Annotated in this window: 54 protein-coding genes (2 of these 54 running past the window's edge); 23 read left to right on the forward strand and 31 right to left on the reverse strand. The window is 70.4% G+C overall.

The window, feature by feature from the left end; all coding sequences use genetic code 11:
- From AC1RDS_RS13740 to AC1RDS_RS13800, 13 genes are all read left to right on the forward strand, one after another.
- Positions 1-143: the 3' portion of a hypothetical protein gene (locus AC1RDS_RS13740; RefSeq protein ID WP_059400408.1), read on the forward strand. Its footprint begins 139 nt before the window's first position; only the last 143 of its 282 coding nucleotides appear in the window; the start codon falls outside the window, past its left edge; its stop codon occupies positions 141-143.
- 1 nt (position 144) lies between these two features.
- Positions 145-606 (forward strand): hypothetical protein, encoded by a 462-nt coding sequence (locus AC1RDS_RS13745; RefSeq protein WP_059400407.1) that lies wholly within the window; start codon positions 145-147, stop codon positions 604-606.
- Between the two features lie 59 nt (positions 607-665).
- Positions 666-1010 (forward strand): hypothetical protein, encoded by a 345-nt coding sequence (locus tag AC1RDS_RS13750; protein ID WP_059400406.1) that lies wholly within the window; start codon positions 666-668, stop codon positions 1008-1010.
- A gap of 548 nt (positions 1011-1558) precedes the next feature.
- Positions 1559-1864, forward strand: a complete 306-nt coding sequence (locus AC1RDS_RS13755) for a DUF5983 family protein (RefSeq protein WP_059400405.1) — start codon at positions 1559-1561, stop codon at positions 1862-1864.
- Positions 1861-2190 (forward strand): hypothetical protein, encoded by a 330-nt coding sequence (locus tag AC1RDS_RS13760; RefSeq protein ID WP_059400404.1) that lies wholly within the window; start codon positions 1861-1863, stop codon positions 2188-2190. The genes AC1RDS_RS13755 and AC1RDS_RS13760 overlap by 4 nt, the downstream gene beginning before the upstream one ends.
- Before the next feature lie 382 nt (positions 2191-2572).
- Positions 2573-3241, forward strand: coding sequence for a hypothetical protein (locus AC1RDS_RS13765; protein WP_492227105.1), 669 nt, complete (start codon positions 2573-2575; stop codon positions 3239-3241).
- A gap of 87 nt (positions 3242-3328) precedes the next feature.
- Positions 3329-4000 carry a hypothetical protein gene (locus tag AC1RDS_RS13770; protein WP_059400402.1) on the forward strand — a complete coding sequence of 224 codons (672 nt, stop codon included), beginning with the start codon at positions 3329-3331 and terminating at the stop codon, positions 3998-4000.
- Between the two features lie 88 nt (positions 4001-4088).
- A complete protein-coding gene (locus tag AC1RDS_RS13775) occupies positions 4089-4547 on the forward strand; it encodes a hypothetical protein (protein ID WP_059400401.1) in 459 nt (152 codons plus the stop codon).
- The gene (locus AC1RDS_RS13780; protein ID WP_059400400.1) at positions 4544-4840 is read left to right on the forward strand and encodes a hypothetical protein; all 297 of its coding nucleotides are present in this window, start codon (positions 4544-4546) and stop codon (positions 4838-4840) included. Before AC1RDS_RS13775 ends, AC1RDS_RS13780 begins: the two co-directional genes overlap by 4 nt.
- 200 nt (positions 4841-5040) lie before the next feature.
- A complete protein-coding gene (locus tag AC1RDS_RS13785; RefSeq protein WP_059400399.1) occupies positions 5041-5493 on the forward strand; it encodes a DUF6878 family protein in 453 nt (150 codons plus the stop codon).
- Positions 5490-6248 carry an apurinic/apyrimidinic endonuclease family protein gene (locus AC1RDS_RS13790; RefSeq protein WP_059400398.1) on the forward strand — a complete coding sequence of 253 codons (759 nt, stop codon included), beginning with the start codon at positions 5490-5492 and terminating at the stop codon, positions 6246-6248. Before AC1RDS_RS13785 ends, AC1RDS_RS13790 begins: the two co-directional genes overlap by 4 nt.
- A complete protein-coding gene (locus AC1RDS_RS13795; RefSeq protein WP_059400397.1) occupies positions 6238-6762 on the forward strand; it encodes a hypothetical protein in 525 nt (174 codons plus the stop codon). Before AC1RDS_RS13790 ends, AC1RDS_RS13795 begins: the two co-directional genes overlap by 11 nt.
- A 154-nt stretch (positions 6763-6916) precedes the next feature.
- Positions 6917-7378, forward strand: coding sequence for a hypothetical protein (locus AC1RDS_RS13800; protein WP_059400396.1), 462 nt, complete (start codon positions 6917-6919; stop codon positions 7376-7378).
- A gap of 278 nt (positions 7379-7656) precedes the next feature.
- On the opposite strand, the gene AC1RDS_RS13805 is transcribed toward AC1RDS_RS13800, so the two are convergent.
- The 8 genes from AC1RDS_RS13805 to dinG all read right to left on the reverse strand — a co-directional run bounded on the left by AC1RDS_RS13805 (position 7657) and on the right by dinG (position 17452).
- Positions 7657-8427: a citryl-CoA lyase gene (locus tag AC1RDS_RS13805; protein WP_059400395.1), complete on the reverse strand. Its 771-nt coding sequence runs from the start codon at positions 8425-8427 to the stop codon at positions 7657-7659.
- Positions 8428-8460: 33 nt separating this feature from the next.
- Positions 8461-9435: a zinc-binding dehydrogenase gene (locus AC1RDS_RS13810; protein ID WP_059400394.1), complete on the reverse strand. Its 975-nt coding sequence runs from the start codon at positions 9433-9435 to the stop codon at positions 8461-8463.
- Between the two features lie 33 nt (positions 9436-9468).
- A complete protein-coding gene (locus AC1RDS_RS13815; protein WP_059400393.1) occupies positions 9469-10596 on the reverse strand; it encodes a porin in 1128 nt (375 codons plus the stop codon).
- Positions 10597-10633: 37 nt separating this feature from the next.
- Positions 10634-11581: a tripartite tricarboxylate transporter substrate-binding protein gene (locus AC1RDS_RS13820; protein ID WP_063840196.1), complete on the reverse strand. Its 948-nt coding sequence runs from the start codon at positions 11579-11581 to the stop codon at positions 10634-10636.
- Between the two features lie 125 nt (positions 11582-11706).
- Positions 11707-13257 carry an AMP-binding protein gene (locus AC1RDS_RS13825; RefSeq protein ID WP_059400391.1) on the reverse strand — a complete coding sequence of 517 codons (1551 nt, stop codon included), beginning with the start codon at positions 13255-13257 and terminating at the stop codon, positions 11707-11709.
- Between the two features lie 107 nt (positions 13258-13364).
- On the reverse strand, positions 13365-14267 hold the full coding sequence (locus tag AC1RDS_RS13830) for an IclR family transcriptional regulator (protein WP_492227106.1): 903 nt from the start codon (positions 14265-14267) through the stop codon (positions 13365-13367).
- A 161-nt stretch (positions 14268-14428) separates the two neighbouring features.
- Entirely contained in the window at positions 14429-15136 is a 708-nt protein-coding gene (locus AC1RDS_RS13835; protein WP_059400389.1) for a hypothetical protein, read from the reverse strand.
- Between the two features lie 162 nt (positions 15137-15298).
- The gene (gene dinG, locus AC1RDS_RS13840; RefSeq protein WP_059400388.1) at positions 15299-17452 is read right to left on the reverse strand and encodes an ATP-dependent DNA helicase DinG; all 2154 of its coding nucleotides are present in this window, start codon (positions 17450-17452) and stop codon (positions 15299-15301) included.
- Positions 17453-17993: 541 nt separating this feature from the next.
- On the opposite strand from dinG, the gene AC1RDS_RS13845 reads away from it, so the two are divergent.
- The gene (locus AC1RDS_RS13845; RefSeq protein ID WP_082136773.1) at positions 17994-18719 is read left to right on the forward strand and encodes a TetR/AcrR family transcriptional regulator; all 726 of its coding nucleotides are present in this window, start codon (positions 17994-17996) and stop codon (positions 18717-18719) included.
- Positions 18720-18808: 89 nt separating this feature from the next.
- On the opposite strand, the gene AC1RDS_RS13850 is transcribed toward AC1RDS_RS13845, so the two are convergent.
- The 5 genes from AC1RDS_RS13850 to AC1RDS_RS13870 form a co-directional block, all read right to left on the reverse strand.
- Positions 18809-19453 carry a hypothetical protein gene (locus AC1RDS_RS13850; protein ID WP_139222806.1) on the reverse strand — a complete coding sequence of 215 codons (645 nt, stop codon included), beginning with the start codon at positions 19451-19453 and terminating at the stop codon, positions 18809-18811.
- An 86-nt stretch (positions 19454-19539) separates the two neighbouring features.
- On the reverse strand, positions 19540-20142 hold the full coding sequence (locus tag AC1RDS_RS13855) for an acyl-homoserine-lactone synthase (RefSeq protein ID WP_092939581.1): 603 nt from the start codon (positions 20140-20142) through the stop codon (positions 19540-19542).
- 48 nt (positions 20143-20190) lie between these two features.
- On the reverse strand, positions 20191-20610 hold the full coding sequence (locus tag AC1RDS_RS13860) for a DUF4902 domain-containing protein (protein ID WP_059400386.1): 420 nt from the start codon (positions 20608-20610) through the stop codon (positions 20191-20193).
- Between the two features lie 99 nt (positions 20611-20709).
- Positions 20710-21399, reverse strand: coding sequence for an autoinducer binding domain-containing protein (locus AC1RDS_RS13865; RefSeq protein WP_092939644.1), 690 nt, complete (start codon positions 21397-21399; stop codon positions 20710-20712).
- Between the two features lie 327 nt (positions 21400-21726).
- Entirely contained in the window at positions 21727-22674 is a 948-nt protein-coding gene (locus AC1RDS_RS13870; RefSeq protein WP_139222805.1) for a hypothetical protein, read from the reverse strand.
- On the opposite strand from AC1RDS_RS13870, the gene AC1RDS_RS13875 reads away from it, so the two are divergent.
- On the forward strand, positions 22673-22819 hold the full coding sequence (locus AC1RDS_RS13875; RefSeq protein ID WP_492227107.1) for a hypothetical protein: 147 nt from the start codon (positions 22673-22675) through the stop codon (positions 22817-22819). The two genes, AC1RDS_RS13870 and AC1RDS_RS13875, sit on opposite strands and share 2 nt — an antisense overlap.
- A 164-nt stretch (positions 22820-22983) precedes the next feature.
- On the opposite strand, the gene AC1RDS_RS13880 is transcribed toward AC1RDS_RS13875, so the two are convergent.
- On the reverse strand, positions 22984-23961 hold the full coding sequence (locus tag AC1RDS_RS13880) for a tripartite tricarboxylate transporter substrate-binding protein (RefSeq protein WP_063840195.1): 978 nt from the start codon (positions 23959-23961) through the stop codon (positions 22984-22986).
- A gap of 139 nt (positions 23962-24100) precedes the next feature.
- On the opposite strand from AC1RDS_RS13880, the gene AC1RDS_RS13885 reads away from it, so the two are divergent.
- Together AC1RDS_RS13885 and AC1RDS_RS13890 are read left to right on the forward strand one after the other, a co-directional pair.
- Positions 24101-26413, forward strand: a complete 2313-nt coding sequence (locus AC1RDS_RS13885; RefSeq protein ID WP_059400382.1) for a hypothetical protein — start codon at positions 24101-24103, stop codon at positions 26411-26413.
- Between the two features lie 112 nt (positions 26414-26525).
- Positions 26526-27527 (forward strand): LysR family transcriptional regulator, encoded by a 1002-nt coding sequence (locus AC1RDS_RS13890; RefSeq protein WP_059400381.1) that lies wholly within the window; start codon positions 26526-26528, stop codon positions 27525-27527.
- 120 nt (positions 27528-27647) lie between these two features.
- Here AC1RDS_RS13890 and AC1RDS_RS13895 read toward each other — a convergent pair whose 3' ends face one another.
- The 3 genes from AC1RDS_RS13895 to AC1RDS_RS13905 form a co-directional block, all read right to left on the reverse strand.
- The gene (locus AC1RDS_RS13895) at positions 27648-27860 is read right to left on the reverse strand and encodes a hypothetical protein (RefSeq protein ID WP_059400380.1); all 213 of its coding nucleotides are present in this window, start codon (positions 27858-27860) and stop codon (positions 27648-27650) included.
- A 74-nt stretch (positions 27861-27934) separates the two neighbouring features.
- Positions 27935-28909 carry an alpha/beta fold hydrolase gene (locus AC1RDS_RS13900; RefSeq protein ID WP_082136771.1) on the reverse strand — a complete coding sequence of 325 codons (975 nt, stop codon included), beginning with the start codon at positions 28907-28909 and terminating at the stop codon, positions 27935-27937.
- A gap of 7 nt (positions 28910-28916) precedes the next feature.
- Positions 28917-29888, reverse strand: a complete 972-nt coding sequence (locus AC1RDS_RS13905; protein WP_059400378.1) for a Bug family tripartite tricarboxylate transporter substrate binding protein — start codon at positions 29886-29888, stop codon at positions 28917-28919.
- A gap of 115 nt (positions 29889-30003) precedes the next feature.
- Between AC1RDS_RS13905 and AC1RDS_RS13910 the strand changes: the two genes are divergently transcribed.
- Positions 30004-30915, forward strand: a complete 912-nt coding sequence (locus AC1RDS_RS13910; protein ID WP_059400377.1) for a LysR family transcriptional regulator — start codon at positions 30004-30006, stop codon at positions 30913-30915.
- Between the two features lie 107 nt (positions 30916-31022).
- Here the strand turns inward: AC1RDS_RS13910 and AC1RDS_RS13915 are convergent, their stop codons facing one another.
- From AC1RDS_RS13915 to AC1RDS_RS13950, 8 genes are all read right to left on the reverse strand, one after another.
- Complete coding sequence (locus tag AC1RDS_RS13915; protein ID WP_059400376.1) at positions 31023-32216, reverse strand: ABC transporter substrate-binding protein; 1194 nt, start codon at positions 32214-32216, stop codon at positions 31023-31025.
- Between the two features lie 10 nt (positions 32217-32226).
- Positions 32227-33954, reverse strand: coding sequence for a putative bifunctional diguanylate cyclase/phosphodiesterase (locus tag AC1RDS_RS13920; protein WP_063840194.1), 1728 nt, complete (start codon positions 33952-33954; stop codon positions 32227-32229).
- Positions 33955-34060: 106 nt separating this feature from the next.
- Positions 34061-34948, reverse strand: coding sequence for a tripartite tricarboxylate transporter substrate-binding protein (locus AC1RDS_RS13925; RefSeq protein ID WP_492227108.1), 888 nt, complete (start codon positions 34946-34948; stop codon positions 34061-34063).
- Positions 34949-35168: 220 nt separating this feature from the next.
- Positions 35169-38627, reverse strand: coding sequence for an indolepyruvate ferredoxin oxidoreductase family protein (locus AC1RDS_RS13930; protein WP_059400374.1), 3459 nt, complete (start codon positions 38625-38627; stop codon positions 35169-35171).
- A complete protein-coding gene (locus AC1RDS_RS13935; protein WP_059400373.1) occupies positions 38624-40726 on the reverse strand; it encodes a 3-hydroxyacyl-CoA dehydrogenase NAD-binding domain-containing protein in 2103 nt (700 codons plus the stop codon). The genes AC1RDS_RS13930 and AC1RDS_RS13935 overlap by 4 nt, the downstream gene beginning before the upstream one ends.
- Positions 40727-40995: 269 nt before the next feature.
- Positions 40996-41877 (reverse strand): SDR family oxidoreductase, encoded by an 882-nt coding sequence (locus tag AC1RDS_RS13940; RefSeq protein WP_059400372.1) that lies wholly within the window; start codon positions 41875-41877, stop codon positions 40996-40998.
- The gene (locus AC1RDS_RS13945; RefSeq protein WP_059400371.1) at positions 41874-43061 is read right to left on the reverse strand and encodes an acetyl-CoA C-acyltransferase; all 1188 of its coding nucleotides are present in this window, start codon (positions 43059-43061) and stop codon (positions 41874-41876) included. Before AC1RDS_RS13945 ends, AC1RDS_RS13940 begins: the two co-directional genes overlap by 4 nt.
- A 41-nt stretch (positions 43062-43102) precedes the next feature.
- The gene (locus tag AC1RDS_RS13950; protein WP_017404939.1) at positions 43103-44902 is read right to left on the reverse strand and encodes an acyl-CoA dehydrogenase; all 1800 of its coding nucleotides are present in this window, start codon (positions 44900-44902) and stop codon (positions 43103-43105) included.
- 134 nt (positions 44903-45036) lie between these two features.
- Here AC1RDS_RS13950 and AC1RDS_RS13955 point away from each other — a divergent pair, with 134 nt between their 5' ends.
- A complete protein-coding gene (locus AC1RDS_RS13955) occupies positions 45037-45741 on the forward strand; it encodes a TetR/AcrR family transcriptional regulator (protein WP_017404938.1) in 705 nt (234 codons plus the stop codon).
- Positions 45742-45834: 93 nt separating this feature from the next.
- Here AC1RDS_RS13955 and AC1RDS_RS13960 read toward each other — a convergent pair whose 3' ends face one another.
- Genes AC1RDS_RS13960 through AC1RDS_RS13970 form a run of 3 tightly spaced genes read right to left on the reverse strand, consistent with a single transcriptional unit; the run spans position 45835 to position 48558 of the window.
- Positions 45835-47037, reverse strand: coding sequence for an NAD(P)/FAD-dependent oxidoreductase (locus AC1RDS_RS13960; RefSeq protein WP_017404937.1), 1203 nt, complete (start codon positions 47035-47037; stop codon positions 45835-45837).
- A gap of 19 nt (positions 47038-47056) precedes the next feature.
- Positions 47057-47377 carry a non-heme iron oxygenase ferredoxin subunit gene (locus AC1RDS_RS13965; RefSeq protein ID WP_017404936.1) on the reverse strand — a complete coding sequence of 107 codons (321 nt, stop codon included), beginning with the start codon at positions 47375-47377 and terminating at the stop codon, positions 47057-47059.
- A gap of 38 nt (positions 47378-47415) precedes the next feature.
- Positions 47416-48558, reverse strand: coding sequence for an aromatic ring-hydroxylating oxygenase subunit alpha (locus AC1RDS_RS13970; RefSeq protein ID WP_017404935.1), 1143 nt, complete (start codon positions 48556-48558; stop codon positions 47416-47418).
- A 111-nt stretch (positions 48559-48669) separates the two neighbouring features.
- Between AC1RDS_RS13970 and AC1RDS_RS13975 the strand changes: the two genes are divergently transcribed.
- Complete coding sequence (locus AC1RDS_RS13975; protein ID WP_059400370.1) at positions 48670-49971, forward strand: citrate/2-methylcitrate synthase; 1302 nt, start codon at positions 48670-48672, stop codon at positions 49969-49971.
- 46 nt (positions 49972-50017) lie between these two features.
- Here the strand turns inward: AC1RDS_RS13975 and AC1RDS_RS13980 are convergent, their stop codons facing one another.
- The 3 genes from AC1RDS_RS13980 to AC1RDS_RS13990 all read right to left on the reverse strand — a co-directional run bounded on the left by AC1RDS_RS13980 (position 50018) and on the right by AC1RDS_RS13990 (position 51863).
- The gene (locus tag AC1RDS_RS13980) at positions 50018-50302 is read right to left on the reverse strand and encodes a DUF2798 domain-containing protein (RefSeq protein WP_017404933.1); all 285 of its coding nucleotides are present in this window, start codon (positions 50300-50302) and stop codon (positions 50018-50020) included.
- Positions 50299-50619: a hypothetical protein gene (locus tag AC1RDS_RS13985; protein ID WP_103738494.1), complete on the reverse strand. Its 321-nt coding sequence runs from the start codon at positions 50617-50619 to the stop codon at positions 50299-50301. Before AC1RDS_RS13985 ends, AC1RDS_RS13980 begins: the two co-directional genes overlap by 4 nt.
- Positions 50620-50972: 353 nt before the next feature.
- Positions 50973-51863, reverse strand: coding sequence for a LysR family transcriptional regulator (locus AC1RDS_RS13990; RefSeq protein ID WP_017404932.1), 891 nt, complete (start codon positions 51861-51863; stop codon positions 50973-50975).
- Between the two features lie 92 nt (positions 51864-51955).
- On the opposite strand from AC1RDS_RS13990, the gene AC1RDS_RS13995 reads away from it, so the two are divergent.
- From AC1RDS_RS13995 to AC1RDS_RS14005, 3 genes are all read left to right on the forward strand, one after another.
- On the forward strand, positions 51956-53572 hold the full coding sequence (locus tag AC1RDS_RS13995; RefSeq protein WP_017404931.1) for an FAD-dependent oxidoreductase: 1617 nt from the start codon (positions 51956-51958) through the stop codon (positions 53570-53572).
- Between the two features lie 39 nt (positions 53573-53611).
- Positions 53612-54607 (forward strand): Bug family tripartite tricarboxylate transporter substrate binding protein, encoded by a 996-nt coding sequence (locus AC1RDS_RS14000; RefSeq protein ID WP_017404930.1) that lies wholly within the window; start codon positions 53612-53614, stop codon positions 54605-54607.
- A 166-nt stretch (positions 54608-54773) separates the two neighbouring features.
- On the forward strand, positions 54774-55100 hold the 5' portion of the coding sequence (locus AC1RDS_RS14005; protein WP_017404929.1) for a porin. Its footprint extends 810 nt past the window's final position; only the first 327 of its 1137 coding nucleotides appear in the window; it begins with the start codon at positions 54774-54776; its stop codon lies beyond the right edge, outside the window.

The raw sequence follows: 55100 nt of genomic DNA on the forward strand, positions 1-55100 counted from the left end.
TGCAGAGCGTCCAGGCCGAAGGCCTGTGCCCCGGAGGCCGCCCCTTCGAGCCGCAGGACTTCGGCATCCCGCAGATGAACCGCCTGCTGGCCCGCCTGGGTGCGGAGCCAGTCGACGAGACCTCCCCAGCGACGGAGCACTGACATGGGCCCGACCCCCTACCGGTACCTCCCCCTCTGGGCCAAGGTGGCCATCGAGCGGCTGGACGCCTGCGCCGAGCTGCGCACCGAGGCGATGCTCGACGAATTGCTCGACGGCTACGCGAGGACCTACGGAGAAGCCGTCGATGCGCAGAACCGCGAATCGGCCCGGCACATCTGCCGCCGCCGCTTCCTGGGCTCGTACAGCGAGCCGCCCCAGAGCGAGCCCGTCCCGCCCGGCACCCTGCGACTGGTGCGACTCGCCCGGGAGGGCGCGCTGGGCATCGGAGACCTCGTCGCGACGCAACGGCTGGGCGAATGCGAGGTCGCCCGCGTCCACACGCCGAACGCGATCGAGGTGCGCGCACTGGCCACCGGCCGGCACTACCTGATCAGCGGCCTGCATTTCGGGCCGGACGCCCGCGTCGTGGACCCCGGGAAGCCTCCCGGCACGCCGCGCCCCTGAAGCCACATCCACCGGCGGGCAGGCATCGCCTGGCCGCCTTCCGTTGCAAGGAGTACCGCATGTCCATTCCCAGCGCCATCGAAGGCGCGATGAATCTCTGGAACTCGGTGGAGACGGCGCTTCGCGCCGCCAACCCCGGCGCCAGCCACGAAGCACTTTTCCAGGCCACGGCCGAGGCCATGAACCAGGCCCTCGGCCTGGGGTGGAACGGCACGCGCGTCGTGTTCGACGACGGCACCTACAGCGTGCGGGTCAGCCGCGTGCTGGCGACCATCGCGCAGGGGGGCGGCGCCCGGTTCAGCGTGCCCGCAGGCCACGCCTGGTTCGACCGGTGCGCGCAGGCACGCACCGCCCGCGCCGCCGAAGCCCTCTATGCCGAGCTGCTGGCGCTGTCGGGTCCCTGAGCGGTCTGCCGACGCCACCCCGCCCCGGCCGCTGCGCGTGCCGCGCCCCCGAGCGCTGCCGCCACGCGCAATGCCCCGTCTACGGGGGCCATTGCGCGGGCGAGCGGTGGGCGGCGGCTTCCTGCAGCGGCGGGAGCCGCCCACAATCTGCTGGTCCCTTGCTTCCGCGCCTTCCTGCGGAAGCCCTCCCGGCCGACGCCGGGCGCCGCAGGCGTTATCTGCACCAGAGACCGCGGGCGCATCGCGCCCTCTTTCCCACGGGAATGCTGCTTCCCGCTGGGGTCGCGGCGTTCCCTGCCCATCTGCAAGGAGAACTCCATGACCCATCCTGTCCACGGCCGGACTCCGGCCACGATGTCCTGAGCGGAGGCGAGCATGCCGCATGCCACCTTCCCGCCCTGCCCTGTCTGCCAGGGCGACGGCTGCCTCCTCGGATCGCTGGGGCGCAGCACCTGGTTCCGTTGCCGCCAGTGCGGCATGGTCTTCCGCCGCGCCCGCCGGGCCCGCGGCCCACGCACGCCGGCGCCCAAGGCGCAGGGAGGCGCGTCATGAGGACCGCGCTGTCCCGATCCCTGCTGCGCCACCTGGAGCCCCTGGCGGCGATCTCGATCGTCCACCTCAGCGGCCCGACACGCGAGCGGCTCGCCGAAGGCAGGCTGTCCATCGTCGCGTACCCCAACGACTACGGCGGCTTCGTCCACGTGGGCACCGAGGACACGACGCCGGAGGAGCCCGATCTGGCCGCCATCTTCCGCATCGCGCGGCCCGCCGGGGTCGTGTGGATCAAGTTCGACGCGGATGCGCCAGCCGTCGACGGCCTGCCGGCGTTCGACGGCGCGGAGGACGCGCCATGAGCCGCCACATCGCCCATCTGGAGCACCGCGGCCGCAAGGTCACCGTGGTGGCGGGCTACGACCGGCCGCTGCGCGAGCTGTTCCTGCAGGTCCTCTATGCCGACCTGCCGCCCTGGGAGGACGAGCAGTTCCTCTATGCCAGCCTCGACGATCCGGCCCACGACTGGACCGACATCAACACCGTGGCCGACAGGCTGGAAGCGCTCGGGATCGCGGTGCCGGTCGGCATGATCGAGAGCATCTTCCTCGACCAGTGCCGCAACATCGGCAACCTGGTCGTCGAGCACCACGGCGATCAGCCACCGACGGTGCTGGCGGCCGGGTGATCCGACGGCACCGGCCCGCATGCGCGGGCCGGTGCCGTTCCCATCCCCCCGCCTGCCACGGCGTCCATGCCCGGCGCCTGATCCGCCACCCTGAATCAGCGCGCGCGGGCGCCGTTTCCGGCCGCGAGCGCGGCCGCCCTCTCGCCAGCCTGCGCGGCCCCTGGCATGCTGAAGGCGCTTGTCGGGCCCGCGCCCGAGCACGCCTTGTGCGTTCCCGAGCACCTCGGGCGTTGCGGTCGTTACCCGCCTGGTGCACTGCACCGCTGCCCTCTGCATCGCCGCCCTCGGGCGGCCGATCGCCTGCCGGCCCCGCCGGCCCCAGCCACTGCGCCCGCGCCCAGCGCGGCGCCTCCCCCTTCTCAGCGGCCCTGTCCGCGCAAACGTGCCGTACCCGCTCGCGGGTCGCGGCCCATCTCGTTTTCAGAAAGGCCATCCCATGCCCAACATCACCGAAATCCTGTGCGCCATCGAGCGCCGCGCCGAGCGCGCCATCGTTCAAGAGCTGCGCGTGATGACGCAGGAGATCCTCGCGATGCGCACCCACCTGTCGCACGAGCACCGCGCGCACGCCGATGCGCTGCTGCTCAAGCTCGACCATCTGGAGCGCTGCCAGCACGTGGAGACCGCGCCCCTGGCCATGGCGGCGCCGGATGGCGCGCCCGTGGTCCGCGGCGGCCCGCCGCTGGACACGCTCACGGCGCTGCAGCCGAGCCACCACCTGGTCCATTTCTACAGCCATGACGTCGGCGAACTGGAGCGGGTCGAGCTCACCGAGACGCTCGCCCAGGCCGCGCAGCTGGTGCGTGGGCACCTGTGCGCGCAGCCCCGGCCCGTGTGGCAGGTGCTGCACCACGCCGCGGACGGCGAGCTGAGGTTCCTCGGCGGCGAGGACATGGTGCTCGCCAGCATCCTGCCGACCGAGCCCAGCACGCCCGAGGTGGAGAGCGCGGTCGAGCACGCCTGCGCGGCGCTGACCGCTGGCGATCCCACGGCGCTGCGGCGCCTGTTCGCCGACCCTGCGGCACGCCGTCCGGCGCGCCTGGTCGCCTGACACCGGCACCACGGCGCCACCATTCACCCACCCCGCGGGGCCCGTCCCGCGCAGGGCCGGGTTCCGCCTTCACCGGAGGAATCCACCATGGATGTGACGCTGAATGCCGATATGCAGCTGTACGTCATCCCGAGCGGCGACGGCTACAGCTGCCTGGGCTTCGACAATGCCCGCGGCCATGCCGACCTGATCGCCGAGCGGCTCGGCCGCCGGGATCTGGCTTTCGCGGAGGGCGAGCACGGAACGCTCGCCGGCTACGCCAGATACTGCACGGCTGTCCACGCCTGGGGGCGCTCGCCGCTGGCCGGGTGTACGTATTTCGGGCCGGGCACCGATCCTCAGGCGGCGCGCGTGCTGGAAGCCTGCCGCCGCGACGGCCGCAAGGTGCGGCTGATGCTCGGCGACACCGCCACCGGCCGGTGCTGGCTGGAGGAACACGGCGTCGTCGGCTGCATCGGCCGCTCCACCGGCACCCTCAAGGTGCCGCTGCTGGTCGAGCCGGGCGCCGGCGGCGGCGGGTCCATCCTGACCGATTGCCTGCTGCGCATCGTCGAGTGGGACACCGGCCGCGACCTCTACCGGCACCGCGCCTACCGCCTGCCGAAGCTGGCGCTGCGCCACACCCCCGAGGAGAAAGCGCGTGCCTGGCAGGTGCTGCAGGGCGGCACCGTCGCCGCCGCGTTTTCCGACGCGGGCCGGGCTGGCGCCTACCTCGCCTTCATGTGCGGCGAGACCGTGGAGCCGCGGATTTTTCAGTGAGGCGGCAACGGCGGCCCTGACGGGCCGTCCCGCCTTCCCTTCTTCCCGATGCCACCACCCCCTTGGCGGGCGGCGGCCTGGAGACACCATGTACGAGATCCCTTTCGAGACGCTCAAGGAGCGCGCCAAGTGCGCGCTGGACCAGCGGATCGCCCGTTGCGATCCCTCGCACGGCGCGGTCGGCTTCGATGGCGGCCGCGCCGTGCGCATGCTCATTCCCTACACGCTGCTGGAAGCCGAGGAACGCGCGGTGCTGAGGGCGCTCGCGGCAGAGAGCGCGCAACGCTCGCCCCTGGGGCAGCGGGCCCGATCGCAGGCGCTGGCCGGCCGGACCGACTGGTCGCAGTGGCTGCTGCACGTGCGGCGCCGTGGCCACCGCCTCATCGATCACTGGGACGTGCGCTGCGTGGCGCACCTCATCGCGCACTTTCCCGAGTGTGTGACGGAGCGCCAGCGGCGCTTCGCCATCGCCTGCCACGTGAACGACGGCGCCGAGGAATGGGTCGTCGCCTTCACGGAAGCGCCCGCGGCGCGGGACCGGCGATGAGCCGCGGTCCGAAGCCCGCGGCGGGCCCACCCGACCTCGGCTGGCGCGACGACGGGCTGTTCACGTTGTTCCTGCCGAACACGAAGGCCGGCGAGGACGCCTGGCGCGTGCTGACTGCGCACACCGAGGGCACCGGCAAGGTGTTCTCGCACCACGCGCCGGAGGTCATCCGCCAGCTTCGCGCCCAGGGATACACCGTCGCGCGGCTGCCCGCCGGCAGCGGCGGGCCTTCCAGGGACGACGCGCTGCTCGCCGGATTGCTGGGCACACCGCAGCCGCCGAGCCGGCCCTAGCCGCGCCACGGTGCGAAAAGCGGACAGCCGGGACACCCGGCCGCGTCCGCGCTCGCGCCACTGGCGCGCCCCCATCACGGCGCCTCGCCCCGAGGCGCCGCCACAGCGAGCCCGCCGTCAGGGCGGGCTCTTTCAATGACCCCCTGGGGCGCCGCCGTCCCGAGAGGAACGCGTGCGCCCCCTTCATTCGAGGAAACGACATGCAAGACAACGAGCAACGGGAGAGCGCCCCGCTCTCCGCACCGCAGCGCATCGCCGCCAACCGGGCGGCGATCTTCGACGCGCTGCGCGCCGACGGCGTCGCGCGCGCGGTGGCCAGCTACACCGGCTCCGGCGACAACGGCGGCCCGGAAGGCGTCCAATACGAGTTGCCGGACGGCAGGACGCTGGAGCCCATTCCCGAGGTCCTCCAGTACAGGGAGACCTGCGAATGGTCCGGCGGCACCTGGCAGATGACGGTGACGCTGAAGGACTGGCCCCTGGACGACGCCATCACGGACGTCGCCATGGAGCTTGTCGACGAGCACTTCGGCGGCTGGGAGAACGGCGACGGCGCCTCGGGCGAGGTCGTCTTCGACACGGCCGATGGCAGCGTGGTCATCGAGCACCGGGCGTACTTTACCGACTCCGACTACCAGGAGGTCCGGCTGTGAAGGCGCATGTCTCGCTGGCCTGCTGGCCGGGGATGCGCCACGAAGCGGCCGCGGCGCTCCTGCACGCTCCGATCGGCGAACCGCTATTCGGACCGCTGTCGGCCGAGCACGTCCAGCTGGTGCCGCAATCGACGGGCTGCCTGACCGAGGACCGGGCCGACGCGCTGCGCATGGCCCATCCGCGCACACGCTTCCGGCTGCACGCCAACGTACATGTCCTCGCGGACCGCCGCTTCGCCGACCTCAGCGGCTTCACGCTGCACGCCGATTGGTTCGTCCAGGCGGCGCGCATCAGCCGCAGGCTCGGGGCGCCCGCGTACACGGCGCACGCCGGCCGGCGCGCGCAAGCGACGCTGTCCATGGCGCTGGAGCACGCGCGCCGCTGCGCCGACCTGTTCGGCTGCCCGGTCGGCATCGAGGGCCACTACCCCACGCCGGGCGACACGTGGCTGGTCTCGAGCTGGTCCGAATACCGGGCGGTGTTCGAGTCGGGCGTGCCCTACGCGCTCGATCTGTCGCACCTGCACATCCTGGCGACTGCCACCGGACGCCATGAGCCGACGTTCGTGGCCGAGATGCTCGCCTGCGAGCGCTGCATCGAGGTCCACGTCAGCGACAACGACGGCCGCGGCGACTGGCACCAGGTCTGCACCGTGCCGTCCTGGTGGTACCCGCTGCTGATCCACATCCAACCCAGCGCGGTGGTGTTCTCAGAGGGAAACCACCGCAGAACGAGGAACACCCATGTCCACTGAATCCACAGAAGAGCAGCCCGCCTACCTCGCGGGCGCCGACGGCGCCGTGGCGCTCAATGCCGCCGGCATCGGGGCCGAAGCCCGCTACCGGGCGGCGCATGCCGATCGCGAGCGGCTCGACCGCAGCTGGGCGGGCGCCACGCTGGCGGCGCTCTTCCTCCAGCACGCCTGGCTCGACGCCGTCACGCTGTCGTTCGAGGTCACATCCGAGTACGACGACAGCGGGGGCTTCTACCGCTGCATCCGGTGCCAGGCCTCGGCGGTCCGCGCGGTTCCTGGGCTGAACGGACCAGAGGAGGCGTTCCCGGATGGTGAGTTCGACCTCGATGCCGCCAGCAGCCTCGTCGAGGAAGCGCTGGAAGACGGCGAATTCGACCTCTACACCGGTCTTGCCAAGTATCCCGAGGGGTTCGACACGCTCACCGTGTCGCTGGAGCGCGCGGCCATCGCCACGCTGCTTGAGCACTGCCCCTTCGACGGAGACCTCGCCTGCGCGGCCTGGGGATTGACGTAAGCCGGGCAAGGCGGGGGCAGCGACGGCGCCTTCAGTGCGTCCTCGCCCTCCCCTGCTGCGCGCATTCCGGCCGCCCGGCCGGAATGCGCCCTTACCTCCGGGCCGCCGTCGCCGATGCCGGCCGGCGGCCCGCCACTTCTTTCGGAGATATCCCATGACCTACCAGTTGATGACCATCGGCCCCTCGCCCTGCGAGGAGGCCTGCGCCCAGGTCGGCCGGGCCGACTACGACGAGCGCTCGCGGCGCGAGTGCCGGGTGTTCCTGCGCATGCTGGAGCGCCTGTACCCGCTGGCCGACGACGTGCCGGCCCGGTTCACAGTGCGGAGCTTTCCGCACGATTTCGGCGCCTACCGCGAGGTCTGCGTCCGCTACGACGACACCGATGCCCGCGCCTGCGACCACGCCTACGAGGTCGAGGGCAACACCCCGGCCGAATGGGACGCGATCGCGCGCTATGAACTGCTCTGGATCGAGCGGCACGACCTGCTCCAGCGCGCCGTGCAACGCGGCGAGATGCTGCCGCAGGAGGTGCCCGAGCAGTACCGCCGGGATGAGGCTCCGGCGCTGCCCACGCAACTGAGTTTCGCCGAGCTGCTCGCGGCGTTCCCGCTGTAGCCCGGAGCACGCGAGCGGCGGGGCGCTGCGCCGCCGGGCATCACCCAGGCGGCATGTTCCCATGAGCCACCAGGCAGGCTTCCTCCGGAGCGCCTGCCTCTTCGACGCGGAGGCGGCCGGTTTGTCCCTGGCGGACACCGCCGCCTGGCCCTTTCAGGCCGCCTGAAGCCTGGATGAACGCACCGGCCGCTGGGACGCGCCGACGATCTTCGGCGCAAGCATGCGGCGCCTGGCCCGGCCGGGCGCTGCCGAGGCGCCATCCCCGGGTCCCGCCGGGATCACCGGCGGATGTCCGCGGGCGGCGCGGTGAATTGCGTGTCGATCAAGCGCCAGGCGTCCTGTGCCAGCGGCGCCGCGCTTTCCTCGAGGATATGCGCGACCAGTCCGCCGCAGCGCCCGATCAGCGCAAGGCACGTCGCGAGCCGTGGCTCGAGCCCCATGCCCAGGACGCACAGCGCCGTCCCGCCGGCCGCGTTCAGCGGCAGGCGCCGGCCCTGCCGCTCGAGTTCCTGCACGATGGCGTCGGCCAGGCGCCATGCCTTGCCGTGGAAGCCGTTCTCCTGCGCGATGCGCCGCAGCGCGGGGACGCGGGGATCGCCCTCGGTGTGCACCGGATGGCCAAAGCCGACAAACCGGGTTCCCGCCGAAGGTGCGGCCAGTTCGCGCGCGAGCCGGGCGTAGGCTTCAGGGCCGTTGCCGTCGGTCAGGCCCGCCGTCCAGCCGGCGAACTGCTCGGCCGCCAGCGACGCCGGGCCCAGGAAGCGGGAGCCCGCGCCCAGCAGCCCCGCCGCGACGGCGCCAGCCAGCGACTCGGGTGCGCCGAGATAGGCCATCCGGGCGGCGATGGCCGGCGGGGTCAGGCCATGGTCCAGGGCCACCACGAGGATGGCGTCGATCATCCGCTTCTCCTCGGCGCGCGGCCTGCGGCCCAGCACGCACAGGACCAGCGCCTCCACGAAGTCCATCTTGCCGAGGACCTCGTGCGCCAGGTCATGGCCGCGCAGCGTGACCGTGTGGGTGCTCGCGTGGCCGATGGCTGTCACGTTCATGGCGGATACCTTCCTTTTTGTCTTTCGCGTCGCTCACGGCAGCAGGACGATCTTGCCCAGGTGCAGGTTGCCGCGCATGAACTCCTGGGCCTGCAGCGCCTCGTCCAGGGGGAACGTCCTGGAGATCACGGGGCGCAGCGTGCCGTCCGCGAGGCGCGGCCCAAGCTCCGCCTCGAACCGCCGGCACACCTGCGCCCGCTCCGCGAGGCTGCGGCTGCGGAAGGACACGCCGATCAGCTGCAGCCGGCGCAAAGCGAGCAGGTTCAGGTCGAGCGTGTCCTCGGTGCCGCCCAGCATGCCGAGCACCACGATGCGCCCGCGAACCGCCGCCGCGGCCAGATTCTGGGCGAGCACGCCGCCGCCGATCGCATCCAGGATCAGCGCCGTCCCCTGCCCGCCGGTCTTCTCCAGGACGGCGCGCGAGAAGTCGGGCGCCCGCGCCAGGTCCACGATCTCCTGCAGGCCGTGCGCGCGCAGCGGCTCGGCCCTGTCGGCACGGCGCGTCGAGCCCATGACGAGGCCCGCGCCGAGCACCCGCGCGATCTGCACCGCGGCGATTCCCACGCCGGAGGTCACGGAGTGGATGAGGACCGATTCGCCGCCGGCCAGGTGGCCGGCGCTGCGCAGCGCGTCGTGCGCCGTCAGGTAGCTCACCGGCACGGCTGCGGCGTCGAGCAGCGGCAGCGCGTCCGGCACCCTCAGGGCCACGTCTTCGTCTACGCACACCTGTTCGGCGTAGCTGCCGTCGGCCAAGGCCATGACGCGGTCGCCGGGCGCGAAGCGCGTCACCCCCGGGCCCAGCGCGATGACTTCGCCGCTCATCTCGTTGCCCGCGATGTGGACTGGACGCGGCGCATAGTGCTTCTGCGTACGGCTCAGGTCCGAGCGGTTCAGGGCCGCGGCATGGACGTGCACCAGCACCTGGCCCGGCCCGGGCACCGGCGCGGCCACCTCCCGCACCTGCAGCGTCTTGCCTTGCGGCGAATCGACCACCACGACGGCTTTCATCGGCGCGCCTCCCGGCCGCCGGCGGCGAAGGAACTAGAACGCATGGGTGATCCCGATGCCGATGTTCTTGGCGGTGGGGTTGCCCGCGGGAACCGCGTTCGCCGGACGCGGCGCGGGCCCGGTCGACAGCACGTACTGGGAGCCGTTGCGGTTGCGCACCGCCCCGACGGATCCCCACAGCGTGGTGCGCTTGGACAGTGCGTACTCCGCGCCGAGCGCCAGCCACGGCACATCCCTGTTGCCCACCGGCGCCGCGTAGTCGCTGCGGTCGCGCAGGTAGAACACCTCGCCGATCAGCGTCCAGGCACCCACCGGCGCGCGCACCCCCAGGTTCAGCAGCGTGAAGTCGCCCGCGCCGCGGGCGGTCAGCCCCTCCATGCGCTCCAGCACGCCGGTGCAGGTGAGGCAGTCGTTCTTCTCGCGCGTGTACCCGGCGAAGACCTTTGCGAAGCCCGCGTCGTAGCTGCCGCCCACCATCAGGCCGCGCGCCGCGCCCACCCGGTCCGTGCTGCCGGCGCCGCGCTGCTTGGCCACCGAGACGAGGACGTTCCAGGGGCGTGCGTTGTACTGCAGCGTGGCCCCGACCATGCTGCCCTGCGTGGTGCTCTTCTCGCCGGCGGATCCGTGCAGTTGGAGCTGCACGCCGCCCCAGGACGGCGAGGTGTAGTGCACTGCGTTGTCGGAGCGGGCCGCGGCGATCAGGTGCAGCGGGTACTTGTCGCTCGTCGCGGTGCTCCTCGTGATCGCCGACACCGAGCCCGACTGGCCGGCCTGGAATGCATTGACCGAAAGCGATGCCACATAGAAGGTGCTGCCCATGCGGCCGAGGCGGATCGTGCCCCAGTCCTTGGAGGAAAGCCCCACCGTGGCCTCCCGCCCGAACGCGCGGCCGCCCTGGGCGAACGTGCCGGTGTCGGCGTTGATGCCGCTTTCGAGGCGGAACACCGCCGACAGGCCGCCGCCGAGGTCCTCGGTTCCGCGGAATCCCAGCCGCGAGCCGACCAGCCCGCCGGACAGCTGACGCACCTGGCTGAACGATCCGGCCTTGCCGTAGTCCATGCCGACGTCGAGCACGCCGTAGACCACCACGTTGGTCTGCGCGTGGGAGTGGGAGGCGGCCAGGGCAAAGCAAGCCCCCGCCGCCGCGATGGCGTGTTTCATGGTTGTCTCCTCTTGTTCTGGTGGTGCCGGTCGGGGGCTACTTGTTCGCGCCCCGTTTGAGCAGCCGGCTCTGGAGTTCGGAATCGGCGCGCGCGCGCTCGAGGAACTGGGCACTGGTGGACCCTTGCACCACGAAGCCCTCCGCCACCAGCTTGTGCCGCAGCGGCTCGCTGAGCACCACAGCGCGGATCGCATCGCTCAGCTGGTCGACCCTGGCCTTGGGCAGCCCTGCGGGAGCGACCACGCCGACCCAGGACGCAGCCTCCATGCCCGGGAAGGTCTCACTGAGCGTCGGGACCTCCGGCAGCAAGGTGGACCGGGTGGGCCCGCCGTACGCGAGCGCGCGCAGCTGACCGCTCTCAATATGGGCCAGGGCCGCCGGCAAGGCGCCCATGATGTAGTCGAAGCGCCCGGCCAGCAGATCCGCCAGGTAGGCGCCACCGCCGCCGTTGTACGGCACGCGCAGCGCCTGGAAGCCGGCCTTCTCGGCGAACAGCGCCGCATTCAAGGTCGTCGACGTGCCCTCGCCGATCGCGCCGTACGTCACCTTGTTCGGGCCCGCCTTGCCGGCGGCGATGAGGTCGTCCAGGGTCCTGTAGGGCGTGCGGGCGGAGGTGACCAGCACGTGCGGCGCGGTCACCACGAGGCTGACGAACTCGAAGGACCTGAACGGATGGTAGGCAAGGCTCGGGTAGACGAGGTGGTCCACGGCGTGCGAGTCGTAGACGATCCCGAGCATCGATCCGTCGGCCGGCGCACGCGCGACCTCGCTGATGCCGATGGTCCCGCCGGCGCCGGGCTTGTTGAGCACGAGGAAATTCTGGCCCAGCTTCTCCGTCAACCCATTCGCCACGTAGCGGCCCACCTTGTCGGTGGTGCCTCCAGCAGGGTACGGAACGACCACCGTGACCGGCCTGGGGCTGGCGAAGATGGCGGGGGCGATGGCGCCCAGCGGCACGCCCAGCAAAATCGATCTGCGTTTCATCGTTGTCTCCTTGATGTCTTCCGTTCTTCCCTTGGACAGCAGCCCTGCCCCACCCGGTGCGCGGCCGCACCGGCTGGCGGCTCTCCGATACACGGTGCTGCGTGGCCGGCCGCAGCGCGGCAGGCTCAGTTCACTCCGCGGGCCTTGCCCTCCCAGTACGGCGCGCGCAACGCCTTCTTGTCGATCTTCCCGACCTTCGTCACCGGCAGGCTGCCCGTGATCTCGATCGTCTTGGGCGCCTTGATCGAGCCGATGTTCGCCTTGGCGAAGGCAATGAGATCCGCCTCGGCGGGGCAACACTGGGGCTGCGGCACGACGAAGGCCTTCACGGCCTCGCCCCAGCGTTCGTCGGGCACGCCGATCACCGCCGAGGCCTTGACGTCCGGGTGCGCCTCCAGGACGCTTTCCACCTCCGACGCATAGACGTTGAACCCGCCGGAGATGATCATGTCCTTGGCGCGGTCGACGATATGGAAGAAGCCGTACGGGTCCACGCGGGCCAGGTCACCGGTATGCAGCCAGCCGTCCCTGATCGTCGCCTCGGTCAGCTCGGGGTTGTTCAGGTAGCCCAGCATCACGTGCGGCGCCCGCACGCAGATCTCGCCCACCTCCCCGGAGCCGGTGCGCGCCTGGCCGTCCTGGCCGACCAGCTTGATGCTCACGCCCGGATAGGGCTTGCCGGCCGCCATGAGCCGCTGCGGATCCTCGTGCACATGCTCCTGCGCCGACAGGTACAGGATGGCGCCGGGCGCCTCCGACTGACCGTAGCTCTGGACCAGCACCGGCCCGAACAGCTCCAGCGCCTGCCGCAGGCGGGCGGGCGACGCCGGAGCGGCGCCGTAGGTGACCCTGCGCAGTTGCCCGCGCTGGATCCGGGCCACGTCCGGGTGGTCGAGCAAGGCGTACAGCATCGTCGGCACCAGGAACAGCGAGTTGACCCGGCCGCTGGCGATCTCCGCGGTCACGCGCGCCGCATCGAACCCGTTGTGGATGACGACGCGCCCGCCCATCCACAGCACCGGGGGGATGAACGAGCCGCCGCCGTGCGAGATCGGCGAGGCCACGAGCAGCCGGGTATCGCCGTCGTAGCCGTTGGCGATGACGTGCAGCATCGTGGCGTAGGTCAGCGCGGCCGAGGCGATCATCACGCCCTTGGGCTTGCCCGTCGTGCCGCCGGTGTAGTTGAGGCGGGCGCAGCCCTGCGGGTCCGCGGCCCCGGCGAACGAGCGCAGCGGGCGCTGCGGCTGCCCGGCGGCCGCGGTGGCCAGCTCGTCGTGGGTCGCGCGCAGGAATGCGTGCCCGCAGGACGCCGCCAATTGCTGCGCGCGGCCGGCACGCCCTGCATCGACGATCACCAGGGCGGGCCGGCTGTCCTCGATGGCGAAGCGATGGTCCTCCAGATCGCCGTTGTATTGCAGCGGCACCAGGGTGAAGCCTCCGACGTAGGCCGCCGCGACCACCAGGAAGGCCTCATAGCCGTTCGCCGCGATCTGCGCGATCCGGTCGCCCGGCTTCAAGCCCAGGGCCCGCAGCGCGCCGATCGTCCTGGCGACGTCCGACGCCAGCTGCGCATACGTCACCTCGGCGCCGTCGCACTCGATCGCCACCCTGGCGCCGGAGCGCTCGAACGCATGGACCAGCGCCTCTCCCATCGACGCCATCGCGTTTGCCTGCATTGCTTTCCCTTCCATCCACATCGGTTGCACCGAAGTCTAGGAAGGGCGGCGCGCCCGTGGTGCCGCGAAGTTCCACATACAGGGAACTTCGCGCGAATGGCCGCGCGCTAGGGCGTGACGGGGACGGCGAAAGCGTCGGCCGGGAAGCGGGAGCGTTGCAGCAGGCTCTCTTGCAGGACCAGCGCTTCCGCATAGAGCGCGTCCAGCACCGACTGCTCATGGCTGCGGCTCATGCGGCCCAGGGTCGTGGCCACGCTGATGGCCAGCAGGGGCCGTCCCGACCCGTCGTTGATGCTCACGCCGAGCGACACCACCCCGTGCGCCACATGGTTCGCCATCCGGGCGAAACCCAGCGCGCGCGTGCGCTCCACCATCTCCTGGACGTAGGCCGAGGAGACGCCGGCGAAGGCCTCCAGCCGCTTGCGGTTCGCCGCGTTGATCACGGTCACCTGCTCGTCGCTCAGCTGGCTGAGCACCGCCATCCCCATCGAGCCCACCCCCAGGGGATGGACGCGGCCTTTCGGCGGCACGATGGGCGGGCGCACTTCGGCGCCGATGCGGTGGTCGATGCACACGGACGAGGCGCCACACCGCTTGCCCAGGAACACGGTGTCGCCCGTACTGCAGGCGATGCGGTCCAGCGAAGTCTCGCACAGCGGGCGCACGTCGTAGCGGTAGGACGAGACCAATCCCATCTCGTAGGCCAGGGGCCCGAGCCGGTACCTGCGCTGCTCGTCACGGGACAGCAGTCCGGCGCCGACGAGCTCCAACAGCAGCCGATGGGTCGTGGACTTGTTCAGGCCCGTGGCCTCCACCACGTCCGAGAGACCCAGTCCGCCCTGGCCCGCCTGCATGATCAGCGAGGCGATCCGCAGGCCCCGCCCCAGCGTCTGTGCGCCGTCACGCCTGGCGCCGTGATCAAACGGTACAACCATGATGTCTCCCAAGATGGTTTCGGATGCCATGCCTGTGCCCGGACCGAGACCAGAGCGCCGGACGATTCTTGTCATATTTTGCAGCCTTACCCCGCCGCCCCTTCCCAGGGGCGTGCGAGCGGCAGCGGGCCGACGCCCCATCCGGCGGACTGTCCGGCAAGGGTGCGCAGCGCCGTCAGGGGCGCTCCGCGCGGGCGCGGCCGCTCACCGCGGCGCGAGGGACTGCGGATCCAGCGTCACGACCGTGGCGTCTCGCCGCCGCGGTCGTCCGCGCCGGGAGGGTCCTCGGCCAGCAGCCGATGGCGCTCCTCGGGCCGGGTCAGCCCGGGCAGCACCCGGCTGGCCACCAGCCAGCACACCCCGAAGGCCGACAGCGCCACCGCCTCGCCGTAGAACACGATGCGCGGCAGCCGCGCCTCGATGCCCAGATCGTCACCCCAGATGCCATTGACCAGCAGCACGGCCATGGCCGCGACCATGGCCCAGAAGCATGCGAGGTACAGCCTCGCGCGCCAGTGCGCCTGCCGGTGGGGCTTGCTGCGCGCATGCCGGTAGAACGCGATGCAGAAATACGCCAGCACCGAGAACATGACGGCGGCGCAGGCATAGTGGACATAGGGGATGATCTCCTCGCGGCCGCCGCACTTGCAGGGAAACATGGCCACGCCGAGGCCCGCCAGCGCCGCCACCCGGGACAGGACCATGTGCGCCCGGGTCTGCCCGTTGTACGAGAGCAGGAAGGCCGAGATCGCAAACAGGAAGCCGACGAAGATGTTGCGCGACCAGTCGCCCGCGAAATACGACTCGCTGATGGATGCGAGCGGGCGCTCGAGTGTGGACACCCAGCCGGTGACGGAAGCGATCGCAATGGCGATGACGCCCACGATCAGCTTCGTGGTGAGCTGGTTGATCTCGGGATACCGGGGTTTCCTGATGACGCGCATGATCTCTCTCCTCCTGCGAATGCGTTGTACCGGAACCGAGGGCATGCCGCCACAGCTGAGCAGCGCCGCGCCGTCCGGTTCGCCGCTTGGCCAGGGGGCGGCCGCGGGCGGACACCGCTCCATGCTGCCGCCGTGCGGGTCGCCTGAGCCGCCCGCGCCACGTCAGGCCGCCTCGGCCAAGCCGGGCGCATCGAGCGGCCGGTCGCCGATGACGATGCGAAACGGCGGCAGGCCGCGCAGCAGCATGCGGCCCCAATGCGTTCTCCCGAGCCGCGGATCCAGCACCGTCACCGTGCCGTGGTCGTCGTCCGTGCGCAGCAGCCGCCCCGTGGCCTGCGCCAGCCGGATGCCGACCTCCGGCACGCTGCGTTCCAGGAATGCGGAGCGCCCCTGTGCCTCTATCCACTCGCGGCGCGTCTCTTCCAGCGGGTTGTCCGGCACGGAGAACGGCAGCTTGGCGCAGATGACATGGGTGCAGTACTCGCCCGGCAGATCGACGCCCTCGGCCAGGCTGGCCAGACCGAACAGCACCGAGCGCTCGCCCGCATCGATCCGGGCACGGTGGCGCTCGAGCAGCTCGCGCCGGGAGCATTCACCCTGCATGAGCACGCAGGCCTTCAGTTCGTCGGGTAAGGCTGCCTGGACCTCGCGCATCTGCCGGGCCGAGGCGAACAGCACCAGCGAGCCGCGCTGGCGCGCCAGCAAGGCAGGAAGACGCCGCACGATCTCCTGCCCATGGGCGGCCGCATCGCGGGGATCGGCGCGCACTCCCGGGATATGCAGGACCGCCCGGCGCCCATAGTCGAACGGCGATGCCAGCGCCAAAGGTTCCAGTGCCGCATAGCCTTGCAGTCCCGCCTCCTCCAGGAACATGGCGAAGCGCCCGCAGGCGCGCAAGGTCGCCGACGTCAACACCGCAGCGCCGACCTTGTTCCACAGCAGTTCCCGCAGCCGCGGCCCGCCGCTGATCGGCGCCGCGCAGACCAGGAAGTCGTCGCCACCGCCCGAACCCGCATGGCGCTCCACCCAGCGCGCCACGGGCAGCGGATGCTGCGTCTCGTCGCACAGCATCCAGTCCCAGGTCGCGACCAGCTCCTCCAGTTTCGGGAAGTACCCCCCGAGCGTGGCCAGGTGCGGCTGCACGGCCTCGGCACGATCGCCTGCGCGGTCCACGAGCGCCGTGCGGAGCGTCAGAAGGTCCTGGCCCATCGCGCGCGCTGCGTCCAGCACGGCAGCGCCCGCTTTCCGCACCTCCACAGGCAGCACGCCGCCTGCGAAGCGGCTGATGCGTTGCTGGCCAGCGAACTCGCAGTGCCGCCCCACGGCCTCCAGCAGGCGCTCCAGCGCCGCGCACAGCCGCGCGGCAGGGAGGGCAGGATCCGGGAGATCCGGGCCGAACCGGCCGAGCCGCAGCGCCGTGACGGCGGCGCGGGCATCGCGGGCCGCATGGGACACCCAGGAGGCCGCACTGCACACGGAGTGGCGCGAGGCGCAGTGGTCCACCACCTTGGAGGGCAGGCTGTGCGCCTCGTCGAAGACTACCAGCGCCTCGCGCAGATCGGGCAGCGTGCTGCCGGGCTCCATGTCCGCTGCCGCCAGCACGAGGTCGTGGTTGGCGATGGTGAGGTCGGCCTCCTTGGCACGCTGGCGGGCCTGGTAGAAGGGGCAGCGCGCATAGCTCGGACAGCGGCTGCCCAGGCAGCCCGGGCGGTCCGTCGTGACGCTGGCCCAGACGGACTCCGGGATCACCTGCGGCCAGGCGTCGCGGTCTCCGCACCAGCGGCCGGCATCGAAGGCCTCGGCCAGGCGCGAGAACCAGCGCAGCGGCCGCACGCCGGCACCGTCCGCCGCCGCGTCGTCTTGCTGCCCGGGCGCGTCGCGCGGCTCGACCGCGGCCTGCTGGTCCAGACGCTGCGCGAGCCGCGCCGGGCACAGGAAGCGCCGCCGGCCCTTGGCCACGACGTAGGAGACCGGGAACGGCAGAAAGCGCAGCAGGTCCGGCACGTCCTTGTGCAGCAGTTGCTCCTGCAGCGTGACGGTGGACGAGGACACGACCAGCTTGCGGCCGCGCAAGTGCGCCAGCACCAGTGCGGGCAGCAGATAGGCGACCGTCTTGCCGGTGCCCGTTCCGGCCTCGATCACGGCGAGGTGCGCTCCGTCGCTTCGCTCTGCGTCGCTGGCATCGACGCGGGCAAGCGCGTGCGCCACCGCCGCGATCATCTGCAGCTGCGGGCGGCGCGCGCGGAACCCCGGCGATCGTTCGCGGATCGCGTCGAGACACCGTTGCATCAGCTGCTTCTCGTCGGGGGTGAGCATGGCCCAGCATCGCCCCCGTTTCGGCCCGGTCAACCCCGGCGGCGACCGCGAGGCGCAGGCAGCGCATGGCATCGCAGGCTGCGGCGCAGCGCCCTGGACCCGAGCAAGTGCCGCCGCGGGACCGGCAACGATTCCAGGCTTCCGGCGCTGGCTCCTTATCCCGGCGGATACGCTGCAGCACGCCCTGTGGCCGCGTCAAGGTCGCAACTGCGGCACTTCCTTCCCCGGGGGCACGTGCCCTCTAGCGCCGCGCCCGGCGAGCCGCTACCGGCGCCCCGTCCGTGCTGTGGGATCCACAGGCCGAAAGCGCCGTGCTGGAGACGCTGCGGCTTGGCAGATCCAGCAGCATCTGCTGCCGGACCCGCAGGGCGAGCACGCGCGGCGCATGCGCATGCACCTGCGGGCGCGGCATCGCGAGGCGTCACGGACCGCGCCCTGAGGCCGGTGCCGCGGCCCTGCCCGTCCCGATGCCGGGCGGCGCGGGGCCGCAGCCGACTCCGCCGCGCCCGAACTGCCCCAGGTACCTCCGGATTGACGCCGCATGCAGGTGTGGCCCAATCAACCACCGCACGATCACAAGAAGAACCGCACGTTGGACTCCACCACTTCCATTTCCGCGACAGGCTCCAGGTTCGAGCGGCGCAAGCAGGCGCGCCCGGGCGAATTGCTGGAGGCGGCGCTCGCGCTGTTCGTCGAGAAGGGGTTCGCCGCCACCCGCGTCGACGAAGTGGCAGCCCGGGCGGGCGTCTCCAAGGGCACGCTGTTCCTGTACTTCTCCACCAAGGAAGACTTGCTCAAGGCCGTGGTGCGCGAGGTCATCGCAGGACGCTTCGCCGAATGGGGCCGCGAGCTGGACAGCTTCGAGGGCAGCACGGAAGAACTGCTGCGTTACTGCATGCAGGTGTGGTGGCGGCGCGTGGGGGACACGCCGGCCGCGGGCATCTCCAAGCTGATGCTGTGCGAGGCACAGAACTTCCCCGAGCTGTCGGACTTCTACCGGCGCGAGGTCATCGAGCCCGGCAACGAACTGGTCGGCCGCATCCTGCGGCGGGGTGTCGAACGCGGCGAGCTGCGCATTCCCGAAATGCAATACGCCGTCAAGCTCGTGCTCGCACCCATGCTCTTCCTCTCGCTGTGGGAGCATGCGGGAGGACTGCGCACCCCGCAGCCCAACGACTTCGACCAGCAGCGCTTTCTCAGCCTGCACGTCGAGGCACTGCTGCACGGTTGGCGCGCCACGCCATCGGTACCGTCGCCCGCGGCGTGAGTTCCTCCTGCTTCGGCCTTTGCCTCTCTCCAACCGGCCCGCCGACGAAGCACCTCGCGTCCCGGGCCGGCAGGGGTCGGCCCAGGGGATCAGCCACGTGCGCCGGTGGGCTCGGAAGACGAGCGCGCGATGTCTGCAAGGTCGCTCACATAAGCCTGCAGCAACTGGCGGGCGGACGGTTCGGTCGTCGCAGCGGTCCGGTAGAAGCATTCCAGCAGCAGTTCGTCATCGAACTCGCTGATCGCGAGCAGCAGATCGAACCCGCCATCACCGCCCCGATCACCTGACGCGTCGGACTCGAGCAGCCGCGCGATGGTCGCCTCTCCCAGCCAGCACCGCGTGTACCGGAAAGCCACGCCGCCCCGCGCGTCGGCGTATGCCATGCCGGGGCCAGCACCGCCCGCGATCGCCCGGCGCATGTCCTTCGGCATGGCCGTCTCGTCGCGCGGCTGCACGGCGCCACCGGCGACGCCGCGCTGCATCGCCCCACCCTGGCCCGGTTCCGGCCAAAGAACGGTGATCGATGCCTCCCCATGCAGTCCTTGCCGGTCGAGCGCCAGGCCGAACATCGCCAGCAGCATTTCGGCGAGACGGCATCCGCTGCGCCGGGCGGCGCGCCGAAGGTCCCATACCGCCCCATCGGTGATCAGGAGCGAAAGCTGGCCATGGGTCTGTGGCGGCTGCACCGCGGCGCCTGCGCGCCGCGGACCCGGTTCACGGGCATCCGGCGCCATGTCGGCTGCCGCAGACGGCGGCGGTGGGGCGCCAGGCGGACCGAGATCTGCCGGCAACCTGCATGTGGGATCGCACATGGGGTCCATCAGCTCGACAGCCGTCCCTGCACTTCGACCCAGCACGCGAAGAGCGGTTGCCCGCCGATCACCACCGGCGGCGCCGCGCGGTGGGCGGCACAGCCGGCTCGCCGCAGCAGCCGTTCCACGCCGAGCGGAGACACCGTGATCAGGCGCTGGACGCCGTTGTCGGCCGCCAGACGCAGCACCTCGCGCAGCAGCTGCAGGGTGACCGGCGACGAGAACTGGCCCAGGGGATGGGCCCCCGCCTGCGCGAAATCCACGGCCGCGAAACGCGACAGTTCCCAGACGTCGGCGCGCCGCGGCGGCTCGACGCCCCCCATCAGCTGCGGGAACACCTCGCCGAGCAGATAGGGCTTGTCGGTCGGCATCAGGCGGGCGGTGCCGACCAGGCGGCCGTCGTACTCGCGGGCGGCCAGATAGATGGTGTCGGGGCGGTCGAACTGGTCCAGCTCCAGCCCCTCGCGGGCCGGAAGCTCCCATCCGAGCGTCTCGATGAACACCTTGTGCCGGTAACGCGCAATGCCCTCGAACAATTCCGGCGACAGGGACCTCGGGGTGCCTTCAATAATCTCCACATCGGCCTCCAGCAACGACTGACGAGCCGCCATTGCATCGTCAGCCCGCGCTTTGCGGTACTACCAACTGCTGGAGGACACTTATAGCGTGCAGCGCAACAGGACCTGCCGCGGGTTGTCGCGCCACGGCAGCGCGTCCACCACGGTGCCCAGGACTTCGAGATTGCGCCGCCAGGCGTAGTCGGCGCCATGCCGGTCGATCAACATGACGTTGCTGCGGGGCCAGCCCACGCGCGCCAGCCCGAGCACGCCCGGCGCGCACACCAGCCGCCAGTCCCAGCCGATGCTCAGGCACGGCGCGGCGCGGCTGAACCACTCGCTGTAGCCGCAGATCGCGGTCTGTGCGCCGCACCGCGCAATGTCCTGGGGGTCCTGTTCCAGCCGCGAAAGCATGTGCTCCAGCCGAAGGTCGAGCATGGCGTCCAGCGACAGCCGCACAAAGCCATCCGTGCTGGACAGCCAGGGACCTTCACCGTACGCGGGACCGTATTGCCATGTCATGTCGTCATCGTGCGCCTATGCCGCGGGCCGGGCGCTCCGCCGCGCGCACCCGACAGTTTCGGAGAGCGGCGGCGGCCCGTCAAACCGTCGCTGCGCTTCTCACGACAGCAGGCCCATCGCGAGCGCGCGAACGGCGGCGGTTGCCTTGTTGGGCGAATTCATCTTGAGGGTCGCGTTCTTGACGTGGTAGTTCACCGTATCGATGCTGATCGAGAGGATGAGCGCGATCTCCCCGGCGGTCTTGCCGTCGATGGTCCATTTGAGCACTTCCGTCTCCCGGGCCGTCAGGTCGGCGCCCGGCGGTCCGTACAGCCTGGGCTTGAAGTGGCGGCCCAGTGCCATGTGCGCGATGTTCACCAGCCAGGACATCTGCATCCGCTTGTCCGCCATCTCCGTGCCGGTGATCGGCTCGGACGAGCGCGACAGGCTGAGCATGCTCGTCACCCCGTACGCGTCCAGGCTCGACTGGCACCAGCCGTAGCGCAGGCCTGCGGACTGCGCCTCGGACCACAGCCCCGGGGTCGATGCGAAGACCTGTTCGCTCCAGACGAGCGGCACCTGGCTGCTGCGCCCGTGCAGCACCGTGGGGTCGACGCGCACGTAGCCCGCCTCGAGATACCGGTGCTGCCACACCGCGGGGTAGTCGTTGACCAGCATGACCTTCGGATCGGTCACCGGCAGGGGCACGCGCAGCCCGAACGCGCACCACTCGAAGCCCAGGCCCCTGGCGGCGAACGCGATATGGGCGAACACCTCGTCCTCGGCGCCGTCGGGGTCGATGGCCTGCATCAGGGATCCCGCCCAGTTCTCCATGGCTCTTCTCCCGCCCACCCTCCTTCCAGAGAATCCCCACGGCGGCGGGCGCACCGTGCATGGACATGGAACACACTGGTCTACCTTGTGGGCGGCCAACGACTCCCCGCCGCCAGCGGATATTGCTGTCGGCAGGCCGCCCGACACGCAGTGCCGGGCAACGCAACTACCGATTTTGCTGCGATTGCACGGAAATCGGGCAGGTTATTCCGGCGGACCGTCCCCTGGAGCGGGCAGACGCAGGCCACCGGACGGCAGCCGCTGGCGCTGTTCGGTCGTCCGGTGGGTTGCATGCGACGCTCCTCAGCGGCTGGCGCGCCCGGGCTCGCGCTGCAGCAGGGCCAATGCGCGGGCCACACCCAGCCGCGCGTCGCCTCTGCCGAGGCGCACGAGCGCCCGCTGCAACTCGGCGACGAGCGGGGCGTTCTGCGGCACGAGCGCGTTCCAGGACAGGTCGGCGGACTCCGCGCCGGCGAGCGCGCGCCGAGTGGGCGCCCGGGCCCCGAACACATCGATCGCGCCGTCGCCAAGCCGCACGTCGCGCTTCAGCTCGCGCAGCGCCTGTGTGGCGGCCAGGGCGTAGGGCTTGAGCGGATCCGCATCGGACCAGTCCTTCAATGCGGCGGGCCGCTGCAGCGGCCGTGGCGCAGGCTCGACGCGCGCGTAGAGCTCATGGCAGCGCTGCAGGTACCGGCGCTTGCGCAGCGCCACGGAGGGAGGATCGCCGGGCCGGGGCCGCAGCGCCTCGCGCAGCCGGCGTGCCGGGCCGTCCGCGGGGTTCCCTGGCGGGTCGGTGCTTGCTCTGGAGGCGGCAGAGGCGGGCCCCAGCCACCCCGGCCAGTCCCTCGGGGCGCCGTGCGCGATCGCCCTGCCCTCCCAGGCCTCGACGGGCGCGCTGCAGAAGGACCGGGCCGCCTGTCCAAGTCCCGCGGGGCCGAGGAAGACCAGGCTGAGATCGGCGCGGCCGTCGAGCCGGGGCGCCACGCCGAGGAACAAGTCGGCGCGGCGCGTCGAGAGCAGATAGCGCGCCAGCTCGTTGCGCCGGTCCCAGGGCTCGTTGGGATAGCCGAACCGGCGGAACAGATAGGCAAAAAGGTTGCCGTACTCCAGCTGCGTGCCCACGGTGGCCGCGAGCACGGGGTCGAAGGGGCGCGCGGCGCCATGCGCCGGGCGACGCACCGTCGCGAAGCTCAACACCTCAAAGGACCCCGCGCCGTCCGGGAGCGAGGCCAACTGCATTCGAAAGGACATGTCTGACACCTCCGCCTGCATCTTCCACGCCTCGCACCGGGCTTCAACCCCCGGCCGTGGCCAGCCGCAGGGCCCCGGGCTGGTCTGCCAGCCGGGGCGGTCGCGCAGTGTCGCGGGCGAAGGCGGCCGGCCGACCCCGGGGTAAGGCAGTGGGATGCGTGCAGGCGGATGCGTGCGGGCGGATGCGTGCGGGCGAAGCGATGGATGCAGCGGCGGCACCCAGGGGCCGCTGCGGTTGCCGGTGCCGCGCGCAGCGCCGGCGCGGCTGCGGCGGGTCGCGGCCGGATGGCAGGGCCGGGAGCGTGCGCTTCAGCTGTCGGCGCTGAAGCCGATGCTCTTGACGATCGGCTCCCACTTCTTCTGGGCATCGCGCAGCGCCTCCGTCAGTTGCGCAGGCGTGGACGGCGACACCTCCATCCCGAAGGACGCGAAGCTCTCCTCCACCTCCTTGGACGCCAGCGCGCGGTGCACGGCCGCATGGAGCTTCTGCACCGCGAACGCGGGTGCCCCGGCGGGCAGGTAGACGCCGTACCACTCCTGGAACACCATGTTCTTGAAGCCCTGCTCCACCAGCGTGGGCACCTTGGGCGTGAACCGGCTCCGTTCGGACCCGGTCGTCGCGAGGAGCCGCAGCCTGGGCTGGTTCAGGAAAGTGCCCAGCGGGCTGCAGAGCGCCGGAAGGTTGCCGCCGATCATGTCCGTGATCGCCGCGCCGGAGCCCTTGTAGCCGATGTGGGTGATCTCCACGCCCGCCGCCCTGCCGAGCGAGATGGCCGCGAAATGCAGCGTCGACCCCGTGGCGGGCGAGCCCATGCTGGCGCGGTCCGGGTGCGCCTTGTACCAGGCCATCAGGTCGTTCACCGTCCGCACCTGCTCCGGGACCGCGGGGCCGACCGCGATGCCGCAATCGAGGGTTGCGGCCATGGACACCGGCGCGAGATCCGCCGCCGGGTCATAGGGAAGCTTGCGGTAGGTGAACGGATAGACGCCGAGCATCGACATGGGGGTGACGAGAATGCTGGCGCCGTCGGGCGCCGCGGCCTTGACCGCGACCACGGCGAGCTGACCGCCCGCCCCGAGGCGGCTTTCCACCACGACGGCCGGCGCATAGTCGTTGACGAGCCGGTCCCCGATCTTGCGGGCAACGACATCCGTGGTCGTGCCCGGCGGAAAGCCCACGAGGATGCGCGCCAGTTCGGGCCCCGGCGCCGCGCGCAGCGGACCGGACGCGGCCAGCGCCATCGCAGCCGACCCGGCCTGCAGGATCCTTCTCCTCGAATACGCCATCGCTGTCTCCTTTGTCTCTTTTGTTGCGGGCCGGTGCGCGCGGGGCCGCCCAGTACCGTGTTCGCCAGGAGAGTAGCCAAGGCGGCAGCTTGCGTCCAATGCAATTTAAGCCGCCTAGCGTTGCAATCCTTGCAATAAGATGGAGGTGCCGCGCGCCAACGGCGCGGCAGCCGGCGACGAAGGCGGCCGGTCGGGCCAGGCCCGCGCTGAATACACGAAGGAGCCCCTCTTGGACCTGGCCGCATGCATCGCCGAACTCTTGAAGGCACCGACCCTGTCCGCCATGGCGGCGGCGGCCCAGGCACTGCCGGCGCCCACCGCCACGCGTGAAGAGGCCAAGGCTCTCTACGAGCGCCTGGCCGGGTGCATCGCAGCGAACGACCGCCGCGACGCCGTGGCGTCCACGTTGGCCCTGCTGCGCCTCGACGGCAGCACGTGGCTCGCGCGCATGCGCAAGGACGGCCTGTTGCGCGCTTCGCGCTATGGATACGACGGCGGCTGCCTGAAGAAGATCGTGGCGGCGGCGCTCGAACTGTCCGCGACCTCGCCGCTGCCGTCCGAGCAGGTCCAGTACCTGCAGTCCGTGCAGGCGCTGCTGGCGCTCGCCGGGCCCGCGAGGCAGATCCACCGGAGCATCGTCGACCGCCTGAAGGCGCGCCGAGGCGCGGCCCTCAAGACCCTGCTGGCGCTCGTCAACTCCTCGTTCTCCATCAACTGGCTGGGCAGCGAGCAGGCCGACGAGAGCCAGCCGCTGCGCTGGAGCGCCACCGAGCTCGCATCGGCGTTCTCCCGGCTCTACATGATCTCGCGGGACGGTCCCGGCATCGGCGCCCGGACGTGGACCTGGACCGACGACCACGCCGCATCGGCGCATGAGGGCGTCTATTCCAGCCTGCTGGTGGACGCCCTGAGGCTCAACGAGCTGATCGACGCGGAGGTCCTGCTCGATGGCCTTCCGTACAAGGCGCAAGCCACCCCCGCCGGGGTGCTGGTCTCGGCCATCGATCCCGAATTCGAACGATCCGTCCGGCTGGGCTACATCCAGGCCGACCAGCAGTTGCTGATACGCGCGGCCTCGTCCGAGCGGCACCTGGGCGGTGAGCAGCCGAAGCTGCCCTCGTTCCAGGACGCGCTGTCCGCGTTCTTCCAGGCCGGCCTGCTGGAGTTCGTTTCGCTCCGGACAGAGCCCGTAGAGCGGTTCGTGATCACGCTGCCAAGTCTTGCGCCGCTGATCGAGATCCTGAATGTCGACGGCCCGTTCCTGGAGGAGTTCCCTCTCCTCCAAGGCGCCCTGATCGACACCTTCCAGCCGCCCGGCAGCACCGACCTGCGGGTCAGCGGGCAGCTCTCCATCATGGACCTGCTCAAGGCGCAACGGCTGTTCAACCTCATCGACACCATGTTCCGCAAGAAGCTGGAAACGGTGGACGACCCAGTGAAGCGCAGGGTCCTGGGGCTTCGGTCCACCGTGATGGTCGCGCCACGCGCGGATCTGCTGCGGATGCTGCAGGTCGTGATGTCGCCAGAGAAGGCGCAGGAGCTGATCTCGCTGCTGTCGCTGCCGACGACGAACTCCGCGGCGGGCGCCAACGTGTACATCGACCTCCAGTACCGGCCGTTCGTGCACTCGCTGGACCCCAAGGGCGACTATATCGCCATTCCACCGGCGATCGTGGCCAAGTCCAACCTCGCGCGCAGCATCATGCACGCCAGCGGGATCAAGGGCGTGACCGCGGCGGCCGACGATCCGATGCAGGTGGCCGTGGCGACGGCGCTGCGGCAAGCGGGCTTTCTCGTGCGGGAGAGCTTCGACTTCAACATCAGCGGCAGGCGCGAGACCGACATCTTCTGCTACCGCGATGGCGTGCTCTTCGTCATCGAATGCAAGAACGCCTACCACCCGTGCTCGCCGCACGAGCTGCGCAACAGCTACGACCTGGTCCTGAAGGCAGAGGAGCAACTGGACCTCCGCGCCCTATGGCTCGCGGAACCCGGCAACCAGGCGCGGCTCTTCAAGGCGCTTGGCTGGGACGCCACCGCCCCGGCGCGCGTGCGCACCTGCGTGGTCACGGCCAACCGCGCCTTCAGCGGCTACCGCTGCGGCGCCCACCCGGTGCGACAGGCGCACGAGCTGATCAACTTGCTGGTGCGCGGCTACGTGGGAAGAGGTCCCGGAGAGCCGCCGCGCCGCTTCTGGCGCGCCGAGGCCTTCGAGGTCGACGACCTGCTCGACTACCTGGATGGGAAGTCCGTACTCCAGACGCAGCATGCCGCCATGGCCCCCGCAAGGCGCGGCATCGCCCTCAAGGACCGCCGGCTGGAGTTCGCGCAGTTCGTGATGAACCTGGAGGACATGGCCCGGCTCCTCGAGGAATCCTTCGACGCGGCCCAGGACCCCCAGGCACCGCAGGACGGCACCGAGGCGCCGGCCTCGGCGACCGCCGCGCCCTGAAGCGCCATGGCGGCCCACCGGATCTGGCGGACCCCGTGTCCCGCGAGTGAACCGCGCGGATGCCGGGAGCGCGCGGGCCTGGCGGCCATGCGCAACACAGGAGGCGACAGCGATGCCCATCAACCTGAAACAGCTCCACCACATGGTGCTGCTGTCCGAGGAACAGCACTTCGGGCGCGCGGCGGAGCGGGCCTTCCTGTCGGCCTCCGCGTTCAGCCGCAGCGTCGCCGCCCTCGAGGAGTCCGTGTCGATGCCCCTCTTCGACCGGCGGGCGAACGGGGTCCGGCTCACGATGGCAGGCGAGCGGGTGCTCGCCAGGGCCAAAAGGCTCCTGCTGAGCAGCGAGGAGCTGTCCGAGGAGCTGCGGCTCCTGCGCACGGGCGAGCTCGGCGACCTGGTCGTGGGCGCGGGCCCGCTGTCCGCGCCGGCGGTGGTGCTCCCCGCCATCGCCGCGTTCCAGCAAGCCCACCCGCGCGTCGGCGTGCGGCTGGACGTCGCGCACACCCGGGAGCTGCAAAGAAGGCTGATGGAGGAGCAACTCGACTTCTTCGTCGCCGATGTGCGCGAGCTCATCGACCATGAACGCTGCGCGGTCGAGCCGATCGGGCGCATGCGGCTCAGCCTGATGTGCCGCGAAGGCCATCCCCTGGCCGGCCGCGCGACCGTGACCCTCGGGGAGCTGCGGGCGCAGCGGCTCGCCTCCGTCCATATCCCCGCGATCCTGAGCGCCCGGCTGGCGAAGCTGATCGCCCGCGACGAGAAGGGAATGCTGCCGCTGGCCTTGGAATGCGAGAGCGTCATCGTCCTGCGCGAGTACGCGCTTCGGACCGATGCCGTCATCCTCGCCGCGCCGCAGGCCATGGGCGCGGAGCGCCCGGGCTGTGGGCTGTGCAGCCTCCAGGTGCGCGAGTTGTCGCAGCTGGAAGACCAGAACCCGCTTGCCGTGGCCATGGGGCTCGTCACGCTGAAGGACCGCACCCGGACCGCGTCCATGGACATGCTGATCGATGTCCTCCGTACCGGGGCTTCGGCGCGAGGCGGTCAAGCGACCCCCGGCCGCTCAGGGACCGCCAGCGCATCGCCGGCGGCCCGGCGGCCCTCGCGCCGCGACTAGGGCCGGTTCGCACGGACACGGCCCATCGGCGATCGGTGCGATGCACTGGAGAACTGCTGGCGCAGCGGTCGCACGCGCACTTGCTCGCGGGCGTAGGCGGGAAACGAACGGCGGCCCGTGCTATTTCAGCAGGTGCCCGCTGCGCGCCCGCACGACGACGTCGACCCGGTCGGAGGCGGCGGAGGGCGAGGCCGAGAAATTCGCGGTGAAGCCCCCGAGATCGACGCTGCCCATGTTGTTCATGGCGGCGAGTACGCCGCACGCGTCGACCATGCCCGCCGCGGAGGCGCGCTGCAGCGTGTCCACGCAGATGCGCGTCTTGATGGAGCCCACCAGCCCGAGAGCGAACTACGGGCTCGCGGAACCCGGGACGCGGATGACTGGAGGCCACAGTCCGACCGCGCAGTTCACACCCTGTCGCCCGCGAGGAATCCCGCCAGTTCGTCCACCAGCCGCCACCGCGCATGCTCCAGATGCAGAAGGTGCGTACCCCGGTCTATGGTCACGAGCCGCTTGTGCGGCGACCCGAGAGACTCAAAGAGGGCCGCGGCATCACCCTCGCTCGAGAGCTTGTCCTGCGCGCCTCGCACCAGAAGGAGGTCGTGGCGCAGCCGGGGTGCATCGAAGAGCTGTCCTCCCCGGAGCACCTGAAGCGCATCCACCTTTGGGCCCATGGGTGCGCGGAAGCCTTCGGCAGAGCTGCCACGCCCTTGGTCGGAATCCATCAGCGAGCTTTCCGCACACGCCAGCGCAGCGGGGTCTCGATACTCCGCCGCGTCGGCAGCGCCAATCTCCCAGTCCCATCCACGCCTCAGCGCACCACGCAACACGACGGTGTAGCCGCCAAGGCGGGGGTCGAGGTTTGGGGGGACCTTGCCGTCACCGACGTTCGCCGCGGCGCCAGCGGCGGGGCGCCAGACCGGCGCGTAGAGGGCCAGGCGGCGCACGCACCCCGGGGCCGCCAGCGTGAAGTTGGCGCTGCGAGCCGTGCCCCACGAATAGCCGATCAGGTCCACGCAGGCGACGTCCTCTTGCTTTCGCACGAACGCCACGACGTCGGCGAGGTCTGCGACCGCATCGGCCATGCAGCCCAGCGCAGGGCGGCTGTGCTGGGGCGGGACTTCCATGAAGGCCGGGCGGCTCGAACGGCCATAGCCACGAAGATCGAACAGATAGACACGCAGCCCCGCGTCCGCAAGCGCCTGCTGGAGCGAATAGCCGGGAACGTCCAGGATGGCCGACCCCGGCTGAAAGAAGCCGTGAACCAACACCGCGGGCACCGATCCGGGCTTGCCGCGCCTTCGGACAAACAGACACGCATCAGGATCCGAGGTGCTGGGGATGCGCCACTCCTCGGCATGGGTACAACCCTTCGACGGCATCGCTCGGCTACTCCGGCTGTACGCCCGCGAGCCTCATGGCTTCCGCGATCACAGGCCCCTCGCGCTCCACCGCCGCGCGGAACTCGGACGGCGAGTTGCCCAGCGCGCGCCATCCGAAGCCTTGGAGGAACTTCTGCGTCTCCGGCAGCTTCAGCGCCGCGACCGCGGCATCCCGAAGCCGGCTCACCACGGACACGGGAGTTCCGGCGGGTGCGGCCAGGCCCAGCCAGATCGGGACCGCGAAAGTCGGATCGGTGAAGCCCAGCTCGACGAAGGTGGGGACGTCGGGGATCAGCGGTGAACGCTGCGTGCCGGCGATGGCGGAAATGGTGGCAAGGCCCTTCTGCTGGATGTCCAAAGCCTGCGGAATGCTGGCGATCGTCATCTGGATATGTCCGCCCATGAGATCCTGCGCGGCGGGCGCACCTCCTTTGTAGGCGACGATGGTCAGGTTGCCGCGCGTCTGCCGGGCTAGCGCCGAGCCGATCAGGTGCGGGTAGCTCCCTGGGCCCCACGTGCCGTAGTTGAGCGCAGCACCGCCCGGGCCAATTTGCTTCAGCCCTGAGACACCCGCGTCGGTCCGCAAGATCAGCACAGGCGGTGTCAGCGCCAACTGGGTGACGAATGCGAAGTCCTTAAAGGGGTCGTAGGGCAGCTTCTTGAAGAGGTGAGGAACGTAGGTAAAGCTATCGGCCAGCGTCAGAAGCACCGTATGGCCGTCCGCTGGGGCCCGTGCAACCTCGGCGCTGCCAATGGTGCTGCTGGCTCCCGGCTTGTTGTCGACGATCACGGGCTGCTTGAGCATCTCCTGCATGCCCTTGGCAATCTGGCGGCCCGCAGCATCGACTGGTCCTCCCGCCGGGTAGGGAATCACGATGCGAACGGGCTTGACCGGAAAACCCGTCTGCGGCTGAGCTTGAACGCCGCACGCGCCAAACGCGAGCGCGGCGGCAATGAATCGAACGAACTGACGAAGCATGCGTGTCTCCTTGTTGTGGGCGAATCCACAGCCATCTTAGGAACGGCTCGGCGCGACGCCCAACGACGTGGGCCATAGAATCCATCGACGGCATCGATAACCCTGAAATTGACGCATGGCCCTCGACATTGACCTGCTGCGGGTGGTGCAAGCGCTGGCCCGGCATGGCAGCGTGACTGCCGCAGCAGCGAGCCTCAACCTGAGCCAATCGACGGTCAGCCATGCGCTGTCCCGGTTGCGCGCGCACTATGGCGACCCGCTGTTCGAGCGATCGGGAAACCAGTTGACGCGCACGCCGCTGGCAATCAAGCTTGCCACCGAGGCCGAGCGTCTGCTGCTCGACTTCGAGCGCGTCCAGAGACTGAGCGAGTCTTTCGATCCGCAGCGCTCCAGCCGGGTCTTCCGCATCCACATGATCGACGTGGCGGAACTTGTGTTCCTGCCCGGCCTGTTGCGGCGCATCGCCAACGAAGACTGGCGCATCGGACTGGAGATCGTGCGTGCAGGCGGCGAGGAGGTGTGGGCCGAGCTCGAGGCGGGCCGGATCGACCTCGTGATCGGCACGCCCAGCAAGGCCCATCCGAACCTCTATCGCCAACGGCTGCTGGAGCAGCAGTACGTCGGCATTGCGCGCAAATCCCATCCATTGCGCGCAGAGCTGCAGACGGTCAGCGGCTACCTGCGCAGCGCGCATTGTGTGGTCACGCCGCGCGGCCCGGCCATCGGACGCATCGAGGCCGCGCTGGCCGCTCTCTCGCCTTCCCGCCGAGTGCAGCTACAGGTTCCGGATTTTCTGTCCGTGCCCTCGCTCGTTGCGCAGTCCGACCTGGTGGCGGCCGTACCCGAGAGCCTTGTCGCCCTCCATCCGGATAGGCCGCGTCTGCACGTTTTCGCGCTGCCCATTGCCCAGCCCCGCTTCACCGTGGTTCAGCATTGGCATCGTCGGGTCCATGGCGACGGCGCGAACAAGTGGCTTCGCACGCTGCTGCGTCAGGTGGCGCCACAACTATTGGCATCCGGTCACTGAAGTCCGGGGACTTTCTACCTCGGTGATCGGCCGTCTCTGCAGTCGGACCCTTGCACGAGATTCACGCAGGGCTAGGCAGTCAGCGCCGAGGCGGCGGGATGCCGGCGTCACTTCAACAGGTGCCCGCTGCGCGACCGCACGACGATATCGACCCGGTCGGAGGCGGCGGAGGGCGAGGCCGAGAAATTCGCGGTGAAGCCCCCGAGATCGACGCTGCCCATGGTGTTCATGGCGGCGAGTACGCCGCGCGCGTCGACCATGCCCGCCGCGGAGGCGCGCCGCAGCGCGTCCACGCAGATGCGCGCGTTGATGTAGCCCTCCATCCCGGCGAAGGTCACCGCCTGTCCGCCGCCCGCGAAACGCTCCGCGTGCTCCTGCAGGTCCCGGGTCAACTGGATCGACGCGACCTCGGGGTTGGGAACGACCGAGGTGAAACCCACCACCCTGCCCGAGAACCCGGTCAGCAGCGAGTTCACGTTGCCCGCGGCGAAGGTCGTGACGAACAACGGCCACCGGTCGCTGGCTTCCTGGCTCAGCCTGGATACGAGTGCGAAGCCCTCCACGCCCATGTCCACGAACATCGCGTGGTACCTGCCCGAAGTGGCCTCGGAGCGGAAACGCGCCACCGATGCCGACGCGGAAGGGTCCACGTCGAGCACGGTCGATGCGATGCGCTGCCGCGCGAAGGCCTCCTGCAGCGCGGCCGCGCCCTCGGAGACGGGAAGCCGGTCGGTGACGATCACGACCTTGCTCGTGCCGAGCGCCAGCATCTGCTTGGTCAGCGCCTCCGCCTCCATCGCATAGGTCGCGCGCGTGCGGAACACATAAGGGTTGGCGTCCCGGCCGAGGGCTGCCGCCCCCGACATCGGGCCGATCAGCGCCACCTTCTCGGTGCGCGCCACCTGCGCGCCCGCCGCGCAGGCGGCATCGCCCACGCAGTTGAGCAACGCGACCGCCTTGTGCTGGGTGACCAGCTGGCGCAGGTTGTCGACGTGGCGGCGCGGGTCGCCTCCATCGTCCAAGGTGAGCAGCTTGAGCTGCCGCCCGCGGATGCCTCCCGAGGCGTTGACGAACTCGATGTAGGCCCGGGCGCCCGCACTGGCGCGCGCGGCACTGCCGTCGTCGGCGCTGCCCAGGGGCAGGGACTGGCCAATGACCAGCGGCTCGGCGGCGAAGGCCCAGCCGGCTGGTGCCAGCGCGAGCCAGGCCGCGGCGCGCAGCAGACGGCGCCGCGCCCATCCGGGGCGGGGCTTCGATCCAGGCTGCGCTGCGTCTCCCGAATGCACCAATGCATTTCCCATGGCGGTTCTCCTACTTGGACAGTTGGACTTCAGAAGGGATGCGGCGGGCCCACGTCTCGTTCGCCGCATCGATATGGGTGGGCGGGAGCGCGTCGTCCGGCGGCGCCGACCGCAGCAGCCCGGCAATCTGGTGCGCCGCCACGGCCTTGGAAAACAGCCAGCCCTGGTACGCATCGCAGCCGTAGCGCACGAGCAGCGAAAGCTGCTCGGTGCTCTCCACGCCCTCGGCCACCACCCGCAGGCCCAGGGTCTGCGCCAGCACGACGATGGCCCGCACGAGGGCGGCATCTTCGGGGCTGCGCAACAAAGGGCGCAGGAAATCGCGGTCGATCTTGATGCGCGACACCGGCAGATGCTTCAGATAGGCCAGCGAGGAATAACCGGTCCCGAAATCGTCCAGCGTGATGGAGATGCCCAGCCGTTGCAGGCGCCACAGCACCTGCCTGGCCTGCTCCGGATCCGCCATGGCTTCCGATTCGGTCACTTCGATCTCCAGGAGATCGGGACGCGCGCCATGCCGAGCCAGGCTGCGCTCGATCTGCTCGACGAGGTCCACCTGGCGCAGTTGCTGCGTCGACAGGTTGACCGCGACACGCAGCGGCAGGCCGGCCTCCGTCCACGCGGCGATCTGCCGGCACGCGCGGTCGATCACCCAGGCACCCAGTGCGAGGATCATGCCCGTGGCCTCCGCCACGGGGATGAAACGGCTGGGCGGGATCTCCCCGAGTTGGGGATGGGTCCATCGCAGCAGTGCTTCCACTGATTCGACCTCGGCCGTGGCCACATTGACCTGCGGCTGGTAGTGCAGTTCCAGCCCGTCGGAGTCCAGCGCGATCTTGAGCTGCTCGCGCAGCTGGAGCTTCTCCTCCATGCGCCAGCCCATGTGGTGCGCGTAGAAGGCGTAGCTGGCGCGGCCGGAATTCTTGGCGTGGTACATGGCCATGTCCGCGTAGCGCAGCAGCGTGGTGGCGTCCCGCGCATCCCTGGGATACACGGCGATTCCCAGGCTGGCGCTGAACGCCAGATCGAAGCCGTGCATCCGGTAGGGCTGGCACAGGACACCGAGCAGCTTGGCGGCCACTTGCTCCACGTCCTGGGGCTGCGCGATCGCGGGCAGGACCACGGTGAACTCGTCGCCACCGAGCCGCGCCACGGTATCGCCGGCACGCAGCGCGCTTTGGAGCCGCCGCGACGCCTCCAGCAGCAGCCGTTCGCCCGCGGCATGCCCATAGCCGTCGTTGATGGCCTTGAAGTCGTCCAGGTCCAGCAGCAACAACGCGAAGGACTGGCCCGTTCGCTCCGAAACGGCGATGGCCTGTTCGAGTTCCAGGCCAAACTGCCAGCGGTTGGCCAGGCCCGTCAGCGTATCGTGGGTGGCCTGGAAGCGGATCCTGGCCTCCAGCCCGCGCACGTCCGAGATATCGCGCACGAATGCCACGGCGGTTCCGCCGGAGACATCCGTGTGGCCCAGCGCGATAGCCACGGCCGTCAGGCTGCCGTCCTTGCGCATGATCCGGAAATCCTGTCCCCTGCCCATGGGCCTGCCCGACGGCGACCGGAAATACGCCTCCAGCTGGCGGGCGTGCGCGTCGCGGGCGGCCGGCGGAAGGAAGATGCCTACCGACTGTCCGCACAGTTCCTCGGACGCATAGCCGGAGATGGCCTCCATGGCCGCATTGACCATGACGATGTGCCCTGCCCGGTCCACCATCAGGATCCCGTCGGGAGATGCCTCCATGGCCGCAAGCGCCAGGGTTTCCCGGTGCGGCAGATGCCGCGCCGGGACCGGGGATGCATCCTCGAGGAGCCCGGGCCCCTTTTGTCCATCCGTGCCTGTCATCGCGTCAGCTGTCCAGCTTGAAGCCGGACTTCTCGATGATGGGCTTCCAGGTAGCGTAGTCCGCGCGGGCGAGCCTGGCCAACCGCTGCGCGCTGCCGCTCTCGGTCTGCATGCCAAAGCCGGCGATGCGCTCGCGCACCTCCTGTTGCGCCAGCACCGCCTGGAGCGCCTCGTTCAGGCGCGACACCACCTCCGCCGCCGCGTCGTGCGGCAGGTAGAGGGCCGACCAGCCGCGGGGCACGGACGGATAGCCGAGTTCACCGAAGGTGGGAACGTCGGGAAGCAGCGCGCTGCGCTGGTCGCCGGTGACGGCCTGGATGCGCGTCCTGCCGGACCGGTGGAACTCCAGCATGTCCGAGGCCAGCGCGTTGACGCCAAAGGTGATCTGCCCGCCGGACGCCAGCGCCGTCAGCAGGGGGGCGCCGCCCTGGTAGGGCACGGCCGTCAGCGGCACGCCAAACTTCTCGCCCAGCACCAGTCCGAAGAAATGCGGCGCGCTGCCCGCGCCGGGGTGGCCGAACGCCGCGCGATCAGGGCTTCTGCGGAGCCATTCGGCCAGCGCCCCCAGCGAGTCGGCCCTGGGGTCCGGACCCGTGGCCAGCACATAGGAAAAGCTCGAGACCGCCGCCACCGGCGTGAAGTCCTGGAACACGTCGAAGCCGAGCCTCGTGAACACATGCGGCGCATGCACCATGAGGGAGTCCGTGGCCAGCATCAGGTTCGTTCCGTCCGCTGGCTGGCGCTTGAAGAGGCTTGCGGCCAGCCGCGCGCCCGCCCCGGGGCGGTTCTCCACGATCACGGTTCGCCGAAGTTCCCGTTCCAATCCCTGCGCCAGCAAGCGCGCGATGGCGTCCATCAGCCCCCCGGGCGGGTAGCCCACCGTAAACTTCACGACGGCGCCCGGCTGTGCGAGGGCCGGGGCGGCGAGGCAGGCCGCCGCCGCGCCCGCGGCGCGCAGGAGCGTGCGGCGGGACGCGCGCGGGGGCGGCGGCGGGTGCCGCAGCGAAGCTGTGCTCATGACATGTCTCCTGGTCTCGTTTTGTTCTACTTACTCAGTGCGCCCTCTCCGGGGCGCCTGGGTGGGCCGGAGACACGCTCCGGCCCGGTGCGCGTCAGGCCGCCAGCTGCTCCGCCCCTTGGCGAGCCAGGCGCTCGCGCAGCTCCGCCCGCACTCCTTCGACCTTGTCCGCGTGCGCCTGGCGCACATGGCCGTAGCCGCGAATCCGTTCGGGCAGCGCCGCGAGTTCGACCGCCGCATCAGCCGTCTCCGGCGCCGCCTGCCCGAGGATCAGATCGAGATCCGCCTCGTAGCGCGCGAGCAGGCCCAGGGCCAGCTTGCGCTCCGGCGTGCGGCGGAAGGGATCGAGCCAGGTGTTGCGCAAGCCACGCAGCCGCTGCAGCACGCCCATGGCCGACAGCATCCAGGGTCCCACCTCGCGCTTGTGCCAGTGGCCCTCGGCGTCACGCCGGCCGAACGGCCAGGCCCCCAGGTGGAAGTGCAGCTTGTAGTCGCCCTCGAACTGCGCCTCGATCGAGCGCCGGAACTCCGGCGCGCTGTACAGGCGGGCGACCTCGAACTCGTCCTTCTCGGCCAGCAGCTTGTAGTAGTAGCGCGCGGCCGCGCGCGCCAGGCGGCCGTTGGCGCCGATGGCCGCGTCCTTGCGCTGCACCTTGGCCACCCGATCGCGGTAGCGTTGCGCGTAGGCGCTGTTCTGGTAGTCGGTCAGGCGGCGGCTGCGGTCCTCCACAATGTCTTCCACGCGCTGCAGCGGCCGCGGCGCGAACTGGATGACCTGGCCATCCGAGGCCTTGGCCGCGGCGCGCTCGACCGCCTTGAGGTCCACGGCGGCGCGCCGGCCCCACTCGAAGCTCTGGCGGTTGAAATCGACCTCGACGCCGTTGAGCTCGATCGCCCGCTGCAGCGCCGCCAGCGTCACCGGGATGCGGCCGTGCTGCCACGCGAAGCCGACCAGGAACATGTTGATGGCGATCGCATCGCCCATGAGGGTGGTGGCCAGGCGGCTCGCGTCGAGCGCGTGCAGATGGCCCTGGGTGCGCTCGCCGAGGCGGTTGAGCAACTGCTCGGCGTGCGGATCCCAGTCGGGGGACTTGGTGAACTCGCCGGTGGGGTTCACCGCCGTGTTCACGACGACGAAGCTGCGCTCGGCGGCGACCTTGGACAAGGCCTCCTGGCTCGCCGTCACGATCAGGTCGCAGCCGATCACCGCGTCGGCCTCGCCGACCGTGAGGCGCGAACTCGGGATCGCGGCCGCATCGGTCGCGAAGCGCAGGTGCGTCATCACGGCGCCGTACTTCTGCGCCAGGCCGGTCAGGTCCAGGAGGCTGGTGGCCAGGCCGTCGAGCTGGGCCGCCTGCCCCAGGACCGTGCCCACGGTCACGATGCCCGTGCCGCCGATGCCGGCCAGCAGGACGTTGTAGCCGCCCTCCACGCCGCGCAGCGTCGGCTCCGGCAGCGCCGGCCAGTCGCCACCGGCGGCCCCGCCGCGCGCCGGGCGCCTGAGTTGCCCGCCGTGGACGGTGACGAAGCTCGGGCAGAAGCCTTCCACGCAGGAGAAGTCCTTGTTGCAGCTGGACTGGTTGATCCGCCGCTTGCGGCCGAGCTCGGTCTCCAGCGGTTCGACCGACATGCAGTTGGATTTGACGCCGCAGTCGCCGCAGCCTTCGCAGACCTCGGCGTTGATGAAGGTGCGCTTGTCGGGGTCGGGCGCCTTCTTGCGCTTGCGCAGCCGGCGCAGCTCCGTGGCGCAGGCCTGGTCATAGACCAGCACCGACACGCCGTCGAACTCGCGCAGCTCGCGCTGCACCGCATCGAGCTCGACGCGCGGGCGCAGCGTCACGCCATCGGGCAGCGTCACCCCGTCGTAGCGTCCGGTGTCGTCGGTGACCACGACGATGCGGCCCACGCCTTCGGCGCGCGCGATGTCGATGATCCGGGCCACGGTGACGTCGCCATCGTGGTGCTGTCCGCCGGTCATCGAGACGTAGCCGTTGTACAGGACCTTGTAGGTCACGCGCACGCGCGCCGCCACCGCCTGGCGCAGCGCCAGGCTGCCCGAGTGGTAGAAGGTGCCGTCGCCGATGTTCACGAAGACATGCCGCTCGTCGGTGAAGGACGACTGGCCGACCCAGAACATCCCCTCGCCGCCCATGTGCGTGACCGTGCCCGTGGTCTCCGGGCGGATCCACATCGCCATGCCGTGGCAGCCGATGCCGGGCATCGCCCGGCTGCCCTCGGGCACCACGGTGGACGTGTTGTGCGGACAGCCCGAGCAGAAGTTGGGCATGCGCACCGGGCCCGGTGAGGCCGGCGCCATCTGCACGGCGTCGGTGGACGGAATGCCCGCGAGCAGCGCGATCGAGCGCGCGACGATCTGGGGCGAGAGCTCGCCGGAGATCGGCAGCTGCCCGGGCTCGGGCCGTCCCATGCCGGGCGGCATCGCCTTGCCGACCACGCGCACCTGCGCGCCGCCCCCCAGCTCCTGCAGGATGGCGCGCAGCTGCTCTTCGATGAAGGGACGCTTTTCCTCGATGACCAGCACGGCCTCCAGGCCCTGGACGAACTCGGCGGTGATCTGCGGATCGACCGGCCAGATCAGCCCGAGCTTGAGCAGGCGCAGGCCGGCCGCTTCCGCCCCGGCATCGTCCAGCCCGAGGAGCGCCAGCGCCGCGCGGACGTCGCTCCAGCTCTTGCCGGCCGAGACGATGCCCAGGCGCGGCTGCTTCGGTTGAAGCCGGATCTGGTTCAGGCCATTGGCCCGCGCATAGGTGAGCGCCGCGGGAATGCGGTGCTCGTACAGGCGCGCCTCCATCTCGAGGGGCGGCTCGTTGCGCTTGATGTGCAGGCCTGCAGGCGGGTCGGTGGGCAGCGGCGGCAGGGCGACCTGCAGGCGCGCGGGGCGCACGTCGACGACACTGGTCGTCTCAACGACGTCGGTGACGAGCTTCAGCGATGCCCAGCAGCCGGCGTAGCGGCTCATCGCGATGGCGTGCAGGCCGTAGTCCAGGATCTCCTGCGTGTTGCAGGGATACAGGATAGGCAGCCCGAGGGCCTTGAGCTGCAGGTCGGACTGCGCGGAGCGCGACGAGGACTTGGCGGCGTGGTCGTCGCCGACCAGCGCGATGGCGCCGCCGAGCGGCGCCGTGCCCGCGGTGTTGGCATGCATCAGGGCGTCGCCGCTGCGGTCCACGCCCGGGCTCTTGCCGTACCAGATGCCGAACACGCCGTCGACCTTGGCGCCGGGATACAGCTGGACGAACTGCGTGCCCCACACGGCCGTCGCCGCGAGGTCCTCGTTGACGCCCGGCTGGAACTTGATGTTCTCCGCCTCGAGCCGGTCCTTCAGGCGCAGCAGCTCCATGTCGTAGGTGGCCAGCGGCGAGCCGCGGTAGCCTGAGATGAAGCCCCCGGTGTTGAGGCCGGCGGCCCGGTCGCGCCAGCGCTGCTCCAGCGGCAGCCGCGCCAGGGCCTCCGTGCCCGACAGGAGGGCGCTGTCCGCCTCCTGTCCATAGCGGTCCGGCTGGACCTCCTGCAAGGTCGATGAAATCTTCATGGTGTCTCCTGTGTCTCGTGGGCTACGCCGGCGATGGCGGCCGCCAGCCGCCGGGCCGGCGTCCAATAGCCGTAGGGGTTGCCGCGCTGCGCGGCGTAGTGCGCCAGGCGGCCGGCGATGACGTCCAGCCCGATCTCCCCGGCCATCCACATCGGCCCGCCGCGGTGGTCGGGGAAGCCATAGCCCGCCACCCACACCACGTCGATGTCGCCGGGCCGGTAGGCGATGCCCTCGTCGAGGATCTTCAGGCCCTCGTTGATCAGCGGGTACATCAGGCGCTCGACGATTTCCTCGGGCCCGATGCGCTCGCGCCGCGCGATACCGTGTTCCGCGGCCAGCGCCGCGGCGATCGCGGTCACCTGCGGGTCGGGCAGCGGACTGCGCCCCTCGTAGCGGTAGTAGCCGGCGCCGGTCTTCTGGCCGAAGCGGCCGAGTTCGAACAGCTTGCGCACCAGCGCCCGGTAGCTCGGATCCGGCGGTAGCCCGCCAGCCTTGCCGTACTCGATGACGGTGCGGGCGCCGACATCCACGCCGGCCATGTCGAGCATGCGGCACGGCCCCATGGCCATGCCCAGGGCCTCCACGGCCGCGTCCACCTGCGCCGGCTCGGCGCCCTCCAGGATCAGGAACTCCGCCTCGCGCATGTACACCTCGGCCATGCGGTTGCCAATGAAGCCGTAGCAGACGCCCGAGACCACCGGCACCTTCCCGATCGTGGAGGCCAGCTTCATCACGGTGGCCAGCACGTCCGGCGCGGTGGCCGCGCCGCGCACCACCTCCAGCAGCCGCATCACGTTGGCCGGGCTGAAGAAGTGCATTCCCACCACGTCGGCCGGGCGGCCGGTGGCGCGCGCGAGCGCGTCCACGTCCAGCGTGGAGGTGTTGGTGGCGATGATGGCGCCCGGCTTGACGGCCGCGCCCAGCCTGGCGCAGACCTCGGTCTTGAGGGCGAGGTCCTCGAACACCGCCTCGATGACCAGGTCGCAGTCGCCCAGAGCGGCGTAGTCGAGGGCGCCCTGCAGCAGCGCCATGCGCTGGTCGACCTGCTCGCGCGTGAGCCGCCCCTTGGCGGCGCTGGCCTCGTAGTTCCTGCGCACCAGCCCCAGGCCGCGCTGCAGGGCCTCGTCGGAGACTTCCACGACGACCGTGGGGATACCGGCGTTGGCGAAGTTCATCGCGATACCGCCGCCCATCGTGCCGGCGCCGACGATGCCGACCTTGCGGACGGGGCGCAACGCCGTGTCGCGCGGCAGGCCGGGGATCTTCATCGCCTCGCGCTCGGCGAAGAACAGGTGGCGCAGCGCGCGCGCAGAGGGCGAGGGCACCAGTTGCTCGAACTCGGCCGCCTCGACCGCCGCGCCCTGCGCGAACGGCAGTTCCTGGGCCGCGCGCACGCAGCGCACGGCGGCGGCGAGCTGCGGCCAGCCGGGCTTCTTCGCGGCGGCCGCCTCCGCCCGGTCCAGCGCCTCGGCGGAGGCCGGCGCGGCGGTCAGCGTGCTGGCGCGGCGCAGCGGCGCGCCCGCCGCGAGCACGGCCCGGGCCGCGGCCAGCCCGATGGCGCGCGGCTCGCCCTCGGCGATCGCGTCCACCAGTCCGGCCGAGGCCGCCTGCGCCGCGCCGATCATGCGCCCGCTCGAGATCAGCTCCAGCGCAAGCTCGGCCCCGGCGAGCCGGGGCAGGCGCTGGGTGCCCAGGGAGCCCGGAATGATGCCGATCTTCACCTCGGGAAGGCCCAGGCGCGTCTGGGGCTGCGCCACGCGGTGGTGGCAGGCCATGGCCAGCTCCAGGCCGCCGCCGAGCACCGTGCCGTGCAACGCCACGACCACGGGGCGCGCCTGCGCCTCGAGGCGGGCCAGGAAGGTGTTGAAGCGCGCCGTCGGGAAACCGGGCTGCTCGAGGGCCGTGATGTCGGCGCCGGCCACCCAGGTGCGCCCGCGGCCGTACAGCACGAGCGCGTCCAGGTCGGGGGTCGCCTCGAACTGCTCCAGTGCGGATGCCAGCCCGTCGACGACGGGGATGGACAGGGCGTTGACCGGAGGATTGTGGATCTCGACCAGGCCGATGCGGCCGTCGCGGGAGAAGGTGATGGGAGAGGTCATGGCGGAAGACGTGGAGCGGTCCGGGCGTGGGTGTTGTTCGAGAATCTCGCGTTCGGTACGGAGACGCCACCGGCCCGGGCGGACGGCCCGGTCACCACGCTCCTGCGGGGGCGAACGCCCGGCCCGTTGGCCGCCGGCGTCGCCCGCGGAAGCTGTTTCGTCTCCCCATGTAAATTGAGCACGACTATTTATAATCGTGCTCATTATCCTGCATCTGCGCGCGGACCGGAATAGGCACTAACGCGCAGTCGCCGGTCGCCCGGCGCGCGTCAGGACGCCGGGGCGTAGCTCGATCCCGGCGGCAGCGGCGCCTCGGGGTCCACGAAGATGTCGGGCAGCAGCGCGCTGGCCGGATCGTTGCGGTAGCGATCGAAATCGGTCACGCCCTCCTCGGCCAGCACGTCGTCGTCCAGCACGAAATTCCCGGTGTAGGCGCGCGCGGGCCGGCATAGGATGGCGTGGGCGGCGTCGGCCATGATCTGCGGGTTGCGCGACTGCCGCAGCATCGCGTCGCCGCCGAGCGCGAACTCCACCGCCGACGTGGCCACGGTCGTGCGCGGCCACAGCGCGTTGCAGGCGATGCAGGCCTCGCGCAGTTCCTCGGCCAGCCCGAACATCACCATCGACATGCCGTACTTGGACATCGTGTAGGGCAGGTGCTGCGCGAACCAGTCGGCGCGCAGGGTCAAGGGCGGCGACAGCGCGAGGATGTGGGGGTTGCTGCTCTGGCGCAGGTAGGGGATGCAGGCCCGCGAGGTCACGAAGGTGCCGCGCATGTTGATCTGCTGGATCAGGTCGAAGCGCTTGAGGTCGATGTCCTCGGACTTGGCCAGGTTGATCGCCGACGCGTTGTTGATGCAGGCGTCGATGCCGCCGAAGTGCTCGGCCGCCTGCGCCACGGCCGCCTTGACCCGCTCCTCGTCGCGCACGTCCAGCACGAGCGCCAGGGCCTTGCCCCCGGCCTGCTCGACCGCTTCGGCGGCCGTGTAGATGGTGCCCGGCAGCTTGGGGTGCGGCTCGGTGGTCTTGGCCGCGATGACCACGTTGGCGCCGTCGCGCGCGGCCCGCAGCGCGATCTCCAGGCCGATGCCCCGGCTCGCGCCGGTGATGAAGAGGGTCTTGCCCGCCAGGGAGTTCTTGATTCCGTTCATGCCACCACCTCGAAAAGTCCGGCCGCGCCCATGCCGCCGCCCACACACATCGTCACCACCACATAGCGCGCGCCGCGCCTGCGCCCCTCGATCAGCGCGTGGCCCACGAGCCGCGCGCCGCTCATCCCGTAGGGATGCCCCACGGAGATACCGCCCCCGTTGACGTTGAAGCGCTCCGGGTCGATGCCCAGCCGGTCGCGGCAGTACAGCGCCTGGCAGGCGAAGGCCTCGTTCAGCTCCCACAGGCCGATGTCGTCGACGGTGAGGCCGTGCTGGCGCAGCAGCTTGGGCACCGCCAGCACGGGCCCGATGCCCATCTCCTCCGGCGCCACGCCGGCCACCGCGATGCCCCGGTAGATGCCCAGGGGCTTCAGGCCGCGCTGCGCCGCGAGCGCATCGTCCATCAGCACGCAGGCGGCGGCGCCATCGGAGAGCTGGCTGGCATTGCCCGCCGTGACGCTGCCGCCCTCGATCACGGGCTTGAGCGCGGCCAGGCTCTCGAGCGTGGTCTCCGGGCGGTTGCCCTCGTCCTGGGCCAGGGTCACGTCGCGGTGGCTGACGGCCTGGGTCTCCTTGTCGACCACGGCCATGCGCGACGGCAGGGGCACGATCTCGGCGTCGAAGCGTCCAGCCTGCTGGGCCGCCGCCGTGCGCTGCTGCGATTGCAGCGCGTACAGGTCCTGCGCCTCGCGGCCGATCCCGTACTTCCTGGCGACGAACTCCGCCGTCTGCAGCATGGGCATGTAGGCGTGCGGCACCTTGGCCTGGACGGCGGGGTCCGCCTCCGCCGAGGCCCAGTCGAAGTAGCCCTTCTGCACCGCGGAGATGTTTTCCTGGCCGCCCGCGACCACGACCCGCATGCCGTCCACGATGATCTGCTTGGCGGCCGTCGCCACCGCCATGAGCCCGGAAGCGCACTGGCGGTCCAGGGTCTGGCCGCTCACCGCCACGCCCAGCCCGGCCGCGAGCGCGGCGTTGCGCGCCAGGTTCATGCCGGCCGTGCCGGCGCCCAGCACCGTGCCCACGACGACGTCGTCGACCTCGTCCGGGCCGGCGCCGGCGCGCGCGACGGCGTGCCCGATGGCATGGCCCAGCAGCGTGGGCGACTTGATGGCATTGAATGCCCCTTTGTAGGCGCGCCCGATGGGGGTGCGCGCGACGGAAACGATGACGGCCTGGCTCATAAGGTCCTGCGGTGGAGATGGAAAGGGAATGCGTCGCGGCTTCAGATGAACCACGCGTCGCGCATGTCGTAGGCGCAGCGGTCGGCACGCGCGAGCAACGCCCACTGGGCGTGCGTCTGCGGCAGCTCCCACTGGAAGAAGTAGCGCATGGCCTGCAGCTTGCCGCGGTAGTGGTCGGCGGCCTCCCCGCTGGCGGCCGGCAGCGCGCGCGCCGCCGCCCGCCCCTGCAGCAGCCAGATCCAGGCCAGCGTCACGCGCCCGAACGCGTCGAGGTACAGCGTGGCGTTGGCCAGGCCGAGGTCGGGCTCGCTGCGCTGCAGCGCGGCGAGCCCCGCGCTGACCTCCACCAGGCGGTCCAGCGCCGCGCACAGGGCCGCCGCCTCGTCGCCCAGGCCCGCCTCGGAGGCGCGCCCGGCGTCCTGGCGCACGGTGTCGACGAACAGGCGCAGCCCCGCGCCCTGCTCCGCCAGCACCTTGCGGCCGAGCAGATCGATGCCGTGGATGGCCTCGGTCCCCTCGTGGATCATGTTCAGGCGCTGGTCGCGGTACAGCTGCTCCAGCGGGTAGTCGCGCGTGTAGCCCGCGCCGCCGAGCACCTGAATGGCCAGGTCGTTGGCCGCCGCGCCGTAGCGCGCAGGCCAGGACTTCACGACCGGCGTGAGGACGTCGAGCAGCCGGCCGGCCGCTGCGCGCGCCGGCGGCTCCGGATGGGTGTGCTGGTCCTCGAACAGGCTGCAGGCGTACAGGCACAGGGCCAGGCTGCCCTCGGCGTAGGCCTTCTGCACCAGCAGCATCCGGCGCACGTCGGAGTGCTCGACCAGCTTGACCTGCGGCGACAGCGGATCCTTGTTCGACGGCAGGCGGCCCTGCGGCCGCTCGCGCGCGTAGGCCAGCGACTCGCTGAAGCCGCGCCAGGCGATGCTGGCGGACATGACGCCGACGCCGATGCGCGCCTCGTTCATCAGCTGGAACATGTGGGCCAGGCCCTGGTGCTCGCGGCCGACCAGCCAGCCCACCGCGCCGCCCTTCTCCCCGAAGGACAGCACGGTGGAGGTGGTGTTGCGCCAGCCCATCTTGTGCAGCAGCCCGGCCAGCGCCACGTCGTTCGGCGTGTCCGCCGCCCCGTGCTCGCCGGGCAGGATCTTGGGCACCAGGAACAGCGAGATGCCCTTGACGCCGGGCGGCGCGCCCTGGATGCGCGCGAGCACCATGTGCACGATGTTCTCGGTGAGGTCCTGCTCGCCGCCGGAGATGAACATCTTCTGGCCGAAAACGCGGTAGCTCCCATCGGCCTGGGGCACGGCGTAGGTCTTGATGTCGCCCAGGGCGGAACCCTGCGACGGCTCGGTCAATGCCATCGTGCCGGCGAAGCGGCCGTCGCCCAGCGGCGCGAGGTAGCGGGCCCGGAGCTGTGGGCTGCCGAAGGTGCGCAGCAGATTGGCCGCGCCGATCGTCAGCATCGCATAGGCCGCCGTGCCGACGTTGGCCGCGTAGAAGGCGCTCATCGCCGCGCGCAGCACGACCTCCGGCAGCTGCAGCCCGCCCTCGGCCTGCTCCCAGTGCGCACTGAGGAACCCGGCATCCGCGATGGCCTGCCACGCCGCGCGGGTCGGCGCGACGAGGCGGGCCCGGCCATTCTCGAACTGTGGCTCGTTCTCGTCGCCCTCGCGCAGATGCGGCGCCAGCAAATCCTCGGCCAGCTGGCGCGCCGTCTCCAGCGTGGCGTCGAAGACCTCGCGCGAGTGCTCGGCATAGCGCTCGCGCCGCAGCAGGCCCGCGGTGTCCAGGACTTCGTAAAGCAGGAAGGCGAGCTCGCGCTCGCTGATGGTGGCAGTGGCCATGTGGGGTTGTCTCGCTCGAAATAAACACCGAGCGCTCGCTCGGTTTTTGAGGGAGTTTACAATCATTCCCGACCGGCGGTCAATTCGGGCAACCTGCCCCGCCCCCCACCCGACCGCGTCCACGCCTTCCCGCCATGCCCCTGTCCCTCGGTCTCGAGCCCCGATTCACCTTCGCACAGTTCAAGCGGATCAACCCCATCCCGCCCGACACGCTGTGGGAGCTGGTGTACGCGCGCAACGCGCACGCCATCACGGTCAAGCGCGTGCCGGTGGCGCTGGCCAATCTGCGGGCCATCTTCGAGGCCTCCTTCCAGCTGGCCAACCAGGTGGGCTTCGGCGCGATGACGCTGCGGGACCTGTCCAAGGCCACCGGCCTGTCCATGGGCGGGCTCTACGGCTACCTGCAGAGCAAGGACGCCCTGGCCGCCATGGTCGAGGACCTGATCCGGCACATCGGCGGCGAGATCCCTCGCTGGTTCGACGAGGCGTCTCTGGCGCCGCTGGTGCGTCTGGACAGCAGCCTGCGGGCGCACGTCTTCATGTCCGAGCTGCTGCAGCCGTGGTTCTATTTCGTGTACATGGAGTCGCGCGTGCTCGAGGCTGATCAGCGCAAGGTGGCCAGGGCCGCCGAGGTGGATTTCCAGGCCGCCATGGCGCGGCAGATCCGGCAGGTGCGCGAGATGGGCGACCGGGAAGCCTTCCTGCTGGCGGCGCACCTGCAGAGCGTCATCCAGGACTGGTACGTCAAGCGCTGGAAGTACCGGGCCGAGAAGATCAGCGTGGATGAGTTCGCGAACAGCCTGAGCGCGATGGTCGCCGCGCAGCTGCGGGTCGAATAGCGTCGGCGCTCCCGCGCCGATCCCTCCTGCGCACGCGCCCAGTGGCCGGGCTGCAGGCGGCAGCGGCACCGGGCCGCCCCGCGAGCAGCCCGCTCAGAGCTTGTCCAGGCGGACCGTGCGGTCGGCGAGGACCTCCGGCGGCGGGCAGGTCCCCTGCTTGAGCCAGCGCTTGGCCACCTTGATGTCGCGCGGCACGTTCACCGACAGCACGCTGCGCAGCCTGCCCTCAGAGATCTGGAACACGGAGAACGCCCCCTCCTCGGCGGAGCCGCGCAGGGTGCCCTCGAGCTCGTTCGACGGCACGCCGAGCACCTGCAGGTTCAGGTCGTACTGATCCGACCAGAACCACGGAATCTCGTCGTACGCCACCTCGCCGCCGGCAATGGCCTTGCCCACGGCGATGGCCTGATTCTGGGCATTGGCCCACGACTCGCATCGCAGACGGCCGCCCGCCCAGGTGTTCGGCTGGTTGGCCACGTCGCCCGCGGCATAGATGTCTGGGTCGGAGGTGCGGCCGGCCTGGTCCACGACGATGCCGTCCCGGACCTCGAGCCCGCAGGCCTCGGCCAGCCCGGTGTCGAGCGCAAGCCCGATCCCGACCACCACCGCGTCGAACTCCTGCGGCCCGCCAGGCAGTTCCACGGCCAGCGCGCGCTGGCGGCCCGCTTCGATCGACGCGACCGTCGTCGCCAGCCGGACGTCGACGCCTTCCCGGCGGTGCCTGTCGAGCAGGAACGCCGAGAACCGGGGCGGCAGCGACCGCGCGCACAGGCGCGGCCCCGCCTCCAGCACCATGACCTCGACCTGTTTCTTCCTCGCCGTCGCGGCGATCTCCAGCCCGATCCACCCGCCGCCCACGATCAGCAGCCGGTTGCCCGGCACCAGCTTCCTGGCGATGGCCTGGCAATCCTCGATCGTGCGCAGCGCATGGACGCCGGGCAGGTCGGCGCCGGGACACGACAGCGCCCGAGGTCGCCCTCCGGTGGCCAGCACGAGCTTGTCGTAGCGGACCGCAGAGCCATCCGCGCAGCTGACCTGGTGGCCGGTGCGATCGATGCCGACGGCCTCGACGCCGGGCCGGAAGTCCACGCGCAGCGCGTCGCACTGCTGCGGGCCGAGCAGCACCGGCGGGTGCTCTTCCGCCCCGCTGAGCACCGCCTTCGACAAGGGGGGCCGCTCGTAGGGCGCGTGCGGCTCGCGCCCCAGGAGCGTGATGCCCCCTTCATGTCCCGCTTCGCGCAGCGACCGGGCGACCCAGGCGCCGGCCTGGCCGGCTCCAATGATGACGACATCCATGGGTGCTCCCTGCCGTCGTTCAGTGCGCGGGCCGCAGGAAGATGACTCCCTGCTCGACCTTGACCGGATGGCAGCGCAGCGGATCCGTGCACGGCGCGCCCACCGCCCGGCCGCTTCGGATGTCGAAGGTGCCCTCGTGCAGGGGGCACTCGATGAGGCAGGAATCGACCACCATGCCCAGCGAAAGGTCCGCGTCGCCGTGGGTGCAGGTGCCGTCCGTGGCGAAGATCTCGCCGCCGAGGTTGTAGAGGCACACCCGCCTGCCGTCGATCTCGACCGGGTGCGTGTCGTCTTCGTCGATGTCGGCCACGTTGCCGACCCTGATCCATTCACCGTCCATGGTGTCTCCCGGATTGTTGTCTTGCCGCACCCGCTGCCCTACGCCTGCGACGTCATCACGTCGATGTAGTGGTTCTCCATGTGATACAGCGCCTCCTCGAGCGGCGACATCGGGCCGGGCTGGAAGAACTTCGACCCCGCGGTGTTCTGCATGCCCTCCACCATCACGGCGTCCTCGGCGATGATCTGGCGCACGAAACCCACGTACTTCTCCATCTCCTCGTCATAGTTCGGGATCGAGAAGGCGCCTTCAGGGAACAGCAGATAGCAGATGACCTTGGTCTCCGTGGGAGAGATGGGCCAGATGTGCCACATGCGCACGCTGTCGGCACGCATCGACAGGTTCAGGTTCGGATAGATGCCCGCCTTGCAGGCGATCCCGCTGGGCTTGTCCTGCGCCCAGGGCAGCGTCGGGAAGACCTGCTCGCCGGACTTCGAGTGCGGCCTGGCTTCGTACTGGGTGTGCCAGCCGCCGTTCTCGACCAGGTTGAAGCGGACCTGCTCGCCCTTCACGAAGCCGCCGAAGGTCCCCTTGTGGATGACGCCGACGTGGTAGATGTCGATCAGGTTCTCGACCAGGAACTTCCAGTTGCACTTGACGTCGATCTCGACCTTCTGGGCGAGCTTGCAATGGTCGGTCTGGAACCACCACAGCGGCTGCTCGAAGGGAGCGATGTAGTCGTCGAAAGACATCGGCTCGTCGCTGAAGTTCACGAAGATCCAGCCGCGCCAGACCTTGACGTGAAGCTGGCGCAGGCTGCAGTTCTTCAGCTCGACCTCCGAGGCCTTCATGCCCGGCGCGACGACGAGCTTGCCGCTCACGTCGTAGAGCCAAGCGTGGTACGGGCAGCTGAATTCCTTGGCGTTGCCGCGGCCGACGGCGATCTCCACGCCGCGGTGCAGGCACTGGTTCATGTAGGCGACGACCTGGTCGGGCGCGGGACGGGACACCACGATCGACTCCTTCATCACCTGGAAGGTGTAGTAGTCGCCGACATCGGGAATCTCCTCGACGCGTCCCACGGAGAGCCAGTACTTCATGAAGATCTGCTCCTTCTCCATGGCGTAGATCTCGGGCGAGCTGTACACCTCGCCCGGCAGGTGCCGGGCGCTGAGCAGTTTCTTGCGGGTCTCCTTGAACTTGGGGCGCAGGTCCAGGAGTTGGTGTTCGGCTACTTGCATCGTGGTCGTCCTTTCAAAAGATTCGTTGAGTAAACGTAACGAATACTAGGCAATACATTGATCTATGTATAGATCGATGTGAGAATCGATATAAATAGCCGTAGGAACCCTATGCCAGCCAAGAACAGCTCCGAGAACGCACGCCAGCGCCGCCAGATCAATGACGTCGAATACGTCGGGAGCGCGGAAGCGATGTCGATCCTCGGCGTGCGCCGCGAGACGCTGTACACCTACGTGAGCCGCGGCCTCATCAAGACCAAGCAGCGCCCGGGCGTGAAGGCCAAGCTTTACCGCAAGGCCGACGTCGAGAAGCTCAGGAGCCGGGCCGTCGCCCGCGCGGGCGGGCCGCAGGTCTCCCAGTCGCTGCGCTACGGCGAGCCGATCGCGCAGACGTGGATCAGCGAGCTCACCGCCCAGGGCCCACGCTACCGGGGGGTGCTCGCGCGCGACCTGGTGCGTGACGGACGGTCGTTCGAGTTCGCGAGCGAGCTCATCTGGACGGGGCTGCCGCGCACCCGCGATGTCCCGTGGCCGGCCCCGCAGGACACCCGGCAGCCTGAGTCGCTGGTCCGCATGGCGCTGCAATCGGCCGAGCACGTCACGCCGCTCAAGCTCCTGGCGATGCTGACGACCTCGCTGTCCGCGTTCGAGCGGGCCGAGGACGACGTGGAGGCGGCCGGTTTCGCGGCCTGCCGCCGCCTGCTGCAGTGGCTGGCGGGCACGGCTGGCGTCTTCGGCCCCGAGCCGCGCTTCTCCCCGCCCCGCGACGGCGAGTTCGTGGCGCAGTGCGTCGCCCGCGGGCTGGGCCTGGGCGATCGGCCCGATGCCGTGCGGGCCATCGACGCCGCGCTCGTGATGTCCGCCGAACACGAGCTGTCGGCACCGACCTTCGCGGCGCGGATCTGCGCCTCGACGGGCGCGGACCTGCACGCCTGCGTCGCCACGGCGATGCTGACCCAGTCCGGGCCGATGCAGGTCGGGGGCGCCGTGGAGGTCGAGGCGCTCATCGACGCCCTGCCCTGCGGCCTGGCGCCCGAAGACGCCCTGCCGCTGGCGGCGGCCTCGGGTTTCAAGGGCAATGAGCTGCCGTGCTTCGGCCATCCCCTCTACGATGGGGAGGACCCGCGCTCGGCCGTGCTGCTCGAGCTCGTAGACGACCTCAGCGCGCACGGACCGGATCTGCCGAAGGTGCAGGCGCTGGTGACCGGCGCGCGGCAGGCGGGACAGCACCCGAACGTCTTCGCCGCCCTCGTGATCCTGTGCAAGGCGATGGGTCTGCCCAATGGCAGCGGCGCGATGCTGCATACCCTGGCGCGCACCAGCGGGTGGATCGCCCACGCGATGGAGCAGCGCCTGACGGGCGCCATGCTGCGGCCGCGCGCGAAGTACATGGGCCAGCACCTTCCGCGGTAAGGCAGCCCTCGGCCGCGGCGGGCGTGGGCGAGGAGGTTCCCTCCGGTCAGTCCCGCATCACGAGCGCTGCGGTGGCCCTGCGCACCAGAGGCAGCGCGAAGAGCAGCGTCGGGAAGGCGATGATCCATGACAGTGCCCACGCGCTGAGCCAGATGTAGAGAAAGCCGGGCGCCAGGCCGATGCTGCGCAGGGTCGACACGGCCGACACCACGAAGGTCATCAGGATCGAGAGCAGCAGCGGCATCACCAGCGTCGCGTAGGCGGCTGGCAGCTTGGCGAAGCCGAACACCGTGCGGGCCTGCGCCGCCGAAGGAGGACACTCGTTTTTCATGGGTAGGCCCGTGGTGTGTGGCCTGCACTGCCCTCGGGACTGCGGATGGCGCAGTCCGGACTGCCGTAGCGCCGGACGTTCCAGCACACGGCCATGGAACGCCCGCCCGTCATCCTGGCGTGGTTGCGGCGCAGCGGCGAAGCGCCGCATGCCGCGCGCCGGTCGCGGCTGCCGATGGCGGAGGTGTCCGCGCGGGAGGGAAGCCGCCGCGCGCTCAGGAAATGCACCGCTCCTGCTGCTTGCCGGTCCTGCGCGAAGGACTTGTCTGTACTGCGCCGCATCTGACCCTGGGCATCGGGTTGGTCCTTCGTCTGCATGGATCCTCCTTCATCGGGTTGTTTCGTTGCGCTGCCCAGCAATGGCAGCGCTATTGTTAGTTGCCAAACCAAAGTTACCCGGCGAGGGTGGAGGTGTCAACACGCAAAGCGAGCTGTCGCGGAGGCCGAAGAAAGAATACGCGGGTCCTCTGATGAAGGTCAAAGCGCGGTGCCGGAGGGACGCCTGCCCAGCGATCGCGGTTCGCGATGGGTGGGCATCCGCAATACGACGGCTCGCCGTCGAGCCAGCCTCAAGCCACGGGGAGAGCCCCGGTTCGCCGCCGGCATCGTTCGAGCGGGGTCGGCCGCATCCGGGCACTGGCTCCGCCGCACCCGAAGCCTGCCCGTCGGGCCTAGTCGAACGCGAGCTTGGCGAGCGTGCCACGCAGCCATTGGTTGGCCGGATCCTTGTGCGCCCTCCGGTGCCAGAACTGGCGCACGTCCGCCGCGGGAATGCTCAGCGGCACCGGCAGGATCTGCACGCCACGGGCGTTACGCGCCGCGTTGCGGGGCACGGTGACGACCAGGTTGGAGCGCTCGACGACATCCGCCGCGACGTGGTAGTGGGTCACGCGCAGGATGACGTCGCGCTTGGCGCGCATCTTCGAGAGCGCGCGCTCCACCAGGTCGTCCGCATTGCCCGTGGCCACGGCGACGTGCTGGGCCGTCAGGAACGCCTGCAGCGGGAAGCCGGGGCCGATGAACGGATGCCGCTTGCGCGCCAGGCAGCAGTAGGGATCGCCGAACAGGCGCTGCTGGTAGAAGCCCGACTTCAGAAAGGCGAGGTTGCCGATCGCGAGATCCGCCTCGCCGCTCTGCAGCAGTTGCTGGTACTGGTCGTTGGGCCGCCGCAGCGCCTCGATGCGCACGTGCGGCGCCTCCCGCAGCACCGCCGAGATCAGCCGCGGCAGAACGATGCCCTCCCCCGCGTCGGACAGGAGGATCTTGAACGTGCGCTCCGACGCCTTCGGCTCGAAGCCGTTCGGTCTTTCCAACGACTGCTGAAGGATCGCCAACGCCTGGCGGACCGGGCCGATGAGTTCGTCGGCCAGGGCCGTCGGCTCCATCCCGCCGGTGGTCCGCACGAACAGCGCATCGGAGCAGGCCTTGCGCAGCCGCAGCAGCGCGTTGCTCATTGCGGGCTGCGACAGGCCCGCGACGCTCGCCGCCCGCGACACATTGCGCTCGGCATAGATGGCGTCGAAGACCCGCAGCAGGTTCAGGTCGAACGTTTTGATATTCATATCCTGAATTCTATTTCTCTCCAATATCGATTAGACAATGATGAGCGTGCCGGTGATCATTTCCCCAACCAAACGAGAAAGGATGAGACCCCATGGGGACAGAGATCAAGACGCCCGTGCTGATCGTGGGCGGAGGGCCCATCGGCCTGTCGATGGCCATCGAGCTGGGATGGAGGGGGATCGAGTCGATCCTCGTGGATGAGGGCGACGGCACGATCGAGCACCCGCGCACCGGCCTGATCGCGGTGCGCACGATGGAGCTGTTCCGACGCTGGGGGCTGGCGCAGCGCGTGCGCGACTGCGGATTCCCGGACGACTACGACCTCTCGATGGTCTTCTGCACGTCGCTCAACGGGCTGCTGCTCGATCGGGAGAGCTACCCGAGCATGCGCGACGCGCCCACGCCGCCCGAGACGCCCGAGAAGAAGCAGCGCTGCCCGCAGCTGTGGCTGCAGCCCATCCTGACCGACGCCGCCCGCGCCGAACCCAGGGCCAGGCTGCTGTTCAAGCACCGCTTCGTCTCGCTTCAGCAGGACGGCGAGGGCGTCACGGCGACCGTCACCGACCTGAACACGGGCGAGCCTGTCACCATCCGCGCGGACTACCTGCTCGGCTGCGATGGCGCTACCAGCCAGGTCCGCGAGCAGGTCGGCATCAGGATGGAGGGCCGGCTGCTCAGCTACTCGGTGAACGTCCTGATCCACGCGCCGGGACTGGTGCACGAGCACAAGATGGGGCCGGCCGAGCGCTACCTCTTCGTCGGCCCGGAGGGAACGTGGGGCAATCTGACCGTCGTCGACGGGAACGAGATCTGGCGCCTGACGGTGCTCGGATCGGAAGAGAAGATGGACCTCGCGAACTTCGACCCCGCCGCCTGGGTCCGGCGCGCGCTCGGTCGCGACGACGTGGAGTTCGTGGTCGATTCGGCCATCCCCTGGCGGCGCAGCGAGATGCTCGCCGATCGCTACTTCGAGGGCCGCGTCGCGCTCGTGGGCGATTCCGCCCACACCATGTCTCCGACCGGTGGCATGGGCATGAACACCGGGGCGCAGGAGGTGCTGGACATCGGCTGGAAGCTCGAGGGCCTCCTCAACGGCTGGGGCGGCCCGGCCCTGCTGCGCAGCTACGAGACCGAGCGCCGGCCCGTCGCGCAGCGCAACATCGGCTTCTCCACGCAGAACTTCAGGGCCTGGCAGGACACGCCCAGCCCGGCGGCGGTGTGCGACCTGAGCGCCGAAGGCGAGCAGGTGCGCCGGGACCTCGGCCGGCGCCTGCGCGAGTCGACGCGCGTGGAGTGGGAGTCGCTGGGCCTGCAGATCGGCCACCGCTACGAGGGCTCGCCGATCTGCGTTTCCGACGGCACGCCCCCGACCCCGGACGAGTACTCGACGTACATCCCCACGACGCGGCCCGGCGCGCGCGCGCCCCACGTCTGGCTCAGCGACGGCCGCTCGACGCTCGACCTGTTCGGCCGCACCTTCGTGCTCCTGTGCTTCGACGGCGGCCTGCGGGGCGAGGCGGACACGCTCGCGCAGGCCTTTGCCGCCAGGGGAGTTCCGTTCCGCCTCGAATCCATCGAGCAGGCCGACGTGGCGAGAGCCTACGAACGCCCGCTGGTCCTGGTGCGTCCCGACGGGCATGTCGCATGGCGCGGCTCGCACGTGGAGCACGCCGGCCAGGTGGTCGACACGGTCCGCGGCGCCGCTTAGCCGCAAGCCCCTTCCACGAAACAAAAAGGAGACAACCCCATGAAGACTGAACTGCCCGGCCGCGCGATCAAGGCGATGGCCGCCGCCCTTCTCGGCTCGTGCATCGCACTGTGCGCACATGCCAACGGCTATCCCAGCAGGCCGGTCACGCTGGTCGTGCCCTTCACGCCCGGCGGCAGCAACGACGCCCTGGCGCGCACGGTGGGCCAGAAGCTCGGCGAGTACTGGAAGCAGCCCGTCATCGTCGACAACCGCCCGGGCGCGGGCGGCAACGTTGGCACCAAGCAGGCGGCCAAGGCGGCTCCCGACGGCCACACCCTGCTCGTCGTGGCCAACAATTTCGTCACCAACCCCTTCCTCTATCCGGACGGCCGCGCGGGCTACGATCCCGTGAAGGAATTCGTTCCCGTCACGCAGCTGGGCCGCGTGCCCTTCGTCCTGGTCGTCCACCCCGGCCTCGCCGCCAAGTCGACCCAGGAGCTGATCGCCCTGGCCAAGGCCCAGCCCGGCAAGCTGTCCTATGGGTCCGCCGGCGTCGGCACGCCGCACCACCTGACCGGAGAGCTCTTCAAGAGCCTGGCCGGCATCGACATGGTGCACGTGCCCTACCGCGGCGCGCAGCCCGTGGTCACGGACCTGATCGGCGGACAGATCCAGGTGCTCTTCGGCGTCGCGAACTCGGTGCTCCCGCACATCAAGACCGGCGCCCTGCGCCCGCTCGCGGTGGCCGGCGAGCAGCCCCTGCCCTACCTGCCAAACGTCCCGACCGTCGCCAGCGCGGGCGGCCCCTTCAAGGCCTTCCGCAGCGAGGTCTGGATCGGCCTGGTCGCGCCGGCGGGCACGCCGCCCGACGTGGTGGCCAAGATCGAGGAGGCGGCGGGCCGGGCACTGCGGGATCCGGCGGTCAAGGCGGCGCTGGAAGCCCAGGGCCTGGAGCCCGCCCCATCGACGCCGGCCGCGCTCCAGGCACTCATGCAGGAAGACATGGCGCGCTGGTCCAAGGTCATCAAGGACACCGGCGCACGCGCCGAGTGAGGCGCAGCGGCGAGGCCGGCGGCTGATCGCCGCCGCCGGCGCCGCCGCGCCGCCCTCTAACACCCGATTGCAGCTGGCTGACGGCGCGGAGCACCCGCCCGCCGGGCAGCGCATCGCCCGCAGCGTGGCCCGTCAGGCCCCATCCCATCACAACGAGGAGACAACCATGAAGCATTCCCTTTCCGCGGCGGCCGCAGGCCTGCTCGCGCTCGGGCTCGCACCCGCGCATGCGCAAGGAGGCGCGCCGGCGTCCGGCGTCACGATCTACGGCGTGGCCGACGCCGGGGTCGAATGGTCTAACAACGGCGCCGGCTCGTCCCGCCGGCTGGTGTCGGGCGGCGCGCTGGGCAGCCGGCTCGGCTTCCGCGGCGTCGAGGACCTCGGCGGCGGCCTGTCCGCGGTTTTTCGCCTGGAGCAAGGCATCAATCTGGACGATGGCACCCTGGGCCAGGGCGGCCGCGCATTCGGCCGGGAAGCCTCCGTCGGCCTGGCA

The organism is Acidovorax sp. GW823-FHT02H02 (assembly GCF_058797075.1).

Excerpts from the sequence above, each read along its gene's own strand:
- AC1RDS_RS13910 (WP_059400377.1), top strand. The coding sequence starts at position 30,004 with ATGGCCCTCGACATTGACCTGCTGCGGGTGGTGCAAGCGCTGGCCCGG.
- AC1RDS_RS13870 (WP_139222805.1), bottom strand. The coding sequence starts at position 22,674 with ATGTCCTTTCGAATGCAGTTGGCCTCGCTCCCGGACGGCGCGGGGTCC.
- AC1RDS_RS13780 (WP_059400400.1), top strand. The coding sequence starts at position 4,544 with ATGAGCCGCGGTCCGAAGCCCGCGGCGGGCCCACCCGACCTCGGCTGG.
- AC1RDS_RS13815 (WP_059400393.1), bottom strand. The coding sequence starts at position 10,596 with ATGAAACACGCCATCGCGGCGGCGGGGGCTTGCTTTGCCCTGGCCGCC.
- AC1RDS_RS13825 (WP_059400391.1), bottom strand. The coding sequence starts at position 13,257 with ATGCAGGCAAACGCGATGGCGTCGATGGGAGAGGCGCTGGTCCATGCG.
- AC1RDS_RS13745 (WP_059400407.1), top strand. The coding sequence starts at position 145 with ATGGGCCCGACCCCCTACCGGTACCTCCCCCTCTGGGCCAAGGTGGCC.
- AC1RDS_RS13915 (WP_059400376.1), bottom strand. The coding sequence starts at position 32,216 with ATGGGAAATGCATTGGTGCATTCGGGAGACGCAGCGCAGCCTGGATCG.
- AC1RDS_RS13760 (WP_059400404.1), top strand. The coding sequence starts at position 1,861 with ATGAGCCGCCACATCGCCCATCTGGAGCACCGCGGCCGCAAGGTCACC.
- AC1RDS_RS13750 (WP_059400406.1), top strand. The coding sequence starts at position 666 with ATGTCCATTCCCAGCGCCATCGAAGGCGCGATGAATCTCTGGAACTCG.
- AC1RDS_RS13830 (WP_492227106.1), bottom strand. The coding sequence starts at position 14,267 with ATGACAAGAATCGTCCGGCGCTCTGGTCTCGGTCCGGGCACAGGCATG.
- AC1RDS_RS13845 (WP_082136773.1), top strand. The coding sequence starts at position 17,994 with ATGCAGGTGTGGCCCAATCAACCACCGCACGATCACAAGAAGAACCGC.
- AC1RDS_RS13965 (WP_017404936.1), bottom strand. The coding sequence starts at position 47,377 with ATGGACGGTGAATGGATCAGGGTCGGCAACGTGGCCGACATCGACGAA.
- AC1RDS_RS13795 (WP_059400397.1), top strand. The coding sequence starts at position 6,238 with ATGTCCACTGAATCCACAGAAGAGCAGCCCGCCTACCTCGCGGGCGCC.
- AC1RDS_RS13930 (WP_059400374.1), bottom strand. The coding sequence starts at position 38,627 with ATGAAGATTTCATCGACCTTGCAGGAGGTCCAGCCGGACCGCTATGGA.
- AC1RDS_RS13800 (WP_059400396.1), top strand. The coding sequence starts at position 6,917 with ATGACCTACCAGTTGATGACCATCGGCCCCTCGCCCTGCGAGGAGGCC.
- AC1RDS_RS13865 (WP_092939644.1), bottom strand. The coding sequence starts at position 21,399 with ATGCAGGCCATCGACCCCGACGGCGCCGAGGACGAGGTGTTCGCCCAT.
- AC1RDS_RS13785 (WP_059400399.1), top strand. The coding sequence starts at position 5,041 with ATGCAAGACAACGAGCAACGGGAGAGCGCCCCGCTCTCCGCACCGCAG.
- AC1RDS_RS13905 (WP_059400378.1), bottom strand. The coding sequence starts at position 29,888 with ATGCTTCGTCAGTTCGTTCGATTCATTGCCGCCGCGCTCGCGTTTGGC.
- AC1RDS_RS13920 (WP_063840194.1), bottom strand. The coding sequence starts at position 33,954 with ATGGAGGCATCTCCCGACGGGATCCTGATGGTGGACCGGGCAGGGCAC.
- AC1RDS_RS13955 (WP_017404938.1), top strand. The coding sequence starts at position 45,037 with ATGCCCCTGTCCCTCGGTCTCGAGCCCCGATTCACCTTCGCACAGTTC.
- AC1RDS_RS13990 (WP_017404932.1), bottom strand. The coding sequence starts at position 51,863 with ATGAATATCAAAACGTTCGACCTGAACCTGCTGCGGGTCTTCGACGCC.
- AC1RDS_RS13975 (WP_059400370.1), top strand. The coding sequence starts at position 48,670 with ATGCCAGCCAAGAACAGCTCCGAGAACGCACGCCAGCGCCGCCAGATC.
- AC1RDS_RS13875 (WP_492227107.1), top strand. The coding sequence starts at position 22,673 with ATGTCTGACACCTCCGCCTGCATCTTCCACGCCTCGCACCGGGCTTCA.
- AC1RDS_RS13900 (WP_082136771.1), bottom strand. The coding sequence starts at position 28,909 with ATGCCGTCGAAGGGTTGTACCCATGCCGAGGAGTGGCGCATCCCCAGC.
- AC1RDS_RS13960 (WP_017404937.1), bottom strand. The coding sequence starts at position 47,037 with ATGGATGTCGTCATCATTGGAGCCGGCCAGGCCGGCGCCTGGGTCGCC.
- AC1RDS_RS13970 (WP_017404935.1), bottom strand. The coding sequence starts at position 48,558 with ATGCAAGTAGCCGAACACCAACTCCTGGACCTGCGCCCCAAGTTCAAG.
- AC1RDS_RS13860 (WP_059400386.1), bottom strand. The coding sequence starts at position 20,610 with ATGACATGGCAATACGGTCCCGCGTACGGTGAAGGTCCCTGGCTGTCC.
- AC1RDS_RS13995 (WP_017404931.1), top strand. The coding sequence starts at position 51,956 with ATGGGGACAGAGATCAAGACGCCCGTGCTGATCGTGGGCGGAGGGCCC.
- AC1RDS_RS13950 (WP_017404939.1), bottom strand. The coding sequence starts at position 44,902 with ATGGCCACTGCCACCATCAGCGAGCGCGAGCTCGCCTTCCTGCTTTAC.
- AC1RDS_RS13805 (WP_059400395.1), bottom strand. The coding sequence starts at position 8,427 with ATGAACGTGACAGCCATCGGCCACGCGAGCACCCACACGGTCACGCTG.
- AC1RDS_RS13880 (WP_063840195.1), bottom strand. The coding sequence starts at position 23,961 with ATGGCGTATTCGAGGAGAAGGATCCTGCAGGCCGGGTCGGCTGCGATG.
- AC1RDS_RS13885 (WP_059400382.1), top strand. The coding sequence starts at position 24,101 with ATGGAGGTGCCGCGCGCCAACGGCGCGGCAGCCGGCGACGAAGGCGGC.
- AC1RDS_RS13945 (WP_059400371.1), bottom strand. The coding sequence starts at position 43,061 with ATGAGCCAGGCCGTCATCGTTTCCGTCGCGCGCACCCCCATCGGGCGC.
- AC1RDS_RS13810 (WP_059400394.1), bottom strand. The coding sequence starts at position 9,435 with ATGAAAGCCGTCGTGGTGGTCGATTCGCCGCAAGGCAAGACGCTGCAG.
- AC1RDS_RS13775 (WP_059400401.1), top strand. The coding sequence starts at position 4,089 with ATGTACGAGATCCCTTTCGAGACGCTCAAGGAGCGCGCCAAGTGCGCG.
- dinG (WP_059400388.1), bottom strand. The coding sequence starts at position 17,452 with ATGCTCACCCCCGACGAGAAGCAGCTGATGCAACGGTGTCTCGACGCG.
- AC1RDS_RS13980 (WP_017404933.1), bottom strand. The coding sequence starts at position 50,302 with ATGAAAAACGAGTGTCCTCCTTCGGCGGCGCAGGCCCGCACGGTGTTC.
- AC1RDS_RS13755 (WP_059400405.1), top strand. The coding sequence starts at position 1,559 with ATGAGGACCGCGCTGTCCCGATCCCTGCTGCGCCACCTGGAGCCCCTG.
- AC1RDS_RS13835 (WP_059400389.1), bottom strand. The coding sequence starts at position 15,136 with ATGCGCGTCATCAGGAAACCCCGGTATCCCGAGATCAACCAGCTCACC.
- AC1RDS_RS13770 (WP_059400402.1), top strand. The coding sequence starts at position 3,329 with ATGGATGTGACGCTGAATGCCGATATGCAGCTGTACGTCATCCCGAGC.
- AC1RDS_RS14000 (WP_017404930.1), top strand. The coding sequence starts at position 53,612 with ATGAAGACTGAACTGCCCGGCCGCGCGATCAAGGCGATGGCCGCCGCC.
- AC1RDS_RS13985 (WP_103738494.1), bottom strand. The coding sequence starts at position 50,619 with ATGCAGACGAAGGACCAACCCGATGCCCAGGGTCAGATGCGGCGCAGT.
- AC1RDS_RS13820 (WP_063840196.1), bottom strand. The coding sequence starts at position 11,581 with ATGAAACGCAGATCGATTTTGCTGGGCGTGCCGCTGGGCGCCATCGCC.
- AC1RDS_RS13850 (WP_139222806.1), bottom strand. The coding sequence starts at position 19,453 with ATGGCGCCGGATGCCCGTGAACCGGGTCCGCGGCGCGCAGGCGCCGCG.
- AC1RDS_RS13890 (WP_059400381.1), top strand. The coding sequence starts at position 26,526 with ATGCCCATCAACCTGAAACAGCTCCACCACATGGTGCTGCTGTCCGAG.
- AC1RDS_RS13940 (WP_059400372.1), bottom strand. The coding sequence starts at position 41,877 with ATGAACGGAATCAAGAACTCCCTGGCGGGCAAGACCCTCTTCATCACC.
- AC1RDS_RS13935 (WP_059400373.1), bottom strand. The coding sequence starts at position 40,726 with ATGACCTCTCCCATCACCTTCTCCCGCGACGGCCGCATCGGCCTGGTC.
- AC1RDS_RS13855 (WP_092939581.1), bottom strand. The coding sequence starts at position 20,142 with ATGGCGGCTCGTCAGTCGTTGCTGGAGGCCGATGTGGAGATTATTGAA.